Source organism: Paenibacillus sp. ISL-20 (genome assembly GCF_018613005.1).
Taxonomy (GTDB): Bacteria; Bacillota; Bacilli; order Paenibacillales; family Paenibacillaceae; genus Paenibacillus_AQ.
Window position 1 is genome coordinate 115,343 of the sequence record NZ_JAGGRD010000018.1, and the last position, 57,671, is coordinate 173,013.

Sequence of the window (57,671 nt, forward strand, 5' to 3'; positions counted from 1 at the left end):
TGATGAAGCGCTCAAGACAGGTTATGCGGATACGATTGCAACCAGCACAGAGGAAGTCATTGCGTGGATGGATTATTCCACGGAGGATGTGTTTCGGATGGAGCCGACCTTCTCAGAGAAGTTGGCTACCTTTCTTACGCATCCCGGTGTGATGACGCTGCTGCTCTTCATTGGTATCGCAGGTGTCATTATCGAAGTGATTGTTCCGGGCTTTGGTGTGCCGGGAATTCTAGGGGTGACCGCATTTGTACTGTATTTCTTCGGTAACCAGGTCGCTGGATTTGCCGGTTGGGAGACCTGGCTGCTGTTTGTGATCGGGATCGTGATGCTGGCGATGGAGCTGTTTGTGCCAAGCTTCGGGATACTGGGTATCATCGGATCAGCCAGCTTGATTGCTGGCGTCGTTATGGCGGCCTACAGTACGTCTCATGTCGCCCTGTCCCTTGGTATTGCAGCCGCATGTGCTTTGGTGGCTATCATCGTGGTCGCTCTCGTATTTAAGGAACGGGGGATATGGCGTAAGTTTATACTCAGTGAGAGCCTATCGAAGGAGCAGGGATATATTCCGAATGAAGACCGGGATGTACTTATCGGTCTGGTCGGAACTTCGATTACGCCGCTTCGGCCGGCTGGAACGATGGAGCTTGAGGGACGACGGCTTGATGTGGTTACCCTTGGAGGATTCATCGATTCCGGCCGCCCGGTCCGCGTCATCAAGACGGACGGCACCAGAATTGTGGTAGAGGAAGAAAAAGGGTGAACCTTGCCGCGTAATTGTGTAGTATTAAAAGGGCTAGTGTTGTAAATGTTCTAAGTTTATGAAGCCAATATTCAATAATGGAGGGTAAACGAATATGGAATTGGATGGTTCATTGGTACCGATTCTTCTAATCGGTGTTGTCGCGATTATCGTGCTTAGCGTGTTTTTCAGTTTCTTCCCGTTGATGCTCTGGATCTCGGCGATCGCTTCCGGCGTTCGCGTGGGGATTATTACATTGGTGGCTATGCGTCTGCGGCGTGTAACGCCAAGCCGGATCGTGAATCCGCTCATCAAGGCGACAAAAGCAGGTCTGGGTCTAAACATTAACCAGTTGGAGAGTCACTATCTGGCAGGCGGTAACGTAGACCGGGTAATTAATGCCTTGATTGCAGCCCAACGTGCGAATATTCCGCTCGAATTCGAAAGAGCTGCCGCGATTGATCTTGCGGGACGTGATGTTCTGCAGGCAGTTCAGATGAGTGTTAACCCGCGCGTCATTGAGACGCCAACCGTTGCGGCTGTAGCAAAAGACGGTATTGAAGTGAAAGTTAAAGCCCGTGTAACCGTACGTGCCAACATTGACCGTTTGGTCGGGGGCGCTGGCGAAGAGACAATTATTGCTCGTGTTGGTGAAGGTATCGTAACTACAGTAGGTTCCAGTAATTCGCATAAAGATGTCCTTGAAAATCCGGATATGATCTCGAGAACGGTCCTGTCCAAGGGGCTAGATGCAGGGACAGCGTTTGAAATCCTGTCGATCGATATCGCGGACGTGGATGTAGGCAAAAACATCGGCGCGTACTTGCAGACCGAACAGGCGGAAGCCGACAAGCGTATTGCCCAAGCGAAGGCGGAAGAGCGCCGTGCCATGGCGGTAGCCCAAGAGCAAGAGATGAAGGCTCGCGTCGTGGAGATGAGAGCGCGCGTTGTGGAATCGGAATCTCAAGTTCCGCTGGCTATGGCTGAAGCACTTCGCAGCGGCCAACTCGGCGTGATGGATTATATGAACCTGAAGAATATCGAAGCCGACACCCAAATGAGGGGTTCCTTCGGTAAGATGGGCGAGAATAATGACAATTCCGGAGACAACAAAACCAAGTAACGATGAGGTGAGCCTATAGTGAGCTGGTTATTTGATAATATTTACATTGTAGCTGTTATAGGCTTCTTCATTATTTCCGCCCTCGGAAGACGCGGCAAGAACCCTGAGGAGGGGAAAAAAACCCGTATGCCGTCCTTTGGCGGCGAAGGGGACCGTCCTGCAAGACCGGGGCAGCAGCGGCCACAGCGGCCTGAAGTTAGACGGGTACAGACGACTCCACAAGTCTCCCGTCCGGCACCTGTTCAGGAAAGCACCCGGATCGAGCGGATGGATGAAGAAGAGACGGATACGGGAAACGGATACTCTCTTGAACATCGAGAGATTGATCGAGCGAGACGTGAGGAAGAGATGAGGTCTCACCCAGATAGCATAGATCATAGAATCGAGATGATGGAGAGGGATTTGAACCGAATTCACTCAAATTTGAACCAGATGACCATCGCATTACCTGAAACGGTTGTCGAAAGCCAGGACGAAGACCGTGAACAGTCTAGGGGCAACGGATCGTTTCTTGCAGAACAAGCTCGAAATGGCATTGTTTGGGCCGAAATTCTAGGAACTCCACGTGCCAAGCGCCCCATGAATCCTCGGCGTTAATTGGATGCAGTTAATAGATTCATAGAAGCGGGAGACCGCCTCGTCAGATTTTTTGACGGGGCGGTCTTTTTACTTTTCATCTCATAAAACAGCTTCTTGGGGCATAAGGTGTACAGTACAGGAAGGGGGAAAGTCTCCATATGTCCCGCATCAGCCGCAAGCTGCAGAAATGGACCCAAGAGATGCTTGATTTGCCACAGGACCTGTTATTTGATTTGCCGCGGTTGACCCTGATTGGCAATAAAGAGCTGCATATCGAAAATCATCGCGAAGTTCGGCATTTTTCCGAGGAGCGACTTGTGTTGTCTTTAACGCAGGGTTCTTTGGAGATTTCGGGGACCGGACTTGCGATTCAGGCTATTCAAAGTCATGAAGTGACCATCATTGGCACCATTCATCATATTCAATACATAGGAACGGGGGAGAAACCGTGAAGATTCCAACGATGATCCATCTTCGAGGATATTTGAAGCTCGCTGTTCGCGGTGAGCATGTGGAAGCATTCATCAATTCATTGGCGGAGGCGGGGATCCCGGTTTGGGATGTAACACCGACAGGGGCTCACTCAGCAGAGCTTAAGCTGCTGCTGAAGGATTTCAGAGGGCTCCGTCCGCTGTTAAAACGGACAGGCTTCCGTACGCGCATCAAGGGGCGCTACGGATACCCCTTCAAAGCTCGCCGCCTGCTGAAACGCAAAGCGTTTGTAATCGGCGTTGTTGCGTTTTTTATGATCCTGCTGACGCTTTCCTCGATGGTGTGGAATGTGGAAGTAGAGGGGAATGAAACCATCGCTTCAGAAGATGTGTTAGATGCGGCCAAGTTGGAAGGGATCTACCCGTTTCAATGGATATTCAAGCTGCAATCGCTGGACAAGCTGTCCGGGAATATGACGGCCCGCCTCCCGGGAACTTCATGGGTAGGGGTGGAACGCAACGGGACGCGCATGCGCATACAGATCGTAGAGGCGGCCGTTCCGGAGAAACCGCCGCTTCAGAGCCCAAGGCATCTGATCAGTACACAGGACGCTGTCATCACCCATATATACGCTGAGAAGGGGATCCCTAAAGTAGGGATTAACAGCAGGGTAAAGAAGGGCGACGTTCTGATCTCCGGTGTCCTTGGCGATGAGGAAAACTCGGAACGAATTGTAGCCAAAGGGGAAGTGAAAGGCCTTGTATGGCATGAATACGATATCGAGATTCCATTGGTGAAGACACATAAGGTTTATACGGGGGAAGGGAAGAAGCGCTCCTATATCGTATTTGGTGATCGGGCCGTCCAGTTGTGGGGATACGGGGATATTCCGTTTTCGCAGCAGGAGACCTTGACCTTCTATGATCCGCTTACTTGGAGGACGCGCGTGCTTCCGCTGGGCTGGATGACGGAAAAGATCATGGAGGTTACCGAGGTCCAGCGGACCATAAACGAGGATGAAGCGAAAAAAGAGGGAATCGAGGGAGCACGCCGGGATATTTTGGCGAAATATGGGGCGAATTCCAAATTCGTAAGCCAAAAAATTTTGCATGATAAGAAAGAGAATGGTAAAGTTTATATGAAAGTGCTTTTTGAGGTGGAAGAGACCATCGCAAAAGAACTTCCCATAGTATATGATCAAGGAGAATGAGGCTATTTGTCACAGCAAACGACCAGCATTCAAATTTTACTTCAAAGCGCGTCAGAAGGTCTGTCCTTATTCGGACCACAAGATACATTTCTTAAACTAATCGAAAAAGAAATTCCTGCGACGATTGATTCACGGGAAGCAGTCATCACCATTCGGGGACAACATCGAAATGTGGAGAGTCTTCAGCAGCTGTTTGAAGTGCTGCTCCAGCTTGTGCGTAACGGCTACATTTTGACCGAGCGTGATATTCTTTATGCAGTAGAACTTGCCAAGGATCTGAGAGCGGATCAATTGCTGGATCTGTACAAGGGCGAAATCACGACAACCTTCAAGGGTAAGCCTATTCGTGTGAAAACCATCGGTCAGAAGCACTATGTGACCACCATCAAGAAACGGGATATTGTATTCGGTATCGGTCCTGCCGGAACAGGGAAAACCTACCTGGCCGTTGTTCTGGCTGTTGCCGCACTGAAGGAGGGATCCGCCAAACGGATCATTCTGACAAGGCCTGCAGTCGAGGCTGGAGAGAGCCTGGGCTTCCTGCCGGGAGATCTGCAGGAGAAGGTTGATCCTTATCTCAGACCGTTGTACGATGCCTTATACGACGTCATGGGCCCGGATCAAACGGCCAAGGCACTAGAGCGTGGGTTGATTGAAATTGCGCCGCTTGCTTACATGCGCGGGCGGACGCTGGATGATTCATTTATTATTTTGGACGAAGCACAGAATACCACACCGGAGCAGATGAAGATGTTTCTGACACGGCTTGGATTCGGCTCGAAGATGGTCATAACAGGGGACGTAACCCAGATTGACCTGCCGCGAGGCAAGAAATCAGGACTTATCGAAGCTAAAAGGATATTAAGCGAAATTGAGGAAGTCGGATTCGTCTATTTTGCCGAACAGGATGTCGTACGCCACTCTTTAGTACAAAAAATCATCGTCGCTTATGATAAAGCAGCAGAAAACCAAGATTAAAGGGGATTGTCGCAATGGCCTCCAAAGAACCATCGACGGACAAGTCCATATGGGGTAAAAACAGCGGATGGAAATATAGCGTGGCAACACGCTATATTCTGTTTTTGCTGCTTGCTTTACTCTTTTATATCAGTCTAGCATCCAAGCTTTTGCCGGAGCGGTATGACATACAGGTTAATACGAAAAGCGAAAAAAATATCGTGGCGCCCGTGCAAATTGAGGATAGCAAGGCAACGCTGAAGGCGCAGGAGGCGGCGGCGGAGAACGTCCAGCCGATTTACCCTCTCGTTCCTCTGCGGAATGACGTTCTGGTTACGCAAATCCTTGACCGTATTGAACGTGTGAATCAGGACGTGGATATAAGCTCCGCGGAAAAGGTGGAAGTTTATCGCAGAGAAATTCCGAGGATGGCCCGAGAATTCGTGCAAAACTTCGTGTCGGCCAACAGCACGAATGAAGCTTATTCCAAAGAGCTGCTTCAGGAAATGCAGCGGGTCATCGAAGAACAAACCTATCGGATCCCTGAGGAAACGTTCATTAAGATACCGAGGTTGAATTCGGAAGATATTATTCAGATGAAGCCTGTAGCTCGCGAGATTGTATCCAGGCTGATGCTGAACGAAATCGTGGATGCCGATACGGCCCGTACCCGCGTGGCGGAGAGAGTGAACACAAGCTCGTTGAATGATCGGACCGCCAGGGAAGTCGTTCAGGAATTGGCGAGTTTAACGATTACGGCCAACAAGTTCTATGATGAGGTTGCCACGAAAAATGCGAAGGTTGAGGCCAGAGAGAATACCCCGCCCGTGTTTATCAAACAAGGGGATATCCTCGTAGCGAAGGGCCAGTTGATCACACCGGAGCTATACGAGCTGCTTGGTAAAAACGGCCTGCTGAAGGACGATATTAATTACTGGCCTGAGCTGGGCGTTCTGCTTCTGTCCGTCTTGCTGTCTCTTGGCATACTCAATTTCATCCGGCAGTCGGAACCCGGTAAATTCAAATATAACAACTCGCAGCTGCTAATGCTGGTCCTGGTGTATGTGATCACGCTGATCCCCATGCATTTGACCGCATTTCTGCAAAGCGATTCCCAAATGTATGTGGGATATCTTGCACCTGTCGCGATTGGCGCGATTCTGATTGCCCTGCTGCTGGAAACCTCGCTGGCCTATTTCAGCGTTATCATTTTCAGCATCATGGCAAGTGTTATATTGAACGTGCAAGGCGAATTGTTTGACTTCAAGTTCGGGCTATTCGCAGCCGTGACTTCTTGCGTGGCGATCTTCTCGATTCACCGCGCGAGCCAGCGGTCGACGATGCTGAAGGGCGGTATTATGGCTTCTCTCTTCGGCTCATTGATCGTGTTTATCATGCTGCTGCTCAATAACGATACATGGACTACGAGCGAAACGCTGTATTCGATCGGTTTTGCCATCGCCGGCGGCTTGTTAACGGCCATCCTGGTTATCGGGTTAATGCCGTTCTTCGAAGTAACCTTCGGTATTTTGTCGGCGCTGAAGCTGGTGGAATTATCGAACCCGAACCATCCGCTGCTCCGCAAACTGTTGACGGAGACGCCGGGAACATATCACCACAGTGTCATGGTCGGAAATTTGTCCGAAGCTGCGGCAGAAGCGATTGGCGCCAATGGACTGCTGTGCCGCGTCGGTTCCTACTATCATGATATCGGAAAAACTAAGCGGCCGATCTATTTCATCGAGAACCAGAACAATATGGAGAACCCGCATGATTCCATTGAACCGAAGCTGAGTAAATCCATTATCGTTGCTCACGCAAGGGATGGCGTGGAAATGCTCAAGGAGTACAAGCTGCCTAAACCGATACGGGATATCGCAGAGCAGCACCATGGTACAACGTTTTTACACTATTTTTATCATAAAGCGGTTCGCCAGGCTGAGGAGCAGGGCATCGAACCGGATTTCACCGAAGATGATTTCCGTTATCCAGGACCGAAGGCTCAATCCAAGGAGTCTGCGATTGTCGGCATAGCTGACAGCGTGGAAGCGGCTGTCCGTTCATTGCGTAAACCGACGGTGGAACAGGTTGAATCGATGATCGAGAAGATTATCAAAGGTCGCCTGGACGACCATCAGTTTAATGATTGTGATTTAACGATGAAGGAACTGGATATTATCGCCAAGACATTAAAGGAAACGGTGATGGGGATTTTCCATTCCCGGATCGAATATCCGGAAGATGTGAAGCGTCCCAAGCCGTCCGCACCAAATGGCGATATCTCGACTGCTTCCGAGACATCCGCAACGAGTGAGGAACAGAGAAGGAGCGTATAAGAATGAGCCTGCAGCTGGCATGGAATAACGAACAAGAGGATTTTCAGATTAGCGAGGAATTGATCGCCCTGCTTGAAGTGATTCTTCAGAAGGCCGGAGAGGCTGAAGGCGTAACCGATGGAGAGGTGGATCTGACCTTTGTCGATGATGAGCAGATCCATGAATTGAATCGGGAGTATCGTGGAATCGATCGTCCGACCGACGTTCTCTCCTTTGCAATGAATGAGATTACGAACGATGAGCTTGAGATCATTTATGAGCTTGAAGAGGGAGAAGATCTGGAGAGCGTGCCGGATGTTCTGGGTGATATCATTATCTCGGTCCCTCGGGCGAAGCTGCAAAGCGAAGAATATGGTCATTCCTTGGAACGGGAGCTTGGTTTTCTGTTTGTTCACGGATTTCTGCATTTGCTCGGATATGATCATCAGGATGAGGCGAGCGAAGCGGAAATGATGGGCAAGCAGGAGGCTGTACTTGCAGAAGTAGGATTGACAAGATAGTGAAGCCGCACAGACAATCGTTATACAGGGCATTTGGGTGCGCGATACGCGGCATCTTGACGGCTGTACAAACGGAACGTAATATGAAAATCCACATTGCTGCTGCCTTGATTGTATTCATCGCAGCAGCTTTGCTGCAATTGGATCGAATGAGCTGGTTGTTTTTGTTATTGGCGATTGCCCTCGTATTTATCGCGGAGTTGGTGAATACTGCAGTAGAGGCCATTATCGATCTGATCTCGCCAGAAGAACATGTTTTAGCTCGGGTGGCTAAGGATACAGCAGCCGGTGCAGCGTTAGTTGCAGCGGTGTTTGCCGTCGTAATTGGCATTCTGGTCTTCTATGAACCGGTATGGGAATGGATACAATCAATGACAAGTTAAACAATAGGAGGAACTGGATATGGATGCAGGATTATTAATGCAGGAAGCGATTAAAGCACGTACGCGGGCTTACATACCCTATTCGGCATTTGGTGTGGGGGCAGCCCTGCTCGATTCGAACGGAGAGGTCCATCTTGGCTGTAATGTAGAGAATGCCGCATATGGCCCTACCAATTGCGCTGAGCGTACAGCATTGTTCCGTGCGATTGCCGACGGTCATGAAGCAGGAAGCTTCCAGGCCATTGCCATCGTTGCCGATACGGAAGGCCCGTGCACGCCTTGCGGGGTATGCCGGCAAGTGCTGGTGGAGTTGTGCAAGCCGGATATGAAGGTGATCATGGGAAATATGAAGGGTGACATCAAGGAGACGACCGTCAGTGAACTGCTGCCGGGAGCGTTTGGTCCTTGGGATTTAAACAAGCAGTAAGTTTGCAAATGAACAGGATCATATCAAGGTTTACCCAACATGTAGATACAGGAACAGTAGCGGAGGAATGGTATGCAAAAAAAACAATTTAAGTCCGGATTTGTGGCTATAATCGGAAGACCAAACGTAGGGAAATCAACGCTGATGAACCAGGTGATCGGTCAGAAGATTGCGATCATGTCGGACAAACCGCAAACAACACGGAATAAAATTCATGGCGTTTATACGACCAACGATTCCCAAGTGGTGTTTCTGGATACACCGGGAATTCATAAGCGTCAATCCAAACTCGGGGATTACATGAATCAGACCGCTTTGAGCACGCTGGGCGAGGTTGAAGCCGCCTTGTTTCTGGTAGACGCTTCCGAGGGCATCGGCGGGGGAGACCGTTATATCGCCGAGCAGCTGCAGAAGATCAAGACTCCAATCATCCTGGTAATGAACAAAATCGACAAGATTGAGCCGCCCGCTCTGCTGCCTCTGATTGAGCAATATCGGAAGCTGCATGATTTTGCAGAGATCGTCCCGATTTCCGCGAAGCTCGGCAACAATGTCGACACGCTGCTTGAACAGATACGGAAATATTTGCCTCCTGGTCCACAGTATTATCCTGAAGACCAGGTAACGGATCATCCGGAGCAGTTCGTGTGCGCAGAGCTGATTCGCGAGAAAATTTTGCATATGACAAGAGAGGAACTTCCTCATTCCATTGCGGTTACCATCGAGGATATGCGGGTGGAGGAGAACGGAACCGTATATATTTCAGCCGTGATTTTTGTAGAACGCGATTCCCAAAAGGGCATCATTATTGGCAAGCAGGGTGCTCTGCTAAAAGAAGTTGGCAGACAAGCTCGTCAGGATATTCAAAGGCTGCTCGGGTCCAAAATTTTCTTGGAGCTCTGGGTGAAGGTTAAAAAAGATTGGCGCAATCAAGAACGCGTTCTTCGCGATCTCGGATTTCACCGCGGGGAATAAAGCCGTAGTGCAAATTGGAGGCAAATCATACACGGCGTCGCCTGCCAACAATTGCATTTCATAAATCTGCTCTAGGCGCACATCCTAATTTTCGTAGATGCGAAACGTCATTTCCGAAGAGAGGATGAATACGAATGCGAGATTTTTCGTGGAAGTATTTTGCGATGACTGGAGATGTCGATGCGTATTTGCTGTATAAGCAAACCGAGGGTGAGTCGGTTCTTACAGCTGCATCCGTTGAAGATGAGGCGGCCCCGCATGAAGAAGACGAGTAATTATTGGTTGTTCCAGGAATGGTTGGGGGAAAGCGCATGCTATATCGGGCGGAAGGGATTGTCATCCGCAGCATGGACTACGGTGAAGGGAACAAAATCATTACACTTTGCACCAAAGAATCGGGCAAGGTAGGCGTGCTGGTCAGAGGAGCAAAGAAGGTGAAAAGCCGACATGCTGCTCTGACACAGCTGTTTACCTATGGAGAGTATGTTTTCTTCCGGAATGGTACGGGGCTCGGCAACTTGAATGCCGGTGAGATCATGGAGTCTCATCACGGGCTCAGAGAGGATCTTGTGAAAACCGCCTATGCTTCTTATGCCTGCGAGCTCTTGGATCGGGTGCTGCAGGATGAGGAGACGGGCGCTTTTTGGTTTCATCAGCTCAAAGCTTGTCTGGAGGCTCTTCAGGAGGATAAGGATCCTCAAATTATCATCAATCTGTACGAGATGAAAATTTTGCAGGCCGCAGGGTACGGGCCGGAGCTGGATGTGTGCATATCGTGCAATCAGCCGAGAAAAGACGAGGATATGCTGGTGAGCCCCCGGCTTGGCGGTGTCCTGTGCCGTTACTGCAAACATCTGGATCCGCCGGCGATGGCGATCTCGCCCAGAACGTTGAAGCTGCTCCGCCTGTTTGGACGGCTGGATTTAAGACGGCTCGGCAATGTGGATGTAAAGGACGAAACGAAGGCCGAGCTCAAAAAAATCATGCGGGCCTTGATGGATATGCAGCTTGGGCTGCGTCTGAAATCGCAAAGCTTTTTGGATCAAATGGACAAGTACAATATTTGACGTAAGATATAGAATGAGGTATTATATTTATCAGTTTATTAGTTTTTTGAATACTGACATGCATTGAACGGGAAAGTAGTGAATGATCGATCCGCGAAATAGCGAGCCGGGGGCGGTGGAAGCCTGGTGGGAGATATTCATGAACAGGGCACCCGGGAGCATGATGAAACGATAAAGTGGGTTTTGTTGATCGCTGAAGATTAAGATTGTGTAGGCGACGCAGCAGGGCCAAGTAGGGTGGAACCGCGGGAAGCTACAGCTCTCGTCCCTATGTCTGTACAACAGGCGTAGGGCGAGAGCTTTTTGTTGTACAGAGAATGGATACGTATGACGGAATGAATTAGAAAAAGAATGTAAAGGAGCTAAAATCATGAATTTTCAGCAGATGATTTTGACGCTGCAGCAATTTTGGGCAGAACAGAATTGCATCATCGTGCAGCCGTACGACACGGAAAAGGGTGCCGGTACGATGAACCCGATGACATATTTGCGTTCGATCGGACCCGAGCCTTGGAATGTGGCTTATGTAGAGCCTTCCCGTCGCCCTGCTGACGGCCGCTATGGAGAGAACCCGAACCGTCTGTATCAGCATCACCAATTTCAGGTCATTTTGAAACCTTCGCCGGACAATATTCAAGAGCTGTATTTGGAGAGCCTGAAGCGTCTTGGCATCAACCCGCTTGATCATGACATTCGTTTTGTTGAGGACAATTGGGAAGCGCCGACGCTTGGTGCATGGGGCCTTGGCTGGGAAGTATGGCTGGATGGTATGGAAATTACGCAGTTTACGTACTTCCAGCAGGTTGGCGGCATTGACGCTAGCCCAGTCGCTGTAGAGATTACCTATGGTATGGAGCGTCTTGCCTCCTACATCCAGGATAAAGAGAACGTGTTTGATCTGGAGTGGGTAGACGGCATCACCTATGGAGACGTATTCCATCAGCCGGAATTCGAGCATTCGAAGTACACCTTTGAAGTGTCCGACGTGAAGATGCTGTTTACGCTGTTTAACATGTATGAAGAAGAAGCGAACAAAGCAATGAACCAAAAGTTAGTATTCCCGGCTTACGATTATGTTCTAAAATGCTCCCACACGTTTAACCTGCTGGATGCCAGAGGGGCGATCAGTGTAACGGAGAGAACGGGATACATTATGCGCGTGCGAAACCTGGCTCGTCAGGTTGCAGCCACGTATTTGGAGGAGCGCGAGAAGCTGGGCTTCCCGTTGATTAAGAAAGGGGGCACAGACCATGCCTAAGGATTTATTGTTTGAAATCGGTCTGGAAGAGGTTCCGGCGAGATTTCTGCGCGCCGCGATGGAACAGCTTCAGGACAAATTGGTCAAATGGCTGGATGTTTCCAGAATCGGACATGGCGAAGTAACGGCATATGCTACGCCGCGCCGCTTGGCAGTATGGGTACAGAACGTTGCGGACAAACAAGAGGACGTCAGCGAAGAAGTGAAAGGGCCTTCCCGTAAGATCGCATTGGATGATAGCGGACAGTGGAGCAAGGCAGCGCTTGGCTTTGCAAAAAGCCAGGGCGTAGATCCCGAGAGTTTTACGTTTAAGGAGCTCGGCGGGGTAGAGTATATCTATGTGACGAAGAACAGCGTCGGCGTGGATACGAAGTCGATCCTGTCCGAAGGACTTCTTGGCATTTTGACTTCGATGACATTTCCAAAAAATATGCGCTGGGGGGCGCACGAATTTAAATTCGTCCGTCCGATTAAGTGGATGGTCGCTTTGCTCGGCAGTGAGACGATTGATCTGGAAATTACGGGCGTGAAGGCAGGCAACGTGACCCGTGGTCACCGTTTCCTTGGCGGAGAAGCCGTTATTCCTGAGGCATCCGCTTACCGCGACGTATTGCGCGAACAGCATGTCATCGTAGACGTGAATGAACGCCAAGAGATGATTGTGTCGCAGGTCCAGGCATTGGCCCAAGAGAAAGATTGGAATATCGCCATCAAGGATGATTTGCTCGAAGAGGTATTGTTCCTGGTTGAGACTCCAACTGTGCTGTATGGATCATTCGACTCCTCATTTCTCCATATTCCGCAGGAAGTATTAATTACTTCAATGCGTGAGCATCAGCGGTATTTCCCTGTACTGGATAAGCAGGGACAATTGCTTCCGTTCTTCGTAACGGTGCGCAGCGGAGACAGCCGTTCCCTTGACGTTATCGCAAGAGGGAATGAGAAGGTGCTGCGGGCTCGTTTGTCGGACGCCAAATTCTTCTATGAGGAAGATCAGAAGCTTCAGATCAAAGATGCCTTATCGAAGCTGGAGAGCATTGTTTTCCATGAGGAGCTGGGGACCATCGGCGATAAAGTCCGCAGAATCCGCCGGATTTCCGATCAGTTGTCCGCGAAGCTTAGCATTTCGGCTGACGAAGCCGATTCTGTGAGCCGTGCAGCTGATATTTGCAAATTCGATCTGGTGAGCCAGATGGTTTATGAATTCCCTGAACTGCAGGGGGTTATGGGAGAGGATTATGCAAGAAAAGCCGGTGAGAAGGAGCAGGTCGCCAAAGCGGTGTTTGAGCATTACCAGCCTCGCTTCGCCGGTGACGCAGTGCCTTCCACCTCGGTGGGATCCATCGTAAGTATCGCGGATAAAATCGATACGATTGTGGGATGCTTCTCCATCGGCATCATTCCGACAGGCTCCCAGGATCCTTACGCACTGCGCCGTCAGGCTGCGGGCATCGTTCAGATCATCTTGGAGCACAAATTCCCGGTGACGTTATCGGACGTCTTCGGCGTGGCCCTGGAGGTTCATGAGAACATTCGCGTTTTGAAGCGCTCGACGGATGAAATCCGTAAGGACCTTAAAGAGTTCTTCGGGCTTCGCGTGAAGAAGCTGCTGTCCGAAGATCAGCGTTATGATGTGGTGGATGCCGTGATTACCGCCGGATTTGATCATGTGGTGTCGGTTGTATCCCGTGGTCACTCGCTGATGAATGCTGTGGATCATGTCCAGGACTTCAAGGCGACGGTGGAATCCTTCAACCGGGTCAGCAATTTGGCTGCCAAGGCCGGCAAGGCTGCGGTCAATCCTGAACTGTTTACGGAAACGGAAGAAGGCAAGCTTTATGAAGCTTGGAGCGCGATCCGCGAAGATTACCATGCCGCGCTGCAAGCTGCTGACGGTGAACGTTCATTGTTCTTGCTGGGTGGACTCAAAGAACCGATTACCGGGTTCTTCGACTCCGTTATGGTCATGGCTGAGGACGAAGCGGTTCGGGCCAATCGTCTCGCACTGCTGTCCGGTATTGATGGAGATTTGAAGCGTTATGCCGATTTCACAAAATTAGTGTGGTAGTAGTGACAGCATGATTTTACTAATGTTATAATGCATTGTTCAGTGAAAGCGACAGCCCGTGATTATGTACGGGATGGCGCTTTCGCTATGAACGGACGGAATCAAGCAAGTGAGGGTCATTGTTTATTTGAAGAGATAAGAAAGTATAAGCTTCAGAGGCTTACCATCCTTATCTCGCAAGAAAAACTTCCGCTATACGCGGTCTGTCTTCTGTGAAATACGTCGATAGACGTTTTTCTTAGAAGAAGGATTTTAATCGGCCCAAGACGTATATAATAATATACAGCATAAAGATGAATCCCAAGATTAACGATAAAAGCCGGTGATGCGAATGAACGAAAGCAACTCCATTTCGATCGTGGTTGACGGTGATGCATGTCCAGTCAAGAAGGAAATCGCAGAGACTGCTCGTACATTTCGTGTGCCGGTACTGCTTGTTTCTTCCTATGATCATCTGCAGCAGGCAGAAGAAGGGGTTACGACGGTCCAGGTGGATCGGAGTGATCAAAGTGCGGATCTATACATCGCTAACCACATATCCAGGGGGGATATCGTGGTGACGCAGGATTATGGACTGGCTGCACTTGCGCTTGCCAAATCATGCCATGTGATATCTTTTCGTGGTCGTATTTTCCATAATGCGGATATCGATTTCATGCTGGATTCCCGGCACCATCAGGCGAAGGCGAGGAAGCAAGGAAAGTATGGCAAAGGGCCCAAAAAACTGCTTGACGAAGACCGGAGTTTTTTTCAACATAAACTGACAAAACTTTTGCATGAATTGCAGGAGAATGTCCACCCGTAGCGAATACTATTTACGTGCCAAAAGAGATGAAGGTGGTTTGGATGAGTACCGGACAAGGTAATATTCCGGATGATGTCATTGAGGAAGTACTGGCCAAAAGCGATATTGTGGACACGGTCAGCAAATACGTGCATCTTACCAAACAAGGGAAATACCTGAAGGGCTTGTGCCCGTTTCACTCAGAGAAGACTCCTTCCTTTACGGTTACACCGGAACGCCAAATCTTTTACTGCTATGGCTGCGGTAAGGGCGGAAACGCCATTAAATTTAGAATGGAAATCGAAGGATTTTCTTTCCCCGAAGCCGTAAAGACAATGGCAGAAGAGAATGATATCTCGTTACCGGAAGGTCAAGGAGTTCCCGTAATTCCTCGTAATCCGGAAAAAGAACGTTTGATTGAAGCCTATGAGCTTAGCGCCAAGCTGTACCATTTCCTGTTGAAGAATACGGAGCATGGTACGGAAGCTATGAAGTATTTACGATCCCGTGGAATGAACGACAAAATGATTGACCAGTTCCAAATCGGTTATGCGCCAGATCGTTGGGACACGCTGGTTCAGTTTCTGACGAAGCGAGCCTTTGACTTGAAAGAGATGGAAAAGGGCGGTTTATTATCCGCAAGAAATGAACAAGAAGGCTATCTCGACCGTTTTCGCGGACGAATCATGTTTCCGATACATGACCGCAGCGGCAAGGTCATTGCGTTTGCTGGCAGAATACTGGGGGACGGTCAACCGAAGTATCTGAATTCCCCGGAGACACTTCTATTTAATAAGAGCCGCACATTGTACAACCTGCACCAGGCAAAGACATCCATACGCAAATTGCGTCAAATTCTGTTATTCGAAGGTTACGGTGATGTCATTTCGTCATGGGAAGCAGGACTTCACAATGGTGTGGCAACGATGGGGACCTCTCTAACGGAAAACCAAGTAGCAATCATGAAATCGGTGGCTGAAGAAGTTGTTGTTGTCTATGACGGTGATAAAGCCGGTATGGCTGCTGCGTTAAAAGTCATTCCAATGCTGGAAGGCGTTGGTCTCAGAGTACGAATCGCTTTGGTGAACGAAGGGATGGATCCTGATGATTACATCCGCAAATTCGGTGCCGAGCGTTTCAGGCATGTAGTAGAAACAGCTGTTTCAACAACAAAATTTAAACTTATATATCTGAAGAAAAACCATATACTGCTAGAAGAAGATGGTAAGATTGCGTACGCCAAAGAGGCATTGCCCATTATCGCAGTTCTGAATTCCTCAACTGAACGAGAAGTTTACTTGAGGGAATTGTCCTCCGAGCTTCATCTTTCCTACGAGAGTCTTAAGCAGGATTGCAATCTGCTTCGGCAATCGATGCAAAAAAAGATGGGCGATGGGGATAATAAGGAAAAACGGTGGAATAATGGTAGGCATAAAAAAGGGCGCCAGCCCGCCCCGGTACTTCTGCCTGCTTACCATGCTGCAGAACGGCGGCTGCTGTCGCTGATGCTGCAGGATGCGGAGGCCGCGCGATACGTTGGCGATCGCCTGGGAGAAGCGTTTAATATTGAAGATCATGCGGCAATTGCTGCTTATCTATATGCTTTTTACGCACAGGGTAAATCTCCGGATATCAGCCGTTTCATGTCATCGCTCCACGACGATCGTTTGGAAATGACGGTCAGCTCGATCATGATGATGGAAGCACCAGCCGAATGGAATGTTCAAGTGCTCGATGATTGCATACGTGAGGTGCTGAAATTTCCGCAGCAGAGAGAGATCGACCAGAAAAAAGAAGAGATGATAAAAGCGGAACGCTCAGGTGATTTTTTGCGAGCCGCACAAATTGCAAGTGAGATTATCGCCCTAGAAAGACAATGAAGCCCCGCACATTGCTGTTTCTAGGGAGGAGGGAGTCGAATGATGGCGAATGATCAGCATACTGAACTAGAAACGGAATTTACGCTGGATCAAGTCAAGGATCAGTTGATTGAACAGGGTAAAAAGAGATCCGTATTGAGCTATAAAGATATTATGGAGAAATTATCGCCATTTGATCAGGACACGGAGCAGATGGAAGAGTTCTATGAGCAGCTGGCCGACCTGGGTATCGATGTAGTAAATGAGAATGATGAAGAGGGTACTCACCGGCAATCGGGAGATTCCGAATCCCATGGTAATGAGGATTTTGGGTTTGACGACGATCTTTCACTGCCTCCAGGGATCAAGATTAACGACCCGGTACGGATGTACCTGAAGGAAATTGGACGGGTTCCGCTGTTGTCAGCTGATGATGAGATTGAACTTGCCAACCGGATTGAACAGGGGGATGAGGAAGCCAAGCGCCGTCTGGCCGAAGCCAACCTGCGTCTCGTTGTAAGTATCGCGAAGCGTTATGTCGGACGCGGAATGCTGTTTCTGGATTTGATTCAGGAGGGCAACATGGGTTTGATTAAAGCCGTGGAGAAGTTCGATTACAAAAAGGGTTTTAAATTCAGTACATATGCGACCTGGTGGATTCGCCAAGCGATCACGCGCGCTATTGCTGACCAGGCCCGTACCATCCGAATTCCTGTGCATATGGTGGAGACCATCAACAAGTTGATTCGTGTATCCAGACAGCTTCTCCAGGAGCTCGGACGTGAGCCTTCGCCGGAGGAAATTGCTGCCGAGATGGAACTCAGTGTTGAGAAAGTCCGGGAGATTATGAAGATTGCCCAGGAGCCGGTTTCGCTGGAAACGCCGATCGGTGAGGAAGATGACTCCCATCTCGGAGATTTCATCGAAGATCAGGAAGCACTCGCTCCTGCCGATGCGGCTGCTTACGAGCTTCTGAAGGAACAGCTCGAAGATGTGCTGGATACGCTGACAGAGCGCGAGGAGAACGTACTTCGTCTTCGTTTCGGACTCGATGATGGCCGCACGAGAACACTGGAAGAGGTCGGCAAAGTGTTCGGTGTTACACGCGAACGGATTCGACAGATTGAAGCGAAAGCGCTCCGTAAGCTTCGTCACCCGAGCCGCAGCAAGCGGTTAAAGGATTTCCTCGAATAGCTTAATCCACGGACCTTCTGCAGTAATCGCAGCAGGTCCTTTTTTTCGAATTCATGCATCGCATGTATAAGTTTCTTGGTTATGGAATTTCTTCCTGCATTTGTTTTATTGGTCTTTATTTTAGCTCTTTTTCGGACCCATTGCAAATGACGAGGCACAACTTATTTTTCACCGGCTTTGCCGGTTTGCAGTTTGGTATCGTCTCTGTTAGGGTAAGGAATAGATCGTGATTTGGACGAAAATATGGAATGGTAAGGTGTGTCAACCGTGAAATTATCAAGAAGATTAACACAAATACTGGAGAAGATTCCGCGCGGCAGTCGACTTGCAGATATCGGTTCCGACCATGCCCTGCTGCCTGTGGCTGCCGTAGAGAGCGGGGCTGCAATTCAAGCGATCGCCGGTGAAGTCAATCCCGGCCCGTATGATGCTGCTATCAAACAGGTTATCGAATCAGGGATGACGGATGTCATCAGCGTGCGAAGAGGAGACGGTTTGAACGTACTCTCAGCCGGTGAGGCCGACGTCATTACGATTGCTGGTATGGGCGGCAGTTTGATTGCAGCGATTTTGGACCGAGGTATCGATAAGCTGGAAGGCGTCCGCAGGCTGGTCCTGCAGCCAAATGTAGGAGAAGATATCTTGCGCAAATGGCTGTACTCCCATGGCTGGGTGCTGATCGAGGAATTGATCCTAGAGGAAGACGGCAAAATTTACGAAATGCTGATCGCAGAGCCTTCGCATACAGCAGACCTGACGAATGAGCAGGTTTATACGGAAAGAACGATTGGAGACGGTGTCCGGTTATCCACGGACTGGCTTTTCCGTATGGGACCTTGGCTGACGAAGTCCCCGAATCCGGTGTTCTACGATAAATGGAAGTCGGAAATGGAGAAGCTGGGGTATATTCTTCAATCGCTTTCGCGTTCAGATCTCACCACGGCAGCCGATAAGGCCAGTGAGATGAGATCGGATATCGAGTTTATTCAGGAGGTGCTGGCGTGCTTGCCAAAGGACAAACGGTAATTCAATACATGGAGCAATTGGCCCCGAAGCACGTGGCCGAACCCGATGACCGAATCGGCCTCCAGCTTGGAACATTGCAAAAGGACATTCGCACGGTGCTGATTGCACTGGATGTCAATGATGAAGTGGTGGATGAAGCCATTGAGCTTGGAGCTGACCTGATTATCGCGCATCATGCGATTATATACCGTCCGCTGAAACAACTGCAGACGGATACGCCAATGGGCAAGGTATACGAGAAGCTGATCAAACACGACATTGCGGTATATATAAGTCATACCAATTTGGACGTAACCGAAGGCGGGATGAACGATTGGATGGCGGAGGCCTTGGGAATCGAGAATACGTCGCCTATTCATGACATGCATAATGAACAGTTGTCCAAGCTGGTGGTATTTGTGCCGAAGAGCCATCATCAAGAGGTGCTGGATGCTGTGCTAGGCGCTGGTGCAGGCTGGATCGGAAATTACAGCCACTGCAGCTTCAACATCGAGGGCTTTGGCACCTATGTTCCGCGAGAAGGCAGTAACCCTTTTCTAGGTCAGGAAGGCAAGATGGAACGTGCAAATGAGGTTCGGATCGAGACGATTGTTCCTCATGCCATCCGAAATAAAGTCATCCAGGCGATGCTGAAGGCGCATCCTTATGAAGAGGTTGCCTATGATCTGTATGCGATGGATCTTAAGGGTAGATCCCTTGGTCTTGGCCGGGTCGGTAAGCTAAAGGAACCTAAGACGTTGGCTGAGCTGGTAGACGTGGTAAAAGAGAAGCTGGAGGTCCCTCATGTTCGTGTCGTAGGAGAACTCGACCGCACCATCCGCAAGGCGGCCGTCATAGGGGGCTCCGGAGGACGCTACACGATGAAAGCACTGTTTCGAGGAGCCGATGTGCTGGTAACGGGAGATGTGGATTATCATACGGCACAGGATGCGCTTGCAGCGGGACTTACGATCATTGATCCGGGTCATAATGCCGAGAAGATCATGAAGGTCAAAGTGGCCGAGTGGATGGAGCAGAAACTGCAGGAGCATAAGTACGAAACCCGGGTTGTCGCTTCCCGCATCAATACAGAGCCGTTCCAGTTCGTTTAAAGAACAGAATTGTAAGACATGGAAAAGTGTTCTCTTTTTGACACGTGACCATGAACATTACTTCGTCCAAGCTGGGAAATTAATCAGCTGTTGTTAATGTTTAATGGGTTGTGTACCGCTTCAAATCACTGTATAATATATAATGTTGTCCGGAAAGTTTGACAGACAATCGCTGGTGGCGTCAAAGCCGCGAGAGGAAAGTCCGGGCTCCATAGGGCAGGGTGCTGGATAACGTCCAGTCAGCGCGAGTTGAAGGATAGTGCCACAGAAATGGACCGCCGATGGCCGCCTTAGGGTGGCACAGGCAAGGATGGAACCGAGGTGTAAGAGACCCCGAGGAACGCTGGTGACTTCGTTCCTGGTAAACCCCACCTGGAGCAAGACCTAATGGGACGCAGTCTCCTTCGAGGAGACAGCCTTAGCCCGAGGCGCGTCCGGGTTGGTCGCTTGAGTCGATTAGTAATGATCGGCCTAGATAGATGATTGTCGCTCATGGTGGCAGGGTAGTTCCCGCTATGACCACGAAGAGCACAGAACCCGGCTTACGGAAAGCTTTCCCAACTGAACAACATATTGCTTTACGGATATCGCAATGGTACAAACGCGCATTTTTTTTACATTCCTCATCAGGTGTGTAAAGGATATGCGCGTTTTTTCATTTGCCAATGAAAATATTGGGAGTTCATCCGCCCTTTAAGGATAATCGTCCATACCAAATAGCCCCTTGGGTAATAAGCTATAATCATCTACGGAAAGGGGATGCAAAAAACATGTTTTGTTATAACGAAAATCCATGTCCTCCTGTGTCACCGATAGTGTGCGATCCGATCGTTGTCGTTAGAGACCACTATGTACCGCAAATCGTACCCGTTATTCATCCGATTAAAGTGGTGGATAAGATTCATTGTGTACCTGTAGAAAAACATCTATATACGTACAGCGAAGAAGAAGTCGTATCCGAGAAGGCAGGCTATGGCGGAGTTACCGTATCCGGCAAGCGTTCGAAGAAAGCTGCAGCACGTACTAGCCGTTCCCGCCGCAAGAAATAAATGTAGCGGCGCTTTGCCTCTAAGTATGAATAAAGCAGCTAACGCTAGCGAGGCGGAAGCTGCTTTATTTCGATTATTTTATTCCTTTGAGCTGTTTAATTTGCGAAGCTCCCACTCCAGATTCCGAAGCGTTTGACCTGGCCACATTTGGAGAGGGACTTCTTGCGCGCCAACCGCTTTCAAGGATTGGAAAATATCAATCTGACCATGACCGTAATATTTATCTTTTCCTTTATCGCCAAGATCGACCGCTTGGTTTATCATGGCGTCCATGACTTCCTGATTGGTCAGGTCAGGGTTAAGGGAACGAATGAGACCCGCCATGGCAGCTGCGTGGGGGCTAGCCATGGAGGTTCCGGATAGAGCCGCGTATTGATTCCCTGGAAAGGTGCTTGCAATATTGGTTCCTGGAGCAGCCACGTCGATATAATCGCCGTAGTTGGAATATTCCGCCCGCTTCTGATTGGAATCCGTTGCGGCGACGGCCAGCACTTCCGGATAGGCGGCAGGATAACCAGGGCGCTCCGTGTTGTCATTGCCTGAGGCGGCAACAAGGACAACGTCACGGTCATAAGCATATTTCACGGCATCATGCAGGAACTGGGAGTCCGCATAGTTGCCTAGACTCATATTGATCACCTTGGCTCCGTGATCCGTCGCCCAAATAATCCCTTCTGCGACGGCATAGGTTGTTCCGGATCCGGATCCGTCAAGCGCTTTGACCGGCATGATTTTGTTGTACCAGCTTACCCCGGCAACACCTTCACCGTTATTGACCAGGGCGCCGATGATCCCGGCCACATGCGTTCCATGACCAACATCATCCAAGGGCTGCTTGTCCTTATCTACGATGTTGTACCCTTCCACCAACTGCCCATTCAAATCGGAATGCTGAAGATCCACTCCCGTATCAACGACTGCAATGATCACATCTTCACTGCCCCTGGACAAATCCCAGCCCCGGTTCGTCTCAATGACGGGCAAATTCCACTGATACTCAGAAAACAGCAAATCATTCGGGATATTGACCTGCGCGTTCGCTCCATCCGTTAAGGAATCCGAACTTACCCTGGATTGATGGAGGCGATCATTGGTTAAATAGATGTAGTGAGGCTCGGTATATTTGGGTGTCCACTTCTGCTCAAAATAGGAGCGGAGTTTAAGGTAGTCCATATCCTTGGAACGAAAAACATAAGCATAGCCAAGTTTCCTCGGGGTTTCACACGATATTTCCTTAGAGATATCGAGGAGCTGCTGCTGTGACGGCTCATTTTGAAAGGACACCACAATTTCATTTTCGTAAAAGTGACTGGCCTTTTCATTATCATGTCCGGTTTTGACGGTGATGTCGGAGAGGGTATCCGCATGAATCGATTCGACCTTGAATTTTCCTTCCTTTGGGTACGGAATTAAGCGCAGATTCCGCTTCTGGTGATTGCTTACTTCATGCAGTATGCCTTGATTAACCAAAGCTGCGGCGCCATATTTGCCATCCTTGGACGGCTCGGCAACAACAAAATAAGGCTGTCCCGCGACGTTGAACTTGGGTGAATCATAAGTTTCTCCCCGTTTAAGCTTCTGCTGCGCCATTTGGAAATGAATAGTAATCAGATTTTTATCTTTTTTGTTCAGTTTGGGAAGCAGACCCTGTATATCTGTCATTTTGTTTTGCTTAAGGTTATACCACCGTACCTGCTGAAAATGCTTGTGAAACTTTTGTTCTTTTTGCGTATAGGCTTTTATTTGACCTGGGCTGCGCAAAGCGTTATTGTTCAGCATCCTGCGCAGATGACCTTTTGCATCAATACGGTTTAGTTGATCCGTTGCCTGGATATCGCTTTGCATAGTAAAGTGCTTGGCCTTGTTCTCCTCTTGGGGCTTTAAAGGCTGTGTTGGTTCAGCCATTGGAGTCGGCTGTTTCGAACCGGGGATGAACAGTAAGATCAGAAGCGCGCCAAGAACTGACGCTGCACCTAGGATGGTCCACAAGGTACGAGATTTCACAAAATTTCCTCCTCGCCGCATTTCATGATTTAAGTAGTCTTAGCGTGGGAAGAGTGAATCCTTTTTATGCGTTCCATTTCGTGAGTAAAACGGATGTGAGTTTCGCAAAATGAAATGTACTAAAAATAACCGTGTAAGTGTATTCATGATAGGGATTTCGTTATCCCAAAATTTGTGTTAGGATAGTACATATTATAACGACCGCCAGGTTATATGACCTGTAGGGTCACGACCATTTAAGGGGGATCTATCGTAATGCCAGCAGACAATCTTCAGAAATTATGCTCAGAGTCCAGAGAAAAGTTGAAATCTGCTATTTCGATTATGGAAACGTTTTTGAACGAACATGCTTTATCCCAATTGGTAACGGAACAGGACGAGGAAACCGTTCATTTTTACAAAGGATTTCTGTCAGATGTTCGCCATTTGCTTGTGTTTTCTGAAGTTTCCTATGAGAAGCTAGGTGTTGTACAGCGTCGCCCTAATTTTGATATCGATTTTGCCGAGAAGGCTTTGTATAATTTGTATCACCGCTGTGTCAACAGTTTCTTCTATCCCAAAAATGAAAGCTATTCCGAAGATGGTCGTTACGCCTATACTGGACAGGATGCGATTCGTTTCCGGAAGAAGCCGGTTCGTCCTGCCCGTGATGTCATTATGAACATTACCAAGATTTATGAAGAGCTACGTGATGATCTTGCTTATTACGAAAGCGATTATTTGACGGAGCGCCGTATGCAATCAGAGAAAAGTCACGCTTAACATATTAAGGAATACTCATGAGATGCCAATCATTGGCATCTCTTTTTGCGTTTTGCTGCTTAGGCACCAACTGACAATCGTTCTTGTGCATACCGGCAGTAAACTAAGGAAAAAATGTTGACGAGGTGATGCTAAAATGGCCAACGAAGCCAAACCATTAGTGAAGTGCAGTGTCAGCAATTGCCATTACTGGGGAGAACAAAACTTATGTCATGCCGAGATGATTATGATTGAAATTGACCGTCATGCGAATGTGAAACTCAATGAAGAGTATGGAGCAGAGCCTTACGTAGACGACCATCAGGATGTTGCTGACAAGTCTTCCGAGACCTGCTGTTTGACCTTTAAGCCGAAGGGCTGACAGGAAAAAAGCCGGATAAAGTCCGGGTTCTGGGCACTTTAGGATGATGGAAATGGAGGAAGCACGTTTATGGATAAAAAACATCGCAATCACAAAATGAAGGTTGTTGAAGGCAAGCGAAACAGGGTAGACTTCCCGCGCAAAGATCACCGTGAGGAATATGCAACCGAGGTTGCTCCCCCTATGGATGCCTCAACACGAAGAGCAGACGAGGATAAGGCAGACGTTTCTACCGGACGGACTGTCGGATATGTGGGCTTGGTATTGGGCATCGCCTCCTTGTTCATGTGGTCGGTTATCCTGGGGCCCATCGCAGCGGTTGTTGGATATTACGCGTACAGCAAAGGCAGCAGAACGACAGGCGCGTGGTCGATCGGACTCGGCATATTGGCAACGCTCAGTTATTTTATCTTGATTCCTTTCAGTAGGTAATTCATTTTGTAATGATGTGAATATGGGCGGGTCAACCAGTGAGTGGTTGATTCGCTTATTTTTTTGCCGAATAGGTCTAGCAGATTGTTCCAGTTCCATGATAAAATAAAGGACAAGTTTGAAATTTTGCTGCAGAAAGTGAGTTAAACGATGCAAATAGATCCGATATCATGGAAGCAAATGACGGATATACCACAGATGAATACGAATTCCACCGAGTCGGCAACCGGATTTGTCAATGTGCTAAGCAGCTTGCTTACCGAAGATTCCACCTCCAAGCCGGTTGAACGTTCCATGACACAGCTTGCGCCTGGCGTAACCTTTAAGGATGGACTGTTGTGGCAGCAGCTAGGAGCTGTAGATGAATCCGCCTCGTCTATACCAATGGAGGGGGTCGTGCATGACACGGGGGCAACAAAGCCAACAACCTTTGAGGATTTAATTACAGCGGCAGGGGAACGGTATGGAGTGCCGGTATCGCTGATTAAAGCGGTCATCGATGCGGAATCCTCCTTTAATCCGAATGCGGTGTCCTCTGCGGGGGCCAAGGGCCTGATGCAGCTGATGGACGGCACAGCAAGGGGACTTGGGGTAAGCAACCCATTTGATCCGGCTCAGAACATCGAAGGTGGTACTAAATATCTGTCCAATCTGATTCAGCGGTTTGGCGGAGAAAAGGCTATGGTACTTGCAGCGTATAATGCAGGTCCAACCCGTATCGCGAATATGGGTGTATCCAGTGATGAAGAGTTGATGTCTGTTGCTCATGAATTACCTGAGGAAACGCAGGCATACATTAGTAAAGTCATGAACGCTCAATCAAAATACACTTTATAAACCCGCTTGGGGATAAATAGTAACCTGATAGAGGATCAAACGATAAGCGCCACTTTGTCCGATCTAAGATGGAGTGCGGCTTTACCGTTTGGTCTTTTTGTGTAAATATAAAGGTCTGGAATAATAAGTTCTACAACGTGCAATGCGTATGATGGAAAGGGGAATTTACCTTGATATATTGGGATCACGCTGCAACGACCCCTCCTTATGATGATGTAGTGGACACAATGGCTGAAATCATGAAAATGCATTATGCTAATCCGTCAGCACTTCATCGTTCAGGCGAGGCTGCCGCCAAACTGCTGAAGAAGGCAAGAGAGGTGTGTGCAGCCGCGCTGGACGTTCAGCCGACGGAGATCGTATTCACATCCGGGGCAACCGAAGGCAATAACATGGCGATTAAAGGGGCTGCGATGCAGTACAGCAGCCGGGGCCGGCATATCATCACGACGGGAACAGAGCATCCTTCCGTATATGAATGCTGCAAACAGCTGGAAACGCGGGGATGGGAAGTGACCTATCTCCCGGTGGATGCCGCCGGCGTGGTCGATCTGGCTGCTTTGACGGAAGCTGTGCGCAAAGATACAGTGCTCGTCAGCATCATGCATGTCAATAATGAGACGGGGTCCGTCCAGCCGCTGGCTGAGGTGGGGCGTATCGTCAAGGAACGAAATTCACGAACGCTGCTGCATATCGATGGCGTACAGGGATTTGGCAAGCTGCCGGTGACTCTTTCCCAGTGGCAGGCCGACTTGTACAGCCTGTCTGCACATAAATTCAATGGCCCGAGAGGAATGGGCGTGCTGTACATTAAGCAAGGCGTGCAGTTGTTTCCGTTGGTATCGGGCGGATCCCAAGAGAATGGGCACCGGGCAGGAACGGAGAATGTTGCCGGAGCGGTAGCGATGTCGAAGGCCGTGCGGTTATCCAGAGAACGCCAGCCCGAGTTTTATGCAAGAATGACGGAATTAAGGGAGCTTCTGCTCCAGGGCATCGACAAAATTCCGGGATTGGTGTTAAACAGCAGTGAGCAGAGCGCGCCACATATCCTTCATTTTTCGTATCCGGGATTAAAACCCGAGGTGATGGTCCATGCTCTGGAAGAGATGGGCATGCTCGTATCAACCAAATCCGCTTGCTCCTCTAAATTAATCGAACCCAGCCGGGTCCTGTTAGCGATGGGGAAGGACATGGACGTTGCTTCCTCCGGAATTCGTATCAGTCTTGGCAAAGAGCATCAGTTGGGCGATGCAGCGCGACTAGTCGAAGTCTTGGCAAAAGTTTGCGGGAACCTGCGTCCCATTATAGAAAGAGAGGGTAACCGAAGATGACTTACGATAAACTGCTGCTTCGCTTTGGCGAATTTACCCTAAAAGGCAAAAACCGCAACCGATTCGAGAGATCGGTATTGAATCATATTCGAAGCGTGCTCAAACCGTTTCCGGGAGCAAAAATCGTAAAGGAATACGGCCGCTTGTACGTCGAGCTTAACGGGGAGTCACCCGAGGCTCTGATCCAAGTTCTAAAAAAAGTATTTGGTCTTGTTTCCATCAGTCCGGTTCGCGTATGTCCTTCCGAGCTTGACCGCATTATCGAAACAGCGGTTGATTTTGTGGGACAGAAGGAACTGGCTGACCCGTCAACCTTCAAAGTCAATGCGAGAAGGGTGTGGAAACAATTCCCCCACTCCTCGCAAGAGATGAACCATTTCGTCGGATCGCCTTTGCTGCGAACCTATCCCCAGCTTAAAGTAAAGGTAAAGCAGCCCGATATGGAGCTTCGCGTGGAGATTCGGGAGAACGAGACGTATTTGTATTATGAAGTAATCCCCGGCGCCGGCGGGTACCCGATTGGCACGAATGGGAAGGCCATGCTGCTCCTCTCGGGGGGGATTGATAGTCCTGTAGCGGGCTGGTCGGCCATGCGCAGAGGTCTTGAAATTGAATGTGTACACTTCTACAGCTTCCCTTACACGAGCCAACTGGCGAAGGAAAAGGTGATGGAGCTAACCAGGCTGTTATCGGGCTTCACCGGCAAAATCAAGCTGCACCTGGTTCCGTTTACCGATGTACAGACTTCATTTATCGGTATCGGCCAGGATAATCTGATCATTACGTTTATGCGCAGAGCGATGTTACGGATTGCTTCCTCGCTTGCGGAGCGAGAAGGGGCATTGGCTATCGTGACGGGAGACAGTCTCGGACAAGTTGCCAGCCAGACGCTGCCGAGTATGAATGTGATCGGCAGAGCCACCGAGCTGCCGCTGCTGCGGCCGCTCGTTATGATGGATAAGAACGATATTATCAATATCGCAATGGACATCGGCACATTCGAGACATCGATTTTGCCGTATGAGGATTGCTGTACGTTGTTTGTGCCTAAATCGCCCACCACCAATCCGAATTTGAAGATCATCGAGAAGGTGGAGGCTTCCATTACCGAGCTACCTGCACGGATCCAAGTTGCGATTGAAGGTACGGAGACCGTGATCATAACCCCGGACAGCAAAATCGGTGAGCTAGGCGAGAAGCATGCAGAACCCGTGGTAAACGAAGGCTGGTTCTAATCGAGTATCAAGCTAAGTTCAACATAAACAACACCCCAAAGCTTCTTGGAAGCCTTGGGGTGTTGTTTTTATCGCGCGTATGGAGTTTCAATTATGACTGGGTAGATGACTTGCGGCGCCCGGCAGATCTTTTTTTCAGATGTCCTGCAGTCAGCACACCGATAATGATGGCAGCTATGAAGAGATATTTTATAAGCTGGTGTGCTTCGAAATATACCAGAAAATGCTTCTCTTCGGTAATCATGGAGGACGCCGTGTACGCAAGTACCGCAGAGCCTACATAGATAATCCATGGGAAGCGGTTGATTAGTTTGATAAACAATGTGCTGCCCCATACCACGATGGGTACACTGATGAGCAGGCCTAGCGTTACAAGGATCACATTGTGTTTGGCTGCGCCTGCAACGGCAATGACATTGTCGAGACCCATAGCAGCGTCGGCTACAATGATGGTACGAATGGCAGCGCCAAGGCTTTTGCCGGCTTTTATATTATCGTGGTCATTATTGTCGTCGGTCATCAGCTTGTAGGCAATGCCAATCAGGAGTACACCTCCCACAAGCAGCAACCAAGGGATGTTAAGCAGCCAGACAACGAGGATGGTGGCAATGATACGAAGAATAACAGCTCCGGCAGTGCCGTAGATAATTGCTTTTTTCTGGGTTTCCTTCGGAAGATTACGTGCTGCAAGACCGATCACAATGGCATTGTCCCCGGCCAAGATCAGATCCAAGAAGACAATGTTGATTAATGCAAGAAAAAATTCAGCGGCTGTGGTTTCCATGAATGTCACTCCTCTTAGAATACGGTTCCACCATTAAACAAAGTGGATTAATTATAGGCCTATTTTTCCCGTTGTGCAAGCATAGCCTGGACCATTACCACATATGTGTAGAATGGGGGTGTTGTTCTAGTGGAGACGATTTTTTTGTTGGGACAGATATTGATGATCAACCTTGTACTCAGTGGCGACAATGCCCTGGTTATCGCGATGGCCAGCAAAGACCTTCCCGAAATACATCGCAGACGGGCGGTCTGGATCGGGACTGCAGGGGCTGTTCTCTTACGGTGTATTCTGACTTTTTTGGCGGTGTTGCTGCTGAAAATCCCATTTTTGCAGGCTGGAGGCGCATTACTGTTGATCTGGATCGCAGTCAAACTCATGATGCAAAAAGAACAGGACCATGCAAGCTTGGCCAAAGCTTCAACGATATGGGCCGCTGTCAATACAATTTTGGTTGCCGATTTCGTGATGAGCCTGGATAATGTCTTGGCCATTGCGGGGCTTGCAAAAGGCGATCTTGCCTTGATTGTCATCGGAATATTATTAAGCATTCCCATCGTTGTATGGGGAAGCGGGATGATCTCAAGCCTGCTTCACAAGTTTCCCGTGCTGCTTTACATAGGTGCCGGCATTCTAGCTTTTACAGCAGGCGAAATGCTCATACAGGATTCCCGCGTAGGGCTGATTCTGGCTTACTGGATGCCTTATGCCCACAGTTTGCTGCCAATTGTTATTGCAGGTGCTGTCGTTCTCATAGGCGGATTACAGACGGTAAGACGGCCCGGTATGTAACGGGATTAACTCAACAGCCTATTCGCGAAGGCGGGAGTGTTCAATCAAAAAAATGGACGACTGTCTTGTGCAGTCGTCCATTTTTTGTTAGCTTCATGCAGGTATATGGGATGGGCCTAGGTTATTTCAAGTGGAACAAGCTCGGGATATGGTTTTTTTTGTCGGTTTGGGCTAAAATTAACGTAACTGCTTCTTTTAGAAACCGCTATTTTTGGTGATACATATATTGAAGAGAGGGTGATCAAATGTCCTCCAGAAAAGATTTGGCGTTGGGTATATTCATCGTTGTTGCTGGAGTTGTTATTTTGCTCGGTAAGCTTGGTGTGTTTGGATTTCTGGGAAGAACGTTATGGCCGCTTGTCTTGCTGCTGCCGGGTATTTTTTTGCATATCATGTTTTTTGGTCGCCGTGCCTCTGCCGCAATCCTTATTCCAGGCGGTATTCTGACGGTATATGGGCTTCTGTTCTTCATATGTAATATCGGGGGATGGGGACTGATGACTTCATTATGGCCTGTGCTAATTCTCGGTGTGGCTGTCGGCTTGTATGAATATTATTTGTACGAGAGCCCGCGACCTGGCGCAGCGCTGCCGGTGGCGCTTGGACTGACGGTGCTTTCCGTTTTGATATTCATCTTCACCTGGCTTGAGACTGGGGCGTTCTACATTATTGCCCTGATCTTAATCGCAGCGGGTATCTGGATGATCTTTGGCCGCAATCGTTCCGGGCGCAATAATAAATGGAGCAGAGGCTGGTAATTGGTAAGAGGTAAAAGTTGCTGGAAGTTTTCTGAAAAGACTTGATTTTCCTGCTCGTTTACCTATATTATAGGATGTATGTTGAAGCGTCGGCATGTCGTCCGGCGCTTTCTTTGTGGCTCATTCGAACAGAAGGGATTTGAGATATATTTATGCAATCAAGAGATCAGATTCGCAACATTGCCATTATTGCTCACGTTGACCATGGCAAAACAACACTTGTAGACCAACTGCTGCAGCAGTCCGGTATTTTCCGGGAGCATGAGACGCTGCAGGAACGCGCGATGGACTCCAATGATTTGGAGCGCGAACGCGGAATTACCATCCTAGCCAAGAATACGGCTATTACGTATAAAGATTTCTTGATTAACATTGTGGATACACCTGGACACGCCGATTTCGGTGGTGAAGTTGAGCGTATTATGAAAATGGTCGACGGCGTTCTGCTCGTTGTTGACGCTTATGAAGGATGTATGCCTCAGACTAAGTTTGTGCTAGGTAAAGCTCTTGCACATAACTTGACTCCCATCGTCGTTGTGAACAAGATTGACCGTCCGGCCGCCCGCCCAGCAGAAGTGATCGATGAAGTGCTTGATCTATTCATTGAGCTTGGTGCGAATGACGACCAACTGGACTTCCCCGTTGTATATGCATCAGCCCTAAACGGTACTTCAAGTATGGATCCAGAGAAGCAAGATGATAACATGCTTGCTCTTTACGAGACCATTATTGACCATATCCCTGCCCCTACTGAGAAAGTGGACGAGCCTCTTCAGTTTCTCGTTACCTTGATGGATTACAATGAATATCTGGGCCGTATTGCCGTCGGCCGTGTGAACCGCGGTATCATTAAGCAAGGCCAACCGGTTACCGTTATGCTTCGTGATGGTTCCACCAAGAGTGCCCGTATCGAGAAGCTGTTCGGCTTCCAAGGATTGAAGCGGATCGAGGTTGCTGAAGCAGGTGGCGGCGACATCGTGGCGATCGCAGGTATCAAAGACATTAACATTGGAGAGACCATTGCGGATCCACAGAATCCGGAGGCATTGCCTGTCCTTAAAATTGATGAACCAACCTTGCAAATGACGTTCCTTGTTAACAACAGTCCTTTTGCCGGACGTGAAGGCAAATGGGTAACATCCCGTAAACTGCGTGACCGTCTCTTCAAAGAACTGGAAACGGACGTAAGTTTGAGAGTGGATGAGACGGAGAGCCCTGACGCCTATATCGTATCGGGACGCGGTGAGCTTCACCTCAGTATTTTGATTGAGAATATGCGTCGTGAAGGCTATGAGCTTCAAGTATCCAAACCAGAAGTTATCGTTAGAGAAATTGATGGCGTCAAAATGGAGCCGATCGAACGTCTTATGATTGATGTACCAGAAGAAAGCATGGGTTCTGTTATGGAAAGTCTCGGAACACGCAAGGCTGAAATGGTAAACATGGTGAATAACGGAAATGGTCAAGTGCGTCTGGAATTCCTGATTCCCGCTCGTGGACTTATCGGTTACCGCACCCATTTCCTGACTTTGACACGCGGTTATGGTATTATGAACCACGCATTCGACAGCTACGGTCCGCTTATTGGCGGTCAAGTGGGTGGACGTCACCAAGGCGTACTGGTTTCCACGGAGAACGGATCTTCCACGTTCTATGGCATGATGTCGGTGGAAGACCGCGGAACCCTGTTCCTGGAACCGGGAACTGAGATTTATGAAGGTATGATTGTCGGGGAGCATACCCGCGATAACGATATCGTTGTTAATATTTGTAAAGAGAAGCAATTGACCAACGTACGTTCGGCAACGAAGGACGACACGGTTAAATTGAAAACACCGATTATTTTCTCACTGGAACAAGCGCTTGAATACTTGAACGATGACGAGTATTGCGAGATTACACCGAAGTCCGTTCGTCTTCGTAAGAAGATCTTGAACAAGAGTGAGCGCGAACGTGCAGAAAAGCATCGTAAAATGGCACAAGCAAATCTATAATAGATAGAGATCTACTTGTCCAAAAGGAGTGAACCTATCATGCAAGAATGGTTTGCCGCGCACCCACTCATCTCTTATATCGTGATTTTTGTGCTGATCACCTACGTTTATAACAAGGTATTCCGGGTGAAACAGAAACTTCCTCTGTTGAAGGAGATTCTCCTGTATATCTTGATGGCCTTGGGCTCGGCGATACTGCTTGTGTTTCAGATTGATAAGCTGCCGATTATCCAGTGCTTGTTAGTAGCTGTGGCATTGATGCTGATGGTGCGTATTCGATATTTTGTTGAAGATCGTCAGAAGAAGAAGGCTCAGACCGAGCCGAAGTCATAAGCTTTGTAGAAATTTAGCAACTCAGGTAACAACTATACGGCAACTTTTTGTCAGTCCCCATCGTTTATAAGAGAGAGAAGTCAACCATGGTCCGGTAAATGCTTCGAAATTTGAAGCGTTTATCGGACATTCATCTAATTTGAATGAAATAAGGTGTTATGATATGAATCCTACTCATACCAATCTCCCTCCGAGAGCCAAAAGTGGGGGGAAGGGCAAGAATCAGCCAGTTCCAAAAAAGAAAAAAAGCGCATGGAAATCATTTTTTAAATTCATTCTTATCGTCTTGTTAATCGCAGTATTAACTGCAGCAGGTTATGCCGGATACTTGTACGTAAAGGGTAATCAAGTGATTGAGAAAAGCGGGATCGACAAGCCTGTAGCTCCAGGCCATTCCGCAAAAGAAAAGCCGATTACGGTGCTTCTCTTGGGAACCGATCATCGCCCGGAGACGGGGACTTACTTGACGGACGTGGTCATGGTCGCCACCATGCATCCGGAAACCAATACGTCAACGCTGGTATCACTGCCGCGGGATACGCTCATTGAACTCGAAGGATACAAAGCGAGTAAACTGAACGCTTATTACCCAAGGTTTAAAGCGGCATACAATGCTGCCGAGAAAAAGGAACCGGGCAGCGGCATTCCGGCAGAAGAAGAAATGAAAGTCATGATGAGCAAGTATCTTGGCGTTAATATCGACTATGTAACGGTTATCGATTTCCAGGGATTCCGTGAAGTGGTGGATACTTTTGGCGGAGTGGATGTTAACGTTCAGTACAACATGTGTTACCGCGACAGTGCGGATGGGACGGATATTAACCTAACCGCAGGCCCTCAGAAGCTGGATGGCAAGAAAGCGCTGGATTATGTCCGTTACCGTAAATCTCGGAACTGTACGCCGAAGACGAAGGAATCCAATGACTTTGATCGCAATGCCCGTCAGAGTGAGGTACTACACTCCCTGCTCGACAAAATGAAGTCTTTTGGCGGCGTAACTAAAGTGGGTAATGCGCTGGATGCGGTCAGCGACAACATGACCACCGATTTCGAGCAGGAGCAGATCCGGAACTTGCTCACGACTTATTATGATATTGGTAAAGATGACGTTAAATTCATGCCGATTACCGGTGAGTGGAGAAGCCCTAACGTTTACATTAACGACAATGAACTCAACGCAGCGAAACAAGCGCTGCAAGACGAGCTTGCCGGCAAGCATAACGCTGGCGAGCAGGGAACAGAAGCGGATTCTGCAACAACTCCGTGACAATTGAAGGCAAGTTTTATTGTATGCTATAATACAATGTATCAGATGGAGATCATTGTACAGGAGGCCGAAGGCATGTCCTACCTTATGATGCATACGACACAACCATTGATCTGTAATCGGCAGACTGATTACTCTGCCCATGCATTTGTGCGAGCAGATTCCATTTGGGGATGGGAGCCTTTCAGATGTCATCCTTCTGATTCCATGTCTTTTCAGGCGTGTTCATTCGACATGGGTGTCCATTTCACACCGAACAGACTGCAGAACTCTGAATATGATACGGGTCATGTCACTGGCGAAGCAGAAATGCTCGTTAGTGGCGTTGTTATGACCTTAAAAAAGCCCAGTGAGCTTCACTGGGCTTTTTTGTATGAAATTTGGGGTTAGGTGACGGACAAACTCGGGTAATGACAGGATTTGTCTTCTGCTGATTCGCGAGTTTACCCTCAAGTTGCTTACTTATTTTGGTGTGGATTAGCTGGTACATGGCCTCGGTTATTCGGTTTTACCGTTTGTGTACCCTTTTGCTGTACATTCCCGTCTCGAGGCGTTACATCTTTAGGTAACTGTGGAATGATACGACCTACGATGTCAGCAAGTTCACTGGCAAGTCCTGAAACAGGATGCCCCTCCTGAATATGCCGGCCAAGATCGGCAATCCGGTTTGCAACGTCCACATCGGCCGTAACAAGTGCATTGGCACCTGCCGGATCGGATTGAAGGGCTTCCGCGACTGTGTATTTGATGGTTCCGACTTCTGCTCGATCTAAATCTCCATCTACATTTAGTCCAACAACAGCCGTTTTTCCCATGACAACACAGTTCGCGTTTTTAACGCCGGGCACCCTCTCGGCAAGTGATTTCAGGTGATTCGCGGTTGTAGCGTCGACTTGTCCGTTGTTATCATTTACGTTGCCGACTCGTCCCGTATTCGTGTTATCCGGAGTTGTGCCCTCTACATTGTTAGTGGTATAACCTCTGTTTCCATTCATGTTGCGGACACTGTTAGCAGTAGTTCCATTGGTTTTACCACGAGGAGAGGGTGATGCATTGTGATTGGCGGTCCCGCAGCCTGCGAGCAACAACACCGTTAGCATTATGGATAGAGCAGCTCTCATAGATTGATCTGTCCTTTCGTAGTATAGTTCACTAAATGACTCCAGTCGCTACGCTTATTATGTCCGGGACGGAAAGGTTTATGTGTGTACCTGATGAAGAAGCAGTGGAGGGATAAGATGAAAAAAATATTTGTGCTGGATACGAACGTATTACTTCATGATCCTCAGTCGATTTATGCATTCGATGAGCATGAAGTCATCATTCCTGCGGTGGTTCTTGAAGAGATTGACTCGAAGAAGCGAAATGCGGATGAAATCGGCCGCAACGCCCGAACGGTCTCCCGATTGCTTGATGGGTTAAGAGAACAAGGTCATCTTCATGACGGGGTTCTTCTGGAGAATGGCGGGACATTGAAGGTTGAGCTTAATCATCGCAGCTTCGTCAAGGTACAGGAGTTATTTAGTGAAGCATCCAACGACAACCGGATATTGGCTGTCGCGTTAAATTATAAATTGGAGGAGGAGCCGAAGGAGGGCGGAAGACCTGTCGTTCTGGTCAGCAAGGATGTGCTTGTTCGAATTAAGGCCGATGTGCTCGGACTAACGACACAGGATTATCTATCGGACCGTACAGCCGATCCCAGTGAATTGTATCCTGGATTCTCTACCCTAAAGGTTCACCCTTCGGTGATTGATGAATTCTACAGCTATCGTTATTTGCCGATTAAACCTCTTCAATTGTCTTATCCACTTTATCCCCATGAATTTGTTATTCTGAAGGATGAGATGGGATCAGGAAAGTCTGCCCTCCTTCAAGTGAATGAGGATGCAACTAGATTGGAACCCCTTCATTTAAGCAATGAACCTGTTTGGGGCATCAGCGCCCGTAACGCCCAACAGCGTATGGCGATTGAGCTTCTACTGAATGACGATATTCCGCTTGTCACCATTACGGGGAAGGCCGGAACAGGAAAAACCTTGTTGGCTTTGGCAGCAGGCCTTTCCAAGGTGGAGGATGAGCATAAATACAAAAAACTGCTGATTGCGCGTCCGGTCGTTCCGATGGGGAAGGATATCGGTTATTTGCCTGGCGAAAAGGAAGAGAAATTAAGACCATGGATGCAGCCGATATATGACAATCTGGAATATTTGTTCGACACCAAAAAATCGGGTGATATCGATAAAATATTGATGGGACTTGGCAGCATCCAGGTGGAAGCCCTGACTTATATCCGGGGCCGCTCGATACCAGGTCAGTTCATCATTGTGGATGAGGCTCAAAACTTATCCCGTCATGAAGTTAAGACGATTGTTTCCCGGGCGGGAGAAGGGAGTAAGGTGATCCTGATGGGAGATCCGGAGCAGATTGATCATCCTTACCTGGATGCTGTGAGTAATGGGCTGACCTATGTGGTTGAACGCTTCAAGCAAGAAAATCTGAGCGGGCATATTACGCTGACAAAAGGGGAACGATCCAAGCTGGCTCAGCTGGCTGCCGACTTATTGTAATCATATATTTCCCGAGAAATGATACCGCAAAGTAACTTGTATGATAAAGACTGTTCAAGACTCATAGGACAGTCTTTTTTCCTTCCCATCGTTAATTAGTAAAATCTGGACTAGATTATTAACAAAAAAGATAGGACAAGAGCACTAGAAGTTTGGTAAAATAAGGGCATGTGACTATTGAAGGAGTGAAGATGGGATATGAAGCGGAAGAAATATTGGTTCTTATTTGCCATTTTACTATTGTCTTTATCCAGTTTATCTCCCAGCTTTGACTTCACTCACCACACTAGACGAGAGCCCCCGGGGGATGAACCGAATCCTCCACAGCAAAGACCGGAGGTACCGGAGACCAATCTGGGCCCGATCAAGGTCGGTGTTCAGTTAAACCCCGATGAACTGAGACAACTTAAAGCTCTTAATGAGCGTTTTATGGAAGAGACCGGTGCAGAGATTGAAATCACGCCTCTGGAAACGAGTGAAACACAGAAAGAGTCGTTTCTGCTCGAGATGTCCCTTGGTGAAGGACCTGATATTGTATTAATGGATTCACACTTAATTAAAGCGCTTGCAATGAATGGATGCTTATTGCCTGTTGACGCTTCTCAAGGCACGATGCCAGGCGAAGATATCTTGAATGGTCTTCTGCCGTCGCTGCAGTGGAACGGGTATCAATGGGGAATGCCGTTTGATATAGACCCCTATATTATGACTTGGCAGTCCAAGGGAAAGGGAGGCGAACCATTTAAAGTGCCAGAGAGCCGTCAGGCTTGGCAGCAATATTTGGAGCGGCATAAGGTAAGCCCTGTCCTCTCATTTGACTGGAATGACCCTTACGCGTTCGGTGCGGCGGTTCATTTGCTCGAAGGTGATCCCTCCAAGCCGGATCAAGAGGTGCTTGATATGCTGATTCATAATCATGGAAGAGTGGCAGAATCAGCGCAAGGAGCGACAGAGGCAGAGATTAATAGCCAAGAATCTACAACCTCCGATAAGGTGGAAGCAGCCGTGGTCATTGGGCCGTATTCGAGCTTTTCAGATCAAGAGGCCGATGGAGTGTCACTTGCATTGGCTATGGGGAAGGCGCATCTGGATACGCCGGTTGTCCGAACCCGAAGTTTTGCGGTAGCCGCACACACGGAATCATCGGCGCTTGCCATGAAATGGATTACGTATATGACTGGCAAAGCAATGCAGCGTGAATGGAGCAGAGCGGCAGGAACGCTGCCCGTTATTTCTGAGTTGTATGTCATGGGTACAAACCTAAGTGATCGGGGCGTTTGGCAAAAAGCGGCGGTTCCAGCCCAGGTGCTGCTCTCTCGAAATGAGCCGGCCGCTTTGAATTTTGGCGATTCGGAAGGTTTTCAAACGTATAGCCAAGCAGCGAATCGATTGCTGCTTGGCGAAATCACGATCCAACAATATATGGAATTGTATACGCCTACTCAACCTTAAAAAAAGCTGCCCAAGTGAAGGGCAGCTTTTTTTCTATAAATCCAGCTCCATTTTGACCACTAATCTTTGATCTTGGCTGGATACCTGCGTTGCTTTTAAGAAAGACACCAACTGTTTAGGATAAAAATTCATGTCGAATTCTTCCTGCAGGGCTCTGCGCGTGGTGTCAGGCAATTCCAGCCGATTGAACACGAGTTTGTCAACTTGAAACATGATGGCATTCTCCGGTTCGTTGATCACGGTGTATTTTCCTTCAATTAGAAGCGACAGATTTCCGCTCTCACCCGAAGCTATTACTTTTCCATCGTCAAAATGGAAAGCAAAGCTGTTAAAGATTTCATCTTCGGATCTTAAAAATGCGTTGAGATCGTCCTCATGGATATTGATGGTGTACTCCTTGCCGTTTGTTTTCAGCATATTCTTACTTCCTTGGACGAATTGCGGCAGATTTTCCATGGCGTTAGCCAGAGCCTGGAAGTGACGCTTTACTTCGTACAGCCCCACGTTCTCCCAATAAAGGGTGAACTCCTCAATCAGCTTCTTCATGGCATCCGGGTTGCCGCTGGCTGTCAGTGCTCCGTCAACCTGCTGTTCAAGCGCCAACACCCGTTCACGCTGCTTGACAAGGCTGTCCTTTACTTCGGCGAGCCGAGCTGTATTGCGTGCCGCTTCAGCCTGGGTGGAGGCAAGGGAGCGGTACTGATTGTTATATACCGCAAGTGTATCCCGGTCATTTTGAATGATCATATCGTAAAAGTCCATGATCCGGAATAAACCGGCTACGTCTTTTGCAGACAACAGCATAAAGAATAAATGATCCCGTTCACCCATGTAATAAGACCGAAGAACAGCTCCTGCCCGATTGCGCCGGTCTTCGATACGCAAGCCCATATCCTGAATTTTGATTTGCAGTTCGCTCTGAAGTAGCTGCAATTCGGCGATGCGTTTGGTTATCCGTTCGATTTCATGGTCGATCTCCACGATGGAGAGGCTGTCCTCCAGAAGTTTGCGCGCCTCTTCCGAATCAGGCATAACCGGGCTTACATCCTGCTCGGAATATACCAGAGCGGGAGCCCCTATGATGCAGATTAACAGGGTTATACACAGCATGACCGGGAGGAGAGTTTTTTTTACTCGTACATTCAAACGGGAGTCCTCCTTGAATGGTTGTTAGTCGAAAGGAATCCAACCACTGTATGTCCCTTCATTTTAACCAATATATGACGTATACGACTTAATTATCAACCTTAAGGCACTAAAAAAGCGATCCGGCCGTTAAAGCACCTGATCGCTCTTTTAAGTACTCTCGTTCTCTAATTGCAAGGAAAATCCACCAGCGGGCCTCCCTTTGTCTAGTTTGAGCGCCGGTGGATTTCAAGCATCGCTTGCATCATTTACCTATTAGAGTGGTTTGCCCATAATGAAGACCGTCCAATAGCTAAAGCCTGTGAAGGTCACGATCATATAAGCCCAGAAGAGAAGAATATAGGTTCTCTCCGTGAATTTCAAATATCCCAGGATCACGAAAAATGCAGTCTGCAGGAAGAAAAGCAGTGCCATTTCAATATGATCTCCGGCAAAGGCCATCAACCCGATAGTCAGGGTAAAAAAGCCAAGGACTCGAAACATCCGTGCCACGATTATATCCTCCTCTCGTATGTACGCACATAATGCTGCTATCCACATTATAGCGTTATGGCAAAAACGTGTAAACGCCTAACTCAAGAAAACCCTTTATTTTTTATTATTAACCAGAAGTAAGACATTGAATTCGTGAATAATTTGGACGAATCTCCCCTTTTCCCTTCGTAAGAGTATGATCTGTCATCAAAATGGAAATACATTTTAGTATCAAATAGATTCTATGAACTCTATGAGAGGCATAGAAATGAATTAAGCAGTTTTTATACCCTATTCAGCAGCCGGTTTACGGTATTGAAGACGGTTATTTTAGGATGTCGTTAGGAGGGTTTTATGGTATGTCAGCAGTGAGACAGGATGCATGGAGTACAGAGGACGACCTAATATTGGCGGAGGTGACTCTTCGTCATATTCGTGAGGGCAGCACTCAATTGGCTGCCTTTGAGGAAGTGGGAGAAAGAATCGGCCGGACATCGGCAGCTTGTGGATTTCGTTGGAATAGCTGCGTTCGCAAGAAATATGAGGATGCTATCAGCTTGGCGAAATCTCAGCGTCAAAAGAGAAGTTATTATAAAAAACAGCCTTTGGTAAGCGGACCGCAGGTTGCCGGCTTGGCTGCTCCGGAACTGGAGCACGATGTCTATAAGAATGATGGTGCTAGTGAAGAAACACTGTCCATCGATGCCGTTATCCGTTTCCTTCGTCAGTGGAAGGGCGGGCTTCAGGAAAGTTCACGTCAGTATAAAATGCTGGAGAAGAACTTGCGTGAAAAAGAGGATGAGCTTTCAAGACTCCGCAGTGAGAATCAAAGGTTATTGAAGGAAGTCAGTGAAGTGAAAACGGACTATCATGTGGTCAACGACGATTATAAGGCACTGATTCAGATCATGGATCGGGCACGCAGACTTGCTTTCTTAAATGAAGAAGACGAGGAGCTTAAAACACGCTTCAAAATGGACGCAAACGGTAATCTGGAACGAATCGAATAGGTAAAGGTTATCTTGCTCTAGCCGTAACCCGCATTAGTGCATTCCATGCGCTTTGGCGGGTTATTTGTGCGTATCGAGGATTATTCTGATATATACTAGGACTAGTACTTCGTGATTGATTACAATAATGGGGGATTATCATGAATATCCATATTATCGGAGCTGGCTCATTGGGGTTATTATATGCGGGTAAACTTGCGGATTCAGGCTGCCGTGTTACGTTATGGTGCCGAAGCGAGGAACAGGCGGACAAGCTTCGGGCTTCCGGCATAACCATCGAGGAGAAGGGTCAGCACCAGGTCGTTGACCCCCATGCGTTCTCGGTCTGTTCATGGTCATCCTTTTCGCAATCGGGTGGCGCTGTCGATGCGGATTATCTTTTCCTCATGTTGAAGCAGCAAGGGATTGAAGAGATGGCAACGGAGATGCTGGCTCAATATGGACAAGATCATCGCAGACTAATATGTTTTCAGAACGGTACAGGCCATTTGGAGCGGCTTCAGGACCTACTGCCGGTATGGACGATCTACGCTGCCATTACTACGGAAGGGGCTAAGCGTTCAAGCAGCGTCTCTGTTTTGCATGCCGGTCATGGAACGACGACAATCGGCAAAATGATGCCCGCCGGGAGCTCATTAGATGCTTTCTTTCAAGAAAATCATGAAATTGAACTGGTTAAACAGCTGAATAGAGCAGGATTTGAAGCTTTTTTGTCGAATCAAATGGATGAGATGATTTATCGCAAACTGCTGATGAACGCAGTCATTAATCCATTGACTGCACTGTGGCGGATTCCTAACGGAGAGCTGTTATCTTCCCCTGAACGAGTCAGGCTTATGAAGCAGTTATATCATGAAGGGATCGCCGTATATGAAGCTGGTGGAATTCCTTACGGAAGCGGGCTGTGGGAATGGATTGTATCCGTCTGCCAATCGACTTCAGGTAACACGTCCTCCATGCTTAAGGATGTAATGGACGGCAGAACGACGGAAGTTGCCTGGATTAACGGAAGTATTGTCCGTTTGGGCCAAAAATATGGCATTTCTGTGCCAACACACGAGCTGGTCACGCAGCTCATCGAGGGGATGAATACATAGGGGGTCTTAGCATGGGTTTCTTGCAGGGGCTGTTTCAAACATTAAGTTCTTTTCCGTTCATTCCGTTTTTACTGGTTTATTTCATTGTCTTGCAAAGAAATAAAAATCGAAAGCAAGCGCTGGAGCTGGCCATGGATGTCACCACATTTTTTATGCTGTTTTCGGTCTCCGCCTTGTTTAATAATACATTCCAGTCCAAATTCGGTTTCTATCTCATTCTCCTTATGCTGCTCGTTGCAGCGGGGCTGATCGGCAGTGCGCAGAACCGCTGGAAAGGCAAGGTTAACGGTAAAAGGCTGCTGCGCGCCGTGTGGCGTCTCGGGTTTGTCAGCATGAGTTTCGGGTACATAATATTCACATTTTTTGGCGTCCTCTCCTACATAATTAAGATGATGTAAGAACAATCTAATAACTAGAATTTTATGATAAATCTGTTTGATCTTTGGGTCAGGCAGATTTTTCAATTTATTGATTTCTGGATTTTTTTGACCACTGGTTGTATAATCGATAAGCATATACCTAAAATCTATGAGGGGGATACCGCAAGATGAAGAAACAAAAGAAATTAATGCTTCTCATGACGTTAATTCTTGCTTTCAGCTCAGTTTTAGCAGCATGTGGAGCTGACAAGAACGATGGCGCCAATAAAGGCGGAACGGCGGACAAGCCTAAAGAGCAAGTCTTCCGTATGAACCTTGCTTCCGACCCTCCTACATTGGATCCGGGCTTGGCTCAGGATAACACGTCGAATACAGTAATCAGTGCTGTGTTTGAAGGTTTGGTTCGGAAGGGTGCAGACGGCTCAGAAGAGCCTGGCGTAGCCGAAAAATGGGATGTTTCCGAAGATGGATTGAAATATGTCTTCACCCTTCGCAAAGATGCCAAATGGAGTAACGGCGATTTAGTAACGGCAAAAGATTTTGAGTATGCATGGAAACGCGTACTTGATCCGAACTTTACTCCAGCATCACCATATGCGTATCAGCTCTATTACATTAAGAACGCTGAAGCTTACAATCTTGGAAAGATCAAAGACGCCAATGAAGTCGGCGTAAAAGCAACCGATGATTATACGCTCGAAGTTACGCTGGCAAACCCAACGCCATACTTCCTCAGCTTGATGTCATTCCAAACCTACTTCCCGATTCACAACTCCGTTGAAGGTAATGCTTCTTGGGCAACCAAACCGGAAACATTGATTGGTAATGGTCCGTTCAAAGTTTCACAAATGACAAAAGGTCAAAAGATCGAGCTTGTGAAGAACGACCAATATTGGGACAAGGATGCAATCAAACTTGAAAAAGTTCAAATGAGTATCGTGAACAGCTCTGCAACTGAACTTTCAAGCTATCGTAACGATGAATTGGATTATGCAGGACATCCAACAGGAAATATTCCGACGGATCAGCTGAATGCGATCAAGAAGGAATTGGGCGATGAACTGATGATCAAAGGTATTTCATCGACGTATTTCTATATCTTTAACACAACAGAAGAACCATTTGACAACGTGAACATCCGTAAAGCTTTCGCAATGGCAATTGATCGTCAGGCGATCGTAGAGAAAATCACGCAAGGTGGGCAACTTCCTGCACATGGTTTTGTTCCTCCTGGTATCAAGGGTGAGTCCGACGAGTACCGTAAAGAGGTACCGGATACTTACTTCGATGAAAATCTTGAAGAAGCTAAGAAACTGCTCGAGCAAGGTATGAAGGAAAAAGGCTATACCACATTACCGGAAGTTACTTTAATCCATAACTCCGATGACAACCACAAGAAAATTGCGCTTGCTATTGCAGATATGTGGAAGAACAATCTCGGCGTTACTGTGAAGGTACAAAACCAAGAGTGGGGCGTATTCCTGAAGAACCGTGATGCTTTGAACTATCAAGTGGCACGATCCGGTTGGGGAGCAGACTATAACGACCCGATGACATATATCGATATGTGGACATCCAACGGCGGCAACAATGACACTGGCTTCAAGAGCGAAGAATATGACCAGCTTGTGAAGGATGCTTATGCAACTAGCGATAACGCTAAACGCATGGAGCTGATGTCCAAAGCTGAGAAAATTCTCGTTGAAGACAACCAAGTTGTTATGCCGATCTACTACTACTCCAGCGTGTCCCTGGTTAAACCATGGGTGAAGAATCTTCATCTGGATTATAAAGGTGATATCGATTTCACACGTGCATATATCGAGTAGTCTTTTGTAAACCATTTATAAAAGATTACGGTTCGGGATATATATGTGGGGCATTTAAAACCTCATATATATCCCGATTTTTTTGTATGAGCACAAGGTTTCCAAATCTTGTGTCCATTGGTGAAAGTTAAGGGATGCTCAATCCGTTCTAGAATAATACAATTATATAGACGGCTTGGTTTAGAACAACTGATCAGGAGGCTAGCGAAATGCTGAGGTATGTGGCGAGTAAGTTTTTTTATATGCTTGTATCGTTGTTCATACTGATCTCAGCCACTTTTTTTCTTATGAAAGCCATACCGGGCGATCCGTTTATGGGAGAGAAAAAACCATCGCCTGAAATTTTGGCGAGGCTGATGGAGCAGTATGATTTAGATAAACCGGTATTTCAGCAATATACGAAATACTTGGGCAATATCGTTCAGGGTGACTTCGGTTTGTCTATGAAAAAACAGGGGCAATCCGTCACTGATATTATTGTTGATACATTTGGTCCTTCACTTCGATTGGGTCTTATCGCGATCGTAGTATCCGTTATTGTGGGTGTCCTGCTGGGGATGCTTGCAGCTCTGTATCACCGCAAGCTGATTGACAACATCGCCATGATTATCTCGGTTCTCGGGATCGCGGTACCGAGTTTTGTACTCGCGTCATTGTTGCAATTCGTTCTCGCAGAGAAAGCGGGCATTTTCAATGTTATGGGCTTTGAAGGACCGCTCGACTACGTGCTTCCTGTTATGGCTCTATCTGCTCAGCCGATTGCATTTATCGCGCGATTAACGCGATCCAGCATGCTGGAAGTACTGCATGCGGATTATATCAAGACGGCGAAGGCCAAGGGTCTTAACTGGTTCGCCATTATGTTCCGTCACGTGATCCGAAACGGGATATTGCCGGTCGTAACTTATGTCGGCCCAATGACAGCGAACATCATTACCGGTTCGGTCGTTATTGAACAGATCTTCGGGATTGGCGGCATTGGCAAGCAGTTTGTGGAAAGTATCACAAACCGCGATTATACAGTCATTATGGGGATTACCATTTTCTACGGCATCTTGCTGATGCTGGCGCGTTTCGTTACGGATATCGTATATGTATTTGTGGATCCACGCATTAAATTGACCGGCGGGAAGGAGAGGTAGACATGGAGAAAGAACAAAGTATGCCTCATCCGGCGGCACTAAACTTGAAACCTGAAGATTTTCAGAAGATTGGTCCTGATGAGAAACAATCCGAGGTAATACAGCGTGAAAGTTTGTCCTCCTGGAGAGATTCTTGGGAAAGATTGCGCAAGAACAAGCTTGCTATGTCCGGCTTGATTATTATGATCCTGATTGTCATCATGGCCATTATCGGCCCGATGATCTCTAACTATGATTATGAAACGAATGATTTGATGAATACGAATATGCCGCCTTCATCAGAACATTGGTTTGGAACCGACGATCTGGGCCGCGACGTTTTTGTTCGTACTTGGATGGGTGCTCGGATTTCCTTGACCGTTGGTCTTGCAGCAGCTGCGATTGACTTGATGATTGGTGTAATATATGGCGGCATCATGGGTTATTTCGGTGGCCGTATCGATGAGTTCATGAATAAGTTTGCCGAAATTTTGTATTCCATTCCGTACCTGCTCGTTACGATTTTGCTGCTCGTTGTATTTGAACCAAGTTTAGGAACGATCATACTCGCCTTAACCATCACCGGTTGGATTAACATGTCCTGGATTGTGCGGGGCGAGATTATGCAGCTTAAGAACAGAGAATATGTCCTCGCTTCACGTTCGATGGGTGCGGGAACCGCGCGCCTGTTGTTCCGGCATTTGATTCCGAATGCGATGGGTCCGATTATCGTTACCTTGACCTTGTCGGTTCCAAGCGCGATCTTTTCCGAGGCTTTCCTGAGCTTCCTTGGTCTTGGAGTTCAAGCACCAATTGCTTCATGGGGCTCCATGATTAATGATGCTCTGTCCGGATGGATGTACTATCCATGGCGGATGTTGTTCCCTGCTCTATTTATCAGCTTGACGATGTTAGCATTTAACATTTTTGGTGATGGATTGCGTGATGCGCTGGATCCGAAATTGAAAAAATAGGAGGTGGGAAGGTATGGAACCGATCTTGCAGGTAAAGGACCTCAACGTATCGTTTCGTGTTCGCGGCGGTGAAGTAAAAGCAGTCCGCGGCATGAATTTTGAAGTCGGCAAGGGGGAGACGGTTGCCATCGTCGGTGAGTCCGGAAGCGGTAAAAGTGTTACCGCCCAGACCATTATGCGATTGATTCCGTCCCCGCCCTCAGAAATAAAAAAGGGTGAGGTCATTTTCCAAGGACAAGACCTTCTCAAAAAAACGAATAAACAGATGGAAGCGATTCGCGGCAAGGATATCGGGATGATCTTCCAGGATCCAATGACGTCGCTAAACCCGACCATTCGAATAGGTAAGCAAATTACGGAGGTGCTGATCAAGCATCAGGGGATGTCTTTCTCCGAAGCCAAAAAACACGCCATAGAAATGCTGAAGCTGGTGGGTATCAAAAATGCGGAGGAGCGCTTCAATCAGTATCCGCATGAGTTCTCCGGCGGTATGCGGCAGCGTGCGATGATCGCAATTGCGCTTGCATGTAAGCCGACCCTGCTGATTGCGGACGAACCGACGACGGCACTCGACGTGACCATTCAGGCACAGATTATGGACGTTATGAAGGAAATGCAGGAACGCTTGGGCACATCGATCATTCTGATCACGCATGACCTCGGCGTTGTTGCCGGTATGTGTGACCGTGTCATCGTAATGTATGCAGGTGAAGTGGTGGAAACGGGAACGAAATGGGAGATTTTCAAAAATCCGCAGCATCCTTACACCAAAGGTTTGCTTCGCTCCATGCCGCGTCTGGATCAGAAGAAAGACGAACCGCTTATTCCGATTATCGGAACACCACCGGATCTGATCAAACCGCCTGTAGGCTGTCCGTTTGCCGCTCGCTGTGATGAAGCTATGCGAATTTGTGAACGGGTGGATCCGGGCGCAACGGAATTCAGCGACACGCATATGGCGCGCTGCTGGAATCTGCATCCGATGGCGAAGGAGGCGCAGGGTTCATGAAGGATAACCACTTGATTGAGGTAAAGGGCCTGAAGAAGTATTTTAACGTGGGCAAAGGTCAGATTCTTAAAGCGGTTGACGACTTGAACTTCTATATCCGTGAAGGCGAAACGCTTGGCATGGTGGGAGAGTCGGGTTGTGGTAAATCAACAGCAGGACGGACGATTCTCCGTCTCTATGAACCTACGGCCGGCAGCGTTAATTTTAACGGAACGGATATTTACAAGCTGTCTCCGGGCAATATGAAGGCGATGCGCCGCGATATGCAGATGATCTTCCAGGATCCGTATGCCTCGCTGAATCCAAGATTCACGGTGTCGGATATTATCGGAGAAGCTTTGGATATTCACGGTATGGCCGGCAGCCGAGCCGAGCGCAAGAAGCGGATTGAGGAGCTGCTGGATATGGTCGGCTTGAATAGTGACCACTCGACGCGTTACCCTCATGAATTCTCCGGCGGTCAGCGTCAACGGATCGGGATTGCTCGTGCTCTTGCGGTAAACCCTAAATTCATCATATGCGACGAGCCGATCTCGGCGCTTGACGTTTCGATTCAGGCACAGGTTGTCAACCTGCTCAAGGATTTGCAGGATCGTCTGGGCTTGACCTATCTCTTCATTGCGCATGACCTGTCCATGGTCAAGCATATCAGTGACCGGGTAGCGGTTATGTATTTGGGTAAAATGGTGGAGCTGGCAGACAGTGAAGAGCTGTATGCAAATCCGATCCATCCTTATACCAAGACCTTGTTGTCCGCAATTCCGATTCCGGATCCAGAAATTGAGGCAAACAAAAAGCGTCTCAAGCTGGAAGACGATATGCAGGGGCCGATTTCAGCTGCCAAAGGCGAAGACGGAACGGTTCAACTGGACGTGAAGGATTCGGAATTGGTCGAAGTGTCCAAAGGACACTGGGTTGCAAAAGCCTACGCTTGAACAAGCGGACCTGAATATGAGAAAGCTGCTTCAAGAATAGCCGCTGGCATCGTGCCGGCGGCTATTCTTTTCCTTTGACGCAGAATGCCAACATTCGGTACAATCAAGAAAGGCAAAATGTTATAGAATAAATTAAATTTCATGCACAATCTAGATTTGGTTGCGACGTAGAATAGGAGGAATACCTCATGAATATCGTTCCGGAACCATTATCCCTCGCTTCGCGTCTCGCTCAGGATTATATTCATCACTTCGACCGGGTAAGCGGGTTCTACGGTGAAGATTACCGCGGCGAGCACAGCTATGCAGAGCGGGTACAATGGCTGGATCTTTCGGAAGACAAACGAATTCAGCGTAAAGCGCTGGCAGATTGTCTTCGGACGTACAATCAGAAACACAATGATCATCCCGCTGTACATAAATCACTCCAACTTCTGGAGCAGCCAGGAACGGTTACCATGGTTGGTGGACAACAAAGCGGTTTGTTCACCGGACCTCTGCTTGTCATATATAAAGCAATTACCGTCATTCAAGCGGCCCGCGAAGCGGAAGAGCGCTTGAATCGTCCTGTCGTGCCTATATTTTGGATCGCCGGGGAGGATCATGATTGGGATGAAGTGAATCATACGTACTTCCTGAGTCAGGATCAGCAGCTTTCCAAGATCAAGCTTGATGCCAAGGACGGACTCAGGACGTCGGTTAGTTATACTGACGTTGCTGAGGAAGATTGGAATGCGATGCTGGCAGAGCTCCAGATTCAATTGGCAGACAGCGAATATAAGGCAGATTTGCTGAAGATGGCGAGGGAATCGCTTGACGGTTCGGCTGGGCTCAGCGAGGCATTCGCTAAACTCCTCAGCTGTATGTTCGGCAAATATGGGCTAATACTCCTGGATTCTGCAGATCCGGGACTGCGGGCGTTGGAAGTGCCAATATTTGAATCGTTGATTACCCGCAACGAAACAATGGGACTTTCGTACCAGCAGGCTGCAAGGGATATCGCAGGTTTGGGTTATGAAGTCCAGGCTGATGTATCCGAGAATGGAGCCAACTTGTTCTATTTGCATGAAGGCAGACGCTTGCTTCTTTACCGAGAAGGACGTGTATTCTCAGACCGGAAAGGCATCATTAAGCTCACGGAGGAAGAACTGCTTCGGGATTTGCATCAGTTTCCTGAACGCTTCAGCAACAATGTGCTGACCCGCCCAATTATGCAGGATTCGCTGCTGCCCGTGCTCGGAACGATACTCGGTCCAGGCGAGATTTCCTATTGGGCGATTACGCGCTATGCATTTTCCGACTTAGGTTTGCAGATGCCGCTGATCATCCCGAGAATGTCATTCTCCATTGTAGATGGAACCGTCCATAAGCTTATGGAGAAGTATGGATTGTCCTTCGAGGATGTTCACCTCCGCTTGTATGAGAAGCGTGAGGCTTGGCTTGCCAGCAAGGATGAGTTGAATCTGGAAGAACGATTCAGTCAAACCCGGGAACAATTTGAAGCATTATATCAGCCTTTAATAGAAGATCTTGGCAAAATGCAAAGTGGACTGTTAAAATTAGGTCTAACCAATAAAGATAAAATATTGGAGCAGATGGAATACCTGTTAAGTAAATCCCGGAATGCCTTGGAACAGCAGCATGAGGCCGCGCTGGCACAGTGGAAGCGCATTGAACAGACACTGATGCCGGAAGGGAAACCTCAGGAGAGGGTGTATAACATCCTGGAATACATGAATCGTTATGGATTGAATCTGGTGGATCGCCTGATGGAAATCCCATACGCTGCTTCGGGCATTCACAGGGTCGTTTACGTATAATGATCAGGAATTCAATCATCAGATCATAGGAGGCCGTTAAATGAGCTCATCATCAATACAAACCAGCAATATTACTGACTTGAAACTGGCACCGGAAGGTCATTTAAAAATTGATTGGGTGAAGGCGCATATGCCGGTATTGAACCGGGTGCGTGAACAATTCGAGAAAGAACAGCCATTCAAAGGGTTGAAAGTCGCCATCTCCTTGCATCTGGAAGCCAAGACCGCTTATCTGGCGAAAGTCGTTCAGGCTGGCGGAGCTGAAGTGACAATTACGGGCAGTAATCCGTTGTCTACTCAAGATGATGTGTGTGCCGCATTGGTAGAAGACGGGATCACGGTGTTTGCCAAGTATAACCCGGATCCTGCAGAATACAAGCAGCACCTCATTTCAACACTGGAGACCAGACCGGATCTGATCATCGACGATGGCGGGGATCTCGTAACGATCCTTCACTCCGAGCGTACGGATCTGCTTGAAGGAATTCGAGGCGGAGCGGAAGAGACAACGACAGGCATCCTGCGCCTGAAATCTTTGGAGAAGGAAGGCTCTCTGAAGTTCCCGATGGTTGCCGTGAATGATGCATACTGCAAATACTTATTCGATAACCGTTACGGTACCGGACAATCGGTCTGGGACGGAATTAACCGGACGACCAACCTGGTGGTTGCAGGCAAGACCGTCGTTGTCGTAGGGTATGGCTGGTGCGGGAAGGGCGTGGCTATGCGTGCCAAGGGTCTTGGTGCCAACGTCATTGTGACCGAGATTGATGCGATCAAGGCCGTTGAAGCTTATATGGACGGCTTCCGCGTCATGCCAATGCGCGAAGCAGCCAAATTGGGAGACTTCTTTGTCACCGTCACGGGTAACCGCGATGTCATTAGTGGGGAAGACTTTGATGTCATGAAGGACGGTGCCATTTTATCCAATGCCGGTCACTTCGATGTGGAAGTCAATAAACCGGATTTGTCAGAACGATCTCAATCAGTTCGGACGGTTCGGCGCAATATCGAAGAATATCATCTGAAAGATGGTCGTAAGATTTATTTGCTTGCCGAAGGCCGTTTGGTGAATCTGGCGGCAGGTGACGGACATCCGGCAGAAATTATGGATATGACGTTTGCGCTTCAGGCCTTGTCGCTCAAACACGTGAATGATCAGTACAAGAACATCGGTAACCACGTAGTAAATGTTCCTTACGAATTGGATGAACAGGTTGCCTTATATAAACTGGAAAGTCTAGGTATTACAATCGACAGCCTGAGCGCTGAGCAAAAGTCTTACTTGGACAGCTGGGCTCAGCACTAAACAGCAGCAGCTTTAGATCATTTGCAAACCTCCTTTCCATCCCCGAGTGGGATGAAAGGAGGTTTTTTGTGCGAATGTCCTGAGAGAAAGTTCCAAAAAAACAAATGCTCGTTAGAAGGTATTTGATTCTTGACGCCGAATCTATTATCCTAAAGTGGTGGAAAGTGGTGCAAAGTGGGGAATCGGGGTTAAGGGGTGGAGTGCCTGATGTTCATGGGGGAGTATCAACATAGCATCGACGATAAGGGGAGAATCATCATCCCTGCTAAATTTCGTGACCTCCTGGGCACCTCGTTTATCGTAACCCGCGGATTGGACAATTGCCTCTTTGTATACCCCAAAGATGAATGGGCCATCATGGAGCAGAAGCTCAAATCTCTGCCACTCATGAAGTCGGATGCACGCGCATTCACCCGGTTTTTTTTCTCCGGAGCGACGGAATGTGAATGGGATAAACAGGGAAGGGTAAATTTGCCGGGCAATTTGCGCGAGTTCGCCAAGCTCGAGAAGGAATGCGTTGTCATCGGCGTATCGAGCCGAGTGGAGATCTGGAGCAAGGAGCAGTGGCAGAATTACTATCAGCAATCGGAGGAAGCATTCAACGACATTGCTGAGAAGCTGGTAGATTTTGATTTTGATTTATAACCAGCCAGGAACATCGTATTGAAATGGACAAGTTACACTTAAAAATCATGAATGAGACACAATGGAGGGCTGCAGCTTTGTTCCATCACATCACAGTGCTTAAGCAAGAAGCAACAGAAGGGCTGCGCATCAAACCAGACGGTATATATGTTGACTGTACGCTCGGGGGAGCAGGGCACAGCTCGCTTATTGCTTCCCAACTAAGTTCGAAGGGCCGGTTAATCGCATTGGATCAGGACGATTGGGCATTGAATAATGCCCGGGAAGTCATGAAGCCTTATGTGGACCGGATCACTCTTGTCAAAACCAATTTTCGTGATTTGGAGGAGGTGCTCCGAAACGAAGTGGAGGTTGACGAGAACGGGCAGCCGCGAGTTGACGGTATACTGTTCGATTTGGGCGTATCCTCTCCGCAGTTCGATGAAGGGGAGAGAGGCTTTAGTTACAACCATGATGCCCCGCTGGATATGCGCATGGATCAATCCGCTGAGCTTACCGCAGCCAAGATTGTAAACGAATGGCCAGAACAGGAAATCGCACGAATAATGTATGAATACGGCGAAGAGAAATTTTCAAGGCGAATTGCCAAGGTCATTGTTGAAAGAAGGGCACAGAGTCCTATTCAGACAACGGGTGAGCTTGTCGAAATGATTAAGGAAGGGATTCCAGCCGCAGCTCGGAGAACGGGCGGCCATCCGGCGAAACGAAGTTTTCAAGCGTTTCGGATTGCGGTAAATGATGAGCTTGGCGCATTCAAGGATGCGCTTCACCAAGCTGTGAGATGTCTTGCACCAGGAGGAAGAGTCTCGGTAATCACGTTTCACTCACTCGAAGACCGGATATGCAAACAGATTTTTAACAGCTACATTCCCAAGTGCACGTGCCCTCCAGACTTTCCGATGTGTGTGTGCGGAGGCGGCCAAGGTGATCTGAAACTGGTGAACCGCAAACCGCTTATCCCCTCTGCGGAAGAGATTGAGAGTAATCCAAGAGCGCGTTCGGCGAAACTGCGGATTGCGGAGAAACTGTAGAAACATAAAATCCCTGAAGAAGGAGAATCAGCCATGGCCTACACGCGCGGCAATTTAGCCGTACAGGAGAGACAGAAGGAAACGCAGCAGTCCGCCTATCTCGAGAAGACAAAAGTCGTCAAACGTCGTTCCCAGCTTCCGCAAAAAGAAAAGCTGCTGTATATGTTGTCCGTGGTGTTTGTGGTTGCCGTCATGGGCGTCATTGGTATGAGTCATGTTCATTCCTATGACTTAAACCGGCAAATTCATGATACCGACAATAATATACTCAAAGCGAAACGAGATATTGATCAGCTTCATGTTGAAAAGCAAACACTGGAGACGCAAATATTGGACAAGGCAAAAGAGTTGGGTTATGTGCCTATTGAGGATAACAATACGATCCATCTATCACCCGTCTCGGGTTCATCCGGGACACAGAATTCGGACTCGGGACAAAATGATTGAAGTGTGAGGTTTTGACCGATGATAAAAAAAATCAAACTGCGTACCGTGCTAATAGGGGGATGTATAACCCTCTTTTTTGCTTTATTGATTGGTCGGGTCTTTTGGCTGCAGGTAATCGATAACGACTTCTGGAAAGCCGAGGCTTTGAAGAAGTGGTCTCGTAAACAGGATCTTCCGGCCACGCGAGGGACGATTATGGATCGGGACGGCGATATTCTTGCCATGGATGCGCCTGCCTTTACGGTCATTGTGAACCCTGCGGTCATTCAGGCTAACGGCATGGAGAATGAGGTCGTTAAAGGGCTGCATGAGATTCTCGACAAGGATGAGGGCGAACTTCGTGAGCTGGTTAAAGCTAAAGACGATAAGGGGGAATACCTCAAAGGCCGTGAAGTCCGCAGTGAAGGATGGAAGATTGACCAGGAGAAGATGGAAGAGGTTAAAGAGTTTAGTGAAAGCTTGAATCAAAAATTAAAGGCCGCCGGTAAGGTTCCCGATTCGGGCATCGGCTTTCAGCGAGAGTCAAAACGATATTACCCACAAAAGACATTGGCTGCTCATATCTTGGGTTATACCGATCGACAGGGTAAAGGTGTTGGAGGCATTGAGCAATATTATGACGACAAGCTGAAGGGAACTGACGGATTCGCTTCTTACAAGAGTGACAAGAAGGGGGTCAAGCTGCCGAGTGAGAACGATTTATATCAGCCTGCAATAAATGGGAAAAATTTAGTACTGACGACCGACGATACAATCCAGTATTATATCGAGGAAGCGATGCTCGACACGTATAACCAATATAAACCAATCAGTATGACGGTAATCGCAGCGGATCCGAACACGATGGAAATACTGGGGATGGCCAATATGCCGACTTTTGATCCCAATACATATTCGGAATGGAATCAAAAGAATTTTAACAATCATGCCGTGCGGTCCACCTATGAGCCGGGATCGACCTTTAAAATTGTAACGCTGGCCAGTGCAGTTCAGGAGAAGCTGTTTAACCCGGGTGCTATTTATCAATCCGGCTCCATAAGAGCGGGTGGAAGAACTCACCGGGACATTAACAGCGTAGGCTGGGGCCCTATCACCTACTTGGAAGGCGTGAAGAAGTCGAGTAACGTTGCTTTTGTCAAATTGGGATTCGAAATGCTTGGCAAGGAACGATTTACCAACTATATTCGGGAATTTGGGTTTACTCAGAGAACGGGGATCGACCTCCCAGTCGAAGTTTTGGGTACCTTGAACATGACTTATGACTCCGATATTTCTACCATGACCTATGGTTACGCCGTATCCGTAACGCCTATTCAACAGATTGCGGCCATCTCAGCCGTTGCCAATGGGGGCAAGCTCATGACGCCTCACATGGTGAAACAGATCGAAGATCCTAATACAGGTGAGGTTCAGAAAATCGAGCCGGAAGTGGTCCGGCAGGTTATTTCTCCAGAGGCCGCAAGAGAAACAGGGACTTACCTTGAGCAGGTCGTAGCCGACCAATCCATTGGTACAGGTAAGCTTGCATATATTGACGGCTACCGGGTTGCGGGCAAAACGGGTACCGCTATAAAATCCGGCGGCGGCTATAAAGACCGTTCGAAACAAATCGTTTCGTTCATCGGGTACGCTCCCGTCGAGAATCCGAAGATTGCCGTGCTGGTCATTATCGACGAACCGAACGTGGAACAGGGCGGCGGTAAGCTGGCAGCACCGATATTCAAAGAAATCGTCTCCAAGACCTTGAATTATTGGGGCGTTCCCAAATCGAATGCAACTCAGGATAAAGAAAAATCGAATGCAGGCACGACGCTGAAGGATTCCCTAAAAGCACCAGACTTTACAGGGATGAAGCTGAGCGACGTAAAAGCCAAGCTGCTGAAGGATGGAGTAGCGTTTGAGACCTTGGGCAACGGAAGCACGGTGAAGGAGCAATATCCGCCTGCAAATGCGATCATTAGTGCTGGTCAACGGATCTATCTTCTTACAGAGGATAGCCCAACGATGAAAATCCCGAATTTAGAGGGTGAATCGCTCAGGGATGCCATGGAAGTGCTCACTTTGATGAAAGTAAAGGTTAATGTTCAGGGTGAGGGCTACGTTGTTTCGCAATTGGAAGCCAAGGAGAATGGCCAGCGAATCGTACAGTTAACCCTGAAATCGGCTCAAGAGTTAATAACGGGAAGCAGCAGCTCTGATGAAACATCATCCGATGGCAACGAAGATCCTAACGGGGAAGAATCCACCGATGAAGAAACTGAAACAACAGGCAATGCAGAAGGGGAATAGCTTGTTCTAACCCGGGTTTGTCCCGAATACTCATGTGAAGAACGCATAATCATGAGCTTTCGGGTTCAAACAGGGAGGGAAGCTTAGGTGAAAGTATCCAAGGTATCGCAGCGGAGAAGACTGCTCTGGAGCCTGCTGCTGCTGCTCTTGCTGTTCTCTGCACTGATCATCAGACTGGCATATGTGCAGATTGGGAAAGGCGCGGAGCTGTCGGCGAAGGCGGAGAACCTCTGGCGCCGTGACATTCCGTTTGCGGCACAGCGTGGTGAAATTTTGGATCGTAACGGAACCGCATTAGTTACGAATATAACGACACCGACCATTTGGGCGATTCCTGTACAAATCAAAGATCCGGACCATACGGCCGAGACCTTGGCTGGGCTTATCAGCATGGACAAAGCCGATATCAAGAAAATCATTACGAAACGTTCGAGGTTGGAACGGATAAATCCCGGTGGACGAAAAATTACGATGGAGCTGGCTCAGGAAATTCGTGATTTGAAGCTGCCGGGTATCGTTGTTGCTGAGGATAACAAACGGTATTATCCCTATGGCGATCTCGCAGCCCATATTTTGGGGTTCACAGGGGCCTACAGTCAGGGACTTACCGGCTTGGAAGCCATGCATGACGACAAGCTGAAGGGCTTTGAAGGCGGAATATCCTATCTGTCCGATGCAGGCGGAAGAATCATGCCGGGTTCCTCGGAGAAGTATGTCGAGCCTCGTGATGGTCTGAATCTGGAGCTAACGATCGATAAATCGATCCAGTCCATTATGGAGCGGGAGCTTGACCAAGCCATGGTGAAGTATCAGGCGAATGGGGCTTGGTCGATTGCTATGAATCCCAAGACGGGCGAGATTTTGGCGATGGCCAGCAGGCCGGGTTATTCTCCTGCCAATTACCAGCAGTTTTCAGCCGAGACGTATAATCGCAACCTGCCGATCTGGATGACCTATGAACCGGGCTCGACGTTTAAGATTATTACGCTTGCCGCTGCCCTTGAAGAGGACAAGGTTAATCTGAAGAACGATCACTTCTTTGACAGTGGGGCGGTAGAGGTCGGTGGAGCAAGACTGCGCTGCTGGAAAAAAGGCGGCCATGGCAGCCAGACCTTCATGGAGGTTGTCCAGAACTCCTGCAACCCGGGCTTTGTGGCGTTAGGTCAGAAGCTGGGCAAGGAAAGCTTGTTCCAGTATATCCGCGATTTTGGCTTTGGGGCCAAAACGGGCATCGATTTGAATGGGGAAGAGAATGGCATCCTGTTCAAACTCGCTAACGTCGGTCCGGTTGAGTTAGCCACAACGGCATTTGGGCAGGGGGTATCAGTTACGCCGATCCAGCAGGTTGCGGCAGTGTCCGCGGCCATTAACGGCGGCAAATTGTTTAAGCCGCATGTGGCCAAGGCGTGGGTCAATCCGGAGACGGGAGAGACGGTCGAGGAAGTTAAGCCGGAGCTCGTCAGACAAGTGATCTCGGAAGAAACATCCAAGCAAGTGCGCGAGGCGCTCGAGAGCGTTGTCGCCAAAGGGACCGGACGCCCGGCCTTCATTGACGGTTATCGCGTCGGAGGGAAGACGGGGACGGCCCAGAAGGTTATTAACGGCCGGTACTCATCGACCGAGCATATTGTATCGTTTATCGGATTCGCACCTGCCGATGATCCTGAGATTGTGGTGTACACTGCGGTAGATAATCCGAAGGGCATTCAGTTCGGTGGTGTCGTAGCTGCTCCAATTGTACAGAACATCCTGGAGGATGCACTGCACTATATGAAGGTTCCTCCCCGTAAAGATCAGCTTGCCCGCGAATATAAATATGGCGAGACGCCAACCGTGACTGTGCCGAATCTGGTCGGAGCAACCATTCAGGATCTGTATGAGGATCTGAATATGAATTTCATGCTGGCCAAGTCCGGGACCGGCAACACGGTCATTTCCCAGGCGCCAAAGCCGGGAAGCCGGGTGGAGCGGGGGGCTACCATTCGGATTTATATGGGTGAAGACCCGGAGGAATCCAAGCACGAACATTAAGGCATCATCCGGTTCACGAGCGAGGACGGATGATGCAGATATATAGAGAGAGGGATAACAATGAAATTGAAGCAATTATCATCCGTATTGGCTGCTGCTGTTATCAAAGGATCCGGAGATGTTGAAATAACGGGGATTGAAACAGACTCGAGACA

General features: G+C 48.3%; 56 protein-coding genes and 1 other RNA gene (2 of these 57 running past the window's edge). 52 read left to right on the plus strand and 5 right to left on the minus strand.

What is annotated here, in order from left to right; all coding sequences use genetic code 11:
* The 22 genes from J7E85_RS10555 to J7E85_RS10660 form a co-directional block, all read left to right on the plus strand.
* Nucleotides 1-760, plus strand: partial view of an NfeD family protein gene (locus tag J7E85_RS10555; RefSeq protein WP_251035640.1) — the 3' portion only. The gene continues 545 nt to the left of window position 1, outside the view; only the last 760 of its 1,305 coding nucleotides appear in the window; its start codon lies off the left edge, out of view; its stop codon occupies nucleotides 758-760.
* 94 nt (nucleotides 761-854) lie between these two features.
* Entirely contained in the window at nucleotides 855-1,862 is a 1,008-nt protein-coding gene (floA, locus tag J7E85_RS10560; protein ID WP_285228807.1) for a flotillin-like protein FloA, read from the plus strand.
* An 18-nt stretch (nucleotides 1,863-1,880) separates the two neighbouring features.
* Nucleotides 1,881-2,459, plus strand: a complete 579-nt coding sequence (locus J7E85_RS10565) for a hypothetical protein (RefSeq protein WP_215157553.1) — start codon at nucleotides 1,881-1,883, stop codon at nucleotides 2,457-2,459.
* Nucleotides 2,460-2,599: 140 nt separating this feature from the next.
* On the plus strand, nucleotides 2,600-2,893 hold the full coding sequence (gene yqfC, locus J7E85_RS10570; RefSeq protein WP_215157555.1) for a sporulation protein YqfC: 294 nt from the start codon (nucleotides 2,600-2,602) through the stop codon (nucleotides 2,891-2,893).
* Nucleotides 2,890-4,083: a sporulation protein YqfD gene (gene yqfD / locus J7E85_RS10575; RefSeq protein WP_215157557.1), complete on the plus strand. Its 1,194-nt coding sequence runs from the start codon at nucleotides 2,890-2,892 to the stop codon at nucleotides 4,081-4,083. Before yqfC ends, yqfD begins: the two co-directional genes overlap by 4 nt.
* 6 nt (nucleotides 4,084-4,089) lie before the next feature.
* Nucleotides 4,090-5,061, plus strand: a complete 972-nt coding sequence (locus J7E85_RS10580; protein WP_215157559.1) for a PhoH family protein — start codon at nucleotides 4,090-4,092, stop codon at nucleotides 5,059-5,061.
* 14 nt (nucleotides 5,062-5,075) lie between these two features.
* Nucleotides 5,076-7,376 (plus strand): HD family phosphohydrolase, encoded by a 2,301-nt coding sequence (locus J7E85_RS10585; protein ID WP_215157561.1) that lies wholly within the window; start codon nucleotides 5,076-5,078, stop codon nucleotides 7,374-7,376.
* A 2-nt stretch (nucleotides 7,377-7,378) separates the two neighbouring features.
* Nucleotides 7,379-7,876 carry an rRNA maturation RNase YbeY gene (ybeY, locus tag J7E85_RS10590; protein WP_215157569.1) on the plus strand — a complete coding sequence of 166 codons (498 nt, stop codon included), beginning with the start codon at nucleotides 7,379-7,381 and terminating at the stop codon, nucleotides 7,874-7,876.
* Nucleotides 7,876-8,259 carry a diacylglycerol kinase family protein gene (locus J7E85_RS10595; protein WP_213645366.1) on the plus strand — a complete coding sequence of 128 codons (384 nt, stop codon included), beginning with the start codon at nucleotides 7,876-7,878 and terminating at the stop codon, nucleotides 8,257-8,259. Before ybeY ends, J7E85_RS10595 begins: the two co-directional genes overlap by 1 nt.
* Before the next feature lie 19 nt (nucleotides 8,260-8,278).
* Nucleotides 8,279-8,686: a cytidine deaminase gene (gene cdd, locus J7E85_RS10600; RefSeq protein WP_215157571.1), complete on the plus strand. Its 408-nt coding sequence runs from the start codon at nucleotides 8,279-8,281 to the stop codon at nucleotides 8,684-8,686.
* Nucleotides 8,687-8,758: 72 nt separating this feature from the next.
* The gene (era, locus tag J7E85_RS10605; RefSeq protein WP_215157573.1) at nucleotides 8,759-9,661 is read left to right on the plus strand and encodes a GTPase Era; all 903 of its coding nucleotides are present in this window, start codon (nucleotides 8,759-8,761) and stop codon (nucleotides 9,659-9,661) included.
* A gap of 134 nt (nucleotides 9,662-9,795) precedes the next feature.
* Nucleotides 9,796-9,936: a YqzL family protein gene (locus J7E85_RS10610; protein ID WP_076320595.1), complete on the plus strand. Its 141-nt coding sequence runs from the start codon at nucleotides 9,796-9,798 to the stop codon at nucleotides 9,934-9,936.
* Between the two features lie 36 nt (nucleotides 9,937-9,972).
* Nucleotides 9,973-10,728, plus strand: coding sequence for a DNA repair protein RecO (gene recO / locus J7E85_RS10615; RefSeq protein WP_215157575.1), 756 nt, complete (start codon nucleotides 9,973-9,975; stop codon nucleotides 10,726-10,728).
* 370 nt (nucleotides 10,729-11,098) lie between these two features.
* On the plus strand, nucleotides 11,099-11,986 hold the full coding sequence (gene glyQ / locus J7E85_RS10620; RefSeq protein WP_215157577.1) for a glycine--tRNA ligase subunit alpha: 888 nt from the start codon (nucleotides 11,099-11,101) through the stop codon (nucleotides 11,984-11,986).
* Nucleotides 11,979-14,054, plus strand: a complete 2,076-nt coding sequence (gene glyS / locus J7E85_RS10625) for a glycine--tRNA ligase subunit beta (RefSeq protein WP_215157578.1) — start codon at nucleotides 11,979-11,981, stop codon at nucleotides 14,052-14,054. Before glyQ ends, glyS begins: the two co-directional genes overlap by 8 nt.
* A gap of 325 nt (nucleotides 14,055-14,379) precedes the next feature.
* On the plus strand, nucleotides 14,380-14,859 hold the full coding sequence (locus tag J7E85_RS10630; protein ID WP_215157579.1) for a YaiI/YqxD family protein: 480 nt from the start codon (nucleotides 14,380-14,382) through the stop codon (nucleotides 14,857-14,859).
* 41 nt (nucleotides 14,860-14,900) lie between these two features.
* Nucleotides 14,901-16,718: a DNA primase gene (dnaG, locus tag J7E85_RS10635; RefSeq protein ID WP_215157581.1), complete on the plus strand. Its 1,818-nt coding sequence runs from the start codon at nucleotides 14,901-14,903 to the stop codon at nucleotides 16,716-16,718.
* A gap of 42 nt (nucleotides 16,719-16,760) precedes the next feature.
* Nucleotides 16,761-17,891 (plus strand): RNA polymerase sigma factor RpoD, encoded by a 1,131-nt coding sequence (rpoD, locus tag J7E85_RS10640; RefSeq protein ID WP_215157737.1) that lies wholly within the window; start codon nucleotides 16,761-16,763, stop codon nucleotides 17,889-17,891.
* A gap of 267 nt (nucleotides 17,892-18,158) precedes the next feature.
* Nucleotides 18,159-18,917: a tRNA (adenine(22)-N(1))-methyltransferase gene (locus tag J7E85_RS10645; protein ID WP_215157583.1), complete on the plus strand. Its 759-nt coding sequence runs from the start codon at nucleotides 18,159-18,161 to the stop codon at nucleotides 18,915-18,917.
* Nucleotides 18,893-20,008: a Nif3-like dinuclear metal center hexameric protein gene (locus J7E85_RS10650; protein WP_215157591.1), complete on the plus strand. Its 1,116-nt coding sequence runs from the start codon at nucleotides 18,893-18,895 to the stop codon at nucleotides 20,006-20,008. The genes J7E85_RS10645 and J7E85_RS10650 overlap by 25 nt, the downstream gene beginning before the upstream one ends.
* A gap of 153 nt (nucleotides 20,009-20,161) precedes the next feature.
* Nucleotides 20,162-20,568, plus strand: an RNA gene (gene rnpB / locus J7E85_RS10655) — RNase P RNA component class A.
* Between the two features lie 243 nt (nucleotides 20,569-20,811).
* A complete protein-coding gene (locus J7E85_RS10660; RefSeq protein WP_353049483.1) occupies nucleotides 20,812-21,057 on the plus strand; it encodes a hypothetical protein in 246 nt (81 codons plus the stop codon).
* 78 nt (nucleotides 21,058-21,135) lie between these two features.
* Here J7E85_RS10660 and J7E85_RS10665 read toward each other — a convergent pair whose 3' ends face one another.
* Entirely contained in the window at nucleotides 21,136-23,061 is a 1,926-nt protein-coding gene (locus tag J7E85_RS10665) for a S8 family peptidase (protein ID WP_215157595.1), read from the minus strand.
* 255 nt (nucleotides 23,062-23,316) lie between these two features.
* Between J7E85_RS10665 and J7E85_RS10670 the strand changes: the two genes are divergently transcribed.
* The 6 genes from J7E85_RS10670 (at nucleotide 23,317) to thiI (ending at nucleotide 28,019) form a co-directional block, all read left to right on the plus strand.
* A complete protein-coding gene (locus tag J7E85_RS10670) occupies nucleotides 23,317-23,823 on the plus strand; it encodes a YpuI family protein (RefSeq protein WP_006209041.1) in 507 nt (168 codons plus the stop codon).
* A gap of 136 nt (nucleotides 23,824-23,959) precedes the next feature.
* Nucleotides 23,960-24,184 (plus strand): DUF1540 domain-containing protein, encoded by a 225-nt coding sequence (locus tag J7E85_RS10675; protein WP_006209042.1) that lies wholly within the window; start codon nucleotides 23,960-23,962, stop codon nucleotides 24,182-24,184.
* Between the two features lie 69 nt (nucleotides 24,185-24,253).
* On the plus strand, nucleotides 24,254-24,616 hold the full coding sequence (locus J7E85_RS10680; RefSeq protein ID WP_076320604.1) for a hypothetical protein: 363 nt from the start codon (nucleotides 24,254-24,256) through the stop codon (nucleotides 24,614-24,616).
* A 150-nt stretch (nucleotides 24,617-24,766) separates the two neighbouring features.
* Nucleotides 24,767-25,453, plus strand: coding sequence for a lytic transglycosylase domain-containing protein (locus J7E85_RS10685; protein ID WP_215157597.1), 687 nt, complete (start codon nucleotides 24,767-24,769; stop codon nucleotides 25,451-25,453).
* 170 nt (nucleotides 25,454-25,623) lie between these two features.
* Nucleotides 25,624-26,784 carry a cysteine desulfurase family protein gene (locus J7E85_RS10690; RefSeq protein WP_215157599.1) on the plus strand — a complete coding sequence of 387 codons (1,161 nt, stop codon included), beginning with the start codon at nucleotides 25,624-25,626 and terminating at the stop codon, nucleotides 26,782-26,784.
* Nucleotides 26,781-28,019, plus strand: a complete 1,239-nt coding sequence (gene thiI / locus J7E85_RS10695) for a tRNA uracil 4-sulfurtransferase ThiI (RefSeq protein ID WP_215157601.1) — start codon at nucleotides 26,781-26,783, stop codon at nucleotides 28,017-28,019. Before J7E85_RS10690 ends, thiI begins: the two co-directional genes overlap by 4 nt.
* 91 nt (nucleotides 28,020-28,110) lie before the next feature.
* Here the strand turns inward: thiI and J7E85_RS10700 are convergent, their stop codons facing one another.
* Nucleotides 28,111-28,803 (minus strand): TerC family protein, encoded by a 693-nt coding sequence (locus J7E85_RS10700; RefSeq protein WP_215157603.1) that lies wholly within the window; start codon nucleotides 28,801-28,803, stop codon nucleotides 28,111-28,113.
* Nucleotides 28,804-28,932: 129 nt separating this feature from the next.
* Here J7E85_RS10700 and J7E85_RS10705 point away from each other — a divergent pair, with 129 nt between their 5' ends.
* The 6 genes from J7E85_RS10705 (at nucleotide 28,933) to J7E85_RS10730 (ending at nucleotide 34,337) form a co-directional block, all read left to right on the plus strand.
* Nucleotides 28,933-29,595, plus strand: coding sequence for a TerC family protein (locus J7E85_RS10705; protein WP_215157605.1), 663 nt, complete (start codon nucleotides 28,933-28,935; stop codon nucleotides 29,593-29,595).
* Between the two features lie 245 nt (nucleotides 29,596-29,840).
* Entirely contained in the window at nucleotides 29,841-30,353 is a 513-nt protein-coding gene (locus J7E85_RS10710) for a hypothetical protein (protein WP_215157607.1), read from the plus strand.
* 152 nt (nucleotides 30,354-30,505) lie between these two features.
* Nucleotides 30,506-32,347 carry a translational GTPase TypA gene (gene typA, locus J7E85_RS10715; protein ID WP_215157609.1) on the plus strand — a complete coding sequence of 614 codons (1,842 nt, stop codon included), beginning with the start codon at nucleotides 30,506-30,508 and terminating at the stop codon, nucleotides 32,345-32,347.
* A 39-nt stretch (nucleotides 32,348-32,386) separates the two neighbouring features.
* Entirely contained in the window at nucleotides 32,387-32,680 is a 294-nt protein-coding gene (locus J7E85_RS10720) for a YlaH-like family protein (protein ID WP_215157611.1), read from the plus strand.
* Between the two features lie 163 nt (nucleotides 32,681-32,843).
* Nucleotides 32,844-33,947, plus strand: a complete 1,104-nt coding sequence (locus tag J7E85_RS10725; protein WP_215157613.1) for an LCP family glycopolymer transferase — start codon at nucleotides 32,844-32,846, stop codon at nucleotides 33,945-33,947.
* 3 nt (nucleotides 33,948-33,950) lie between these two features.
* Nucleotides 33,951-34,337: a hypothetical protein gene (locus J7E85_RS10730; protein ID WP_215157615.1), complete on the plus strand. Its 387-nt coding sequence runs from the start codon at nucleotides 33,951-33,953 to the stop codon at nucleotides 34,335-34,337.
* Between the two features lie 68 nt (nucleotides 34,338-34,405).
* Here the strand turns inward: J7E85_RS10730 and J7E85_RS10735 are convergent, their stop codons facing one another.
* A complete protein-coding gene (locus J7E85_RS10735) occupies nucleotides 34,406-35,068 on the minus strand; it encodes a YhcN/YlaJ family sporulation lipoprotein (RefSeq protein ID WP_215157617.1) in 663 nt (220 codons plus the stop codon).
* A 117-nt stretch (nucleotides 35,069-35,185) separates the two neighbouring features.
* Here J7E85_RS10735 and J7E85_RS10740 point away from each other — a divergent pair, with 117 nt between their 5' ends.
* Together J7E85_RS10740 and J7E85_RS10745 are read left to right on the plus strand one after the other, a co-directional pair.
* Nucleotides 35,186-36,517, plus strand: a complete 1,332-nt coding sequence (locus J7E85_RS10740; RefSeq protein WP_215157619.1) for a PhoH family protein — start codon at nucleotides 35,186-35,188, stop codon at nucleotides 36,515-36,517.
* A 198-nt stretch (nucleotides 36,518-36,715) separates the two neighbouring features.
* The gene (locus J7E85_RS10745) at nucleotides 36,716-37,969 is read left to right on the plus strand and encodes an extracellular solute-binding protein (protein WP_215157621.1); all 1,254 of its coding nucleotides are present in this window, start codon (nucleotides 36,716-36,718) and stop codon (nucleotides 37,967-37,969) included.
* A gap of 33 nt (nucleotides 37,970-38,002) precedes the next feature.
* Here J7E85_RS10745 and J7E85_RS10750 read toward each other — a convergent pair whose 3' ends face one another.
* Nucleotides 38,003-39,115 (minus strand): coiled-coil domain-containing protein, encoded by a 1,113-nt coding sequence (locus J7E85_RS10750; RefSeq protein ID WP_215157623.1) that lies wholly within the window; start codon nucleotides 39,113-39,115, stop codon nucleotides 38,003-38,005.
* A 255-nt stretch (nucleotides 39,116-39,370) separates the two neighbouring features.
* Entirely contained in the window at nucleotides 39,371-39,607 is a 237-nt protein-coding gene (locus J7E85_RS10755; protein WP_006209059.1) for a DUF2626 domain-containing protein, read from the minus strand.
* 341 nt (nucleotides 39,608-39,948) lie between these two features.
* Between J7E85_RS10755 and J7E85_RS10760 the strand changes: the two genes are divergently transcribed.
* From J7E85_RS10760 to J7E85_RS10835, 16 genes are all read left to right on the plus strand, one after another.
* On the plus strand, nucleotides 39,949-40,599 hold the full coding sequence (locus J7E85_RS10760; protein WP_215157625.1) for an RsfA family transcriptional regulator: 651 nt from the start codon (nucleotides 39,949-39,951) through the stop codon (nucleotides 40,597-40,599).
* 140 nt (nucleotides 40,600-40,739) lie between these two features.
* Nucleotides 40,740-41,696, plus strand: coding sequence for a ketopantoate reductase family protein (locus tag J7E85_RS10765; protein ID WP_215157627.1), 957 nt, complete (start codon nucleotides 40,740-40,742; stop codon nucleotides 41,694-41,696).
* Between the two features lie 11 nt (nucleotides 41,697-41,707).
* Nucleotides 41,708-42,094, plus strand: coding sequence for a DUF3397 domain-containing protein (locus J7E85_RS10770; protein WP_215157629.1), 387 nt, complete (start codon nucleotides 41,708-41,710; stop codon nucleotides 42,092-42,094).
* A 149-nt stretch (nucleotides 42,095-42,243) separates the two neighbouring features.
* Complete coding sequence (locus J7E85_RS10775; RefSeq protein WP_215157631.1) at nucleotides 42,244-43,905, plus strand: peptide ABC transporter substrate-binding protein; 1,662 nt, start codon at nucleotides 42,244-42,246, stop codon at nucleotides 43,903-43,905.
* A gap of 209 nt (nucleotides 43,906-44,114) precedes the next feature.
* Entirely contained in the window at nucleotides 44,115-45,047 is a 933-nt protein-coding gene (locus J7E85_RS10780) for an ABC transporter permease (protein WP_215157633.1), read from the plus strand.
* Nucleotides 45,048-45,049: 2 nt separating this feature from the next.
* The gene (locus tag J7E85_RS10785) at nucleotides 45,050-46,000 is read left to right on the plus strand and encodes an ABC transporter permease (protein WP_215157635.1); all 951 of its coding nucleotides are present in this window, start codon (nucleotides 45,050-45,052) and stop codon (nucleotides 45,998-46,000) included.
* Between the two features lie 13 nt (nucleotides 46,001-46,013).
* Nucleotides 46,014-47,009, plus strand: coding sequence for an ABC transporter ATP-binding protein (locus J7E85_RS10790; protein ID WP_076320625.1), 996 nt, complete (start codon nucleotides 46,014-46,016; stop codon nucleotides 47,007-47,009).
* On the plus strand, nucleotides 47,006-47,944 hold the full coding sequence (locus J7E85_RS10795) for an ABC transporter ATP-binding protein (protein ID WP_215157637.1): 939 nt from the start codon (nucleotides 47,006-47,008) through the stop codon (nucleotides 47,942-47,944). Before J7E85_RS10790 ends, J7E85_RS10795 begins: the two co-directional genes overlap by 4 nt.
* A gap of 188 nt (nucleotides 47,945-48,132) precedes the next feature.
* Complete coding sequence (gene bshC, locus J7E85_RS10800) at nucleotides 48,133-49,764, plus strand: bacillithiol biosynthesis cysteine-adding enzyme BshC (RefSeq protein WP_215157639.1); 1,632 nt, start codon at nucleotides 48,133-48,135, stop codon at nucleotides 49,762-49,764.
* Between the two features lie 40 nt (nucleotides 49,765-49,804).
* Nucleotides 49,805-51,073: an adenosylhomocysteinase gene (locus J7E85_RS10805; RefSeq protein WP_098742742.1), complete on the plus strand. Its 1,269-nt coding sequence runs from the start codon at nucleotides 49,805-49,807 to the stop codon at nucleotides 51,071-51,073.
* A 207-nt stretch (nucleotides 51,074-51,280) separates the two neighbouring features.
* Nucleotides 51,281-51,718, plus strand: coding sequence for a division/cell wall cluster transcriptional repressor MraZ (gene mraZ, locus J7E85_RS10810; RefSeq protein ID WP_215157642.1), 438 nt, complete (start codon nucleotides 51,281-51,283; stop codon nucleotides 51,716-51,718).
* A gap of 77 nt (nucleotides 51,719-51,795) precedes the next feature.
* Nucleotides 51,796-52,749: a 16S rRNA (cytosine(1402)-N(4))-methyltransferase RsmH gene (rsmH, locus tag J7E85_RS10815; RefSeq protein WP_215157739.1), complete on the plus strand. Its 954-nt coding sequence runs from the start codon at nucleotides 51,796-51,798 to the stop codon at nucleotides 52,747-52,749.
* A 33-nt stretch (nucleotides 52,750-52,782) separates the two neighbouring features.
* Nucleotides 52,783-53,196 carry a cell division protein FtsL gene (locus tag J7E85_RS10820; protein ID WP_215157644.1) on the plus strand — a complete coding sequence of 138 codons (414 nt, stop codon included), beginning with the start codon at nucleotides 52,783-52,785 and terminating at the stop codon, nucleotides 53,194-53,196.
* Between the two features lie 18 nt (nucleotides 53,197-53,214).
* On the plus strand, nucleotides 53,215-55,485 hold the full coding sequence (locus J7E85_RS10825; protein WP_215157646.1) for a penicillin-binding transpeptidase domain-containing protein: 2,271 nt from the start codon (nucleotides 53,215-53,217) through the stop codon (nucleotides 55,483-55,485).
* Between the two features lie 87 nt (nucleotides 55,486-55,572).
* Complete coding sequence (locus tag J7E85_RS10830; protein ID WP_215157648.1) at nucleotides 55,573-57,516, plus strand: stage V sporulation protein D; 1,944 nt, start codon at nucleotides 55,573-55,575, stop codon at nucleotides 57,514-57,516.
* Between the two features lie 60 nt (nucleotides 57,517-57,576).
* Nucleotides 57,577-57,671, plus strand: partial view of a UDP-N-acetylmuramoyl-L-alanyl-D-glutamate--2,6-diaminopimelate ligase gene (locus J7E85_RS10835; protein WP_215157650.1) — the 5' end (the start) only. The gene runs 1,390 nt beyond the window's last position; 95 of the gene's 1,485 nt are visible here — the first part of the coding sequence; its start codon is at nucleotides 57,577-57,579; its stop codon lies off the right edge, out of view.

Coding starts and splice junctions, on each gene's coding strand:
- floA (WP_285228807.1), top strand. CDS start 855: ATGGAATTGGATGGTTCATTGGTACCGATTCTTCTAATCGGTGTTGTC.
- yqfC (WP_215157555.1), top strand. CDS start 2,600: ATGTCCCGCATCAGCCGCAAGCTGCAGAAATGGACCCAAGAGATGCTT.
- J7E85_RS10585 (WP_215157561.1), top strand. CDS start 5,076: ATGGCCTCCAAAGAACCATCGACGGACAAGTCCATATGGGGTAAAAAC.
- ybeY (WP_215157569.1), top strand. CDS start 7,379: ATGAGCCTGCAGCTGGCATGGAATAACGAACAAGAGGATTTTCAGATT.
- cdd (WP_215157571.1), top strand. CDS start 8,279: ATGGATGCAGGATTATTAATGCAGGAAGCGATTAAAGCACGTACGCGG.
- era (WP_215157573.1), top strand. CDS start 8,759: ATGCAAAAAAAACAATTTAAGTCCGGATTTGTGGCTATAATCGGAAGA.
- J7E85_RS10610 (WP_076320595.1), top strand. CDS start 9,796: ATGCGAGATTTTTCGTGGAAGTATTTTGCGATGACTGGAGATGTCGAT.
- recO (WP_215157575.1), top strand. CDS start 9,973: ATGCTATATCGGGCGGAAGGGATTGTCATCCGCAGCATGGACTACGGT.
- glyQ (WP_215157577.1), top strand. CDS start 11,099: ATGAATTTTCAGCAGATGATTTTGACGCTGCAGCAATTTTGGGCAGAA.
- glyS (WP_215157578.1), top strand. CDS start 11,979: ATGCCTAAGGATTTATTGTTTGAAATCGGTCTGGAAGAGGTTCCGGCG.
- J7E85_RS10630 (WP_215157579.1), top strand. CDS start 14,380: ATGCGAATGAACGAAAGCAACTCCATTTCGATCGTGGTTGACGGTGAT.
- dnaG (WP_215157581.1), top strand. CDS start 14,901: ATGAGTACCGGACAAGGTAATATTCCGGATGATGTCATTGAGGAAGTA.
- rpoD (WP_215157737.1), top strand. CDS start 16,761: ATGGCGAATGATCAGCATACTGAACTAGAAACGGAATTTACGCTGGAT.
- J7E85_RS10670 (WP_006209041.1), top strand. CDS start 23,317: ATGCCAGCAGACAATCTTCAGAAATTATGCTCAGAGTCCAGAGAAAAG.
- J7E85_RS10675 (WP_006209042.1), top strand. CDS start 23,960: ATGGCCAACGAAGCCAAACCATTAGTGAAGTGCAGTGTCAGCAATTGC.
- J7E85_RS10680 (WP_076320604.1), top strand. CDS start 24,254: ATGGATAAAAAACATCGCAATCACAAAATGAAGGTTGTTGAAGGCAAG.
- J7E85_RS10685 (WP_215157597.1), top strand. CDS start 24,767: ATGCAAATAGATCCGATATCATGGAAGCAAATGACGGATATACCACAG.
- thiI (WP_215157601.1), top strand. CDS start 26,781: ATGACTTACGATAAACTGCTGCTTCGCTTTGGCGAATTTACCCTAAAA.
- J7E85_RS10700 (WP_215157603.1), bottom strand. CDS start 28,803: ATGGAAACCACAGCCGCTGAATTTTTTCTTGCATTAATCAACATTGTC.
- J7E85_RS10710 (WP_215157607.1), top strand. CDS start 29,841: ATGTCCTCCAGAAAAGATTTGGCGTTGGGTATATTCATCGTTGTTGCT.
- typA (WP_215157609.1), top strand. CDS start 30,506: ATGCAATCAAGAGATCAGATTCGCAACATTGCCATTATTGCTCACGTT.
- J7E85_RS10720 (WP_215157611.1), top strand. CDS start 32,387: ATGCAAGAATGGTTTGCCGCGCACCCACTCATCTCTTATATCGTGATT.
- J7E85_RS10725 (WP_215157613.1), top strand. CDS start 32,844: ATGAATCCTACTCATACCAATCTCCCTCCGAGAGCCAAAAGTGGGGGG.
- J7E85_RS10735 (WP_215157617.1), bottom strand. CDS start 35,068: ATGAGAGCTGCTCTATCCATAATGCTAACGGTGTTGTTGCTCGCAGGC.
- J7E85_RS10740 (WP_215157619.1), top strand. CDS start 35,186: ATGAAAAAAATATTTGTGCTGGATACGAACGTATTACTTCATGATCCT.
- J7E85_RS10745 (WP_215157621.1), top strand. CDS start 36,716: ATGAAGCGGAAGAAATATTGGTTCTTATTTGCCATTTTACTATTGTCT.
- J7E85_RS10760 (WP_215157625.1), top strand. CDS start 39,949: ATGTCAGCAGTGAGACAGGATGCATGGAGTACAGAGGACGACCTAATA.
- J7E85_RS10765 (WP_215157627.1), top strand. CDS start 40,740: ATGAATATCCATATTATCGGAGCTGGCTCATTGGGGTTATTATATGCG.
- J7E85_RS10770 (WP_215157629.1), top strand. CDS start 41,708: ATGGGTTTCTTGCAGGGGCTGTTTCAAACATTAAGTTCTTTTCCGTTC.
- J7E85_RS10775 (WP_215157631.1), top strand. CDS start 42,244: ATGAAGAAACAAAAGAAATTAATGCTTCTCATGACGTTAATTCTTGCT.
- J7E85_RS10780 (WP_215157633.1), top strand. CDS start 44,115: ATGCTGAGGTATGTGGCGAGTAAGTTTTTTTATATGCTTGTATCGTTG.
- J7E85_RS10785 (WP_215157635.1), top strand. CDS start 45,050: ATGGAGAAAGAACAAAGTATGCCTCATCCGGCGGCACTAAACTTGAAA.
- J7E85_RS10790 (WP_076320625.1), top strand. CDS start 46,014: ATGGAACCGATCTTGCAGGTAAAGGACCTCAACGTATCGTTTCGTGTT.
- J7E85_RS10795 (WP_215157637.1), top strand. CDS start 47,006: ATGAAGGATAACCACTTGATTGAGGTAAAGGGCCTGAAGAAGTATTTT.
- bshC (WP_215157639.1), top strand. CDS start 48,133: ATGAATATCGTTCCGGAACCATTATCCCTCGCTTCGCGTCTCGCTCAG.
- J7E85_RS10805 (WP_098742742.1), top strand. CDS start 49,805: ATGAGCTCATCATCAATACAAACCAGCAATATTACTGACTTGAAACTG.
- mraZ (WP_215157642.1), top strand. CDS start 51,281: ATGTTCATGGGGGAGTATCAACATAGCATCGACGATAAGGGGAGAATC.
- J7E85_RS10820 (WP_215157644.1), top strand. CDS start 52,783: ATGGCCTACACGCGCGGCAATTTAGCCGTACAGGAGAGACAGAAGGAA.
- J7E85_RS10825 (WP_215157646.1), top strand. CDS start 53,215: ATGATAAAAAAAATCAAACTGCGTACCGTGCTAATAGGGGGATGTATA.